At 35.8% G+C, this 57,671-nt stretch carries 38 protein-coding genes (1 of these 38 running past the window's edge); 27 read left to right on the forward strand and 11 right to left on the reverse strand.

The window, feature by feature from the left end:
- Positions 1 to 207 precede the first annotated feature (207 nt).
- The 4 genes from FLV_RS17995 to FLV_RS18010 all read left to right on the forward strand — a co-directional run bounded on the left by FLV_RS17995 (position 208) and on the right by FLV_RS18010 (position 4,254).
- Positions 208 to 1,191, forward strand: coding sequence for a helix-turn-helix domain-containing protein (locus FLV_RS17995; RefSeq protein ID WP_243236056.1), 984 nt, complete (start codon positions 208 to 210; stop codon positions 1,189 to 1,191).
- 120 nt (positions 1,192 to 1,311) lie between these two features.
- Positions 1,312 to 2,385, forward strand: coding sequence for an alkene reductase (locus tag FLV_RS18000; protein ID WP_243236058.1), 1,074 nt, complete (start codon positions 1,312 to 1,314; stop codon positions 2,383 to 2,385).
- Positions 2,385 to 3,308, forward strand: coding sequence for an NADP-dependent oxidoreductase (locus FLV_RS18005; RefSeq protein WP_243236068.1), 924 nt, complete (start codon positions 2,385 to 2,387; stop codon positions 3,306 to 3,308). The genes FLV_RS18000 and FLV_RS18005 overlap by 1 nt, the downstream gene beginning before the upstream one ends.
- Before the next feature lie 28 nt (positions 3,309 to 3,336).
- Positions 3,337 to 4,254: an NAD(P)H-binding protein gene (locus FLV_RS18010; protein WP_262916474.1), complete on the forward strand. Its 918-nt coding sequence runs from the start codon at positions 3,337 to 3,339 to the stop codon at positions 4,252 to 4,254.
- 124 nt (positions 4,255 to 4,378) lie between these two features.
- Here FLV_RS18010 and moaA read toward each other — a convergent pair whose 3' ends face one another.
- The 9 genes from moaA to glp all read right to left on the reverse strand — a co-directional run bounded on the left by moaA (position 4,379) and on the right by glp (position 11,886).
- Positions 4,379 to 5,386 (reverse strand): GTP 3',8-cyclase MoaA, encoded by a 1,008-nt coding sequence (moaA, locus tag FLV_RS18015; RefSeq protein WP_243236073.1) that lies wholly within the window; start codon positions 5,384 to 5,386, stop codon positions 4,379 to 4,381.
- A complete protein-coding gene (gene moaCB, locus FLV_RS18020) occupies positions 5,373 to 6,287 on the reverse strand; it encodes a bifunctional molybdenum cofactor biosynthesis protein MoaC/MoaB (RefSeq protein WP_243236076.1) in 915 nt (304 codons plus the stop codon). The genes moaA and moaCB overlap by 14 nt, the downstream gene beginning before the upstream one ends.
- A 1-nt stretch (position 6,288) precedes the next feature.
- The gene (locus FLV_RS18025) at positions 6,289 to 6,720 is read right to left on the reverse strand and encodes a molybdenum cofactor biosynthesis protein MoaE (RefSeq protein ID WP_053470278.1); all 432 of its coding nucleotides are present in this window, start codon (positions 6,718 to 6,720) and stop codon (positions 6,289 to 6,291) included.
- Between the two features lie 242 nt (positions 6,721 to 6,962).
- Positions 6,963 to 8,039: a HesA/MoeB/ThiF family protein gene (moeB, locus tag FLV_RS18030; protein WP_243236077.1), complete on the reverse strand. Its 1,077-nt coding sequence runs from the start codon at positions 8,037 to 8,039 to the stop codon at positions 6,963 to 6,965.
- Positions 8,040 to 8,049: 10 nt separating this feature from the next.
- Complete coding sequence (locus tag FLV_RS18035) at positions 8,050 to 8,286, reverse strand: MoaD/ThiS family protein (RefSeq protein WP_243236079.1); 237 nt, start codon at positions 8,284 to 8,286, stop codon at positions 8,050 to 8,052.
- 2 nt (positions 8,287 to 8,288) lie between these two features.
- The gene (cobA, locus tag FLV_RS18040) at positions 8,289 to 9,077 is read right to left on the reverse strand and encodes a uroporphyrinogen-III C-methyltransferase (protein ID WP_243236081.1); all 789 of its coding nucleotides are present in this window, start codon (positions 9,075 to 9,077) and stop codon (positions 8,289 to 8,291) included.
- A gap of 6 nt (positions 9,078 to 9,083) precedes the next feature.
- The gene (locus FLV_RS18045; RefSeq protein WP_243236084.1) at positions 9,084 to 9,656 is read right to left on the reverse strand and encodes a molybdenum cofactor guanylyltransferase; all 573 of its coding nucleotides are present in this window, start codon (positions 9,654 to 9,656) and stop codon (positions 9,084 to 9,086) included.
- 216 nt (positions 9,657 to 9,872) lie between these two features.
- Entirely contained in the window at positions 9,873 to 10,619 is a 747-nt protein-coding gene (locus tag FLV_RS18050) for a sulfite exporter TauE/SafE family protein (RefSeq protein WP_243236086.1), read from the reverse strand.
- Between the two features lie 94 nt (positions 10,620 to 10,713).
- The gene (gene glp, locus FLV_RS18055; RefSeq protein WP_243236087.1) at positions 10,714 to 11,886 is read right to left on the reverse strand and encodes a gephyrin-like molybdotransferase Glp; all 1,173 of its coding nucleotides are present in this window, start codon (positions 11,884 to 11,886) and stop codon (positions 10,714 to 10,716) included.
- A 917-nt stretch (positions 11,887 to 12,803) separates the two neighbouring features.
- On the opposite strand from glp, the gene FLV_RS18060 reads away from it, so the two are divergent.
- From FLV_RS18060 to FLV_RS18120, 13 genes are all read left to right on the forward strand, one after another.
- Positions 12,804 to 15,956 (forward strand): SusC/RagA family TonB-linked outer membrane protein, encoded by a 3,153-nt coding sequence (locus tag FLV_RS18060; RefSeq protein WP_243236088.1) that lies wholly within the window; start codon positions 12,804 to 12,806, stop codon positions 15,954 to 15,956.
- A gap of 17 nt (positions 15,957 to 15,973) precedes the next feature.
- Positions 15,974 to 17,443: a RagB/SusD family nutrient uptake outer membrane protein gene (locus FLV_RS18065; RefSeq protein WP_243236089.1), complete on the forward strand. Its 1,470-nt coding sequence runs from the start codon at positions 15,974 to 15,976 to the stop codon at positions 17,441 to 17,443.
- 26 nt (positions 17,444 to 17,469) lie between these two features.
- Complete coding sequence (locus tag FLV_RS18070; RefSeq protein WP_243236091.1) at positions 17,470 to 19,386, forward strand: arylsulfatase; 1,917 nt, start codon at positions 17,470 to 17,472, stop codon at positions 19,384 to 19,386.
- Positions 19,387 to 19,437: 51 nt separating this feature from the next.
- Entirely contained in the window at positions 19,438 to 21,354 is a 1,917-nt protein-coding gene (locus tag FLV_RS18075) for an arylsulfatase (RefSeq protein ID WP_243236092.1), read from the forward strand.
- Between the two features lie 197 nt (positions 21,355 to 21,551).
- Complete coding sequence (locus tag FLV_RS18080; RefSeq protein WP_243236093.1) at positions 21,552 to 22,103, forward strand: DUF1254 domain-containing protein; 552 nt, start codon at positions 21,552 to 21,554, stop codon at positions 22,101 to 22,103.
- A gap of 206 nt (positions 22,104 to 22,309) precedes the next feature.
- Positions 22,310 to 22,903 (forward strand): DUF1214 domain-containing protein, encoded by a 594-nt coding sequence (locus FLV_RS18085; RefSeq protein WP_243236094.1) that lies wholly within the window; start codon positions 22,310 to 22,312, stop codon positions 22,901 to 22,903.
- 335 nt (positions 22,904 to 23,238) lie between these two features.
- Positions 23,239 to 25,134: an arylsulfatase gene (locus tag FLV_RS18090; RefSeq protein WP_243236096.1), complete on the forward strand. Its 1,896-nt coding sequence runs from the start codon at positions 23,239 to 23,241 to the stop codon at positions 25,132 to 25,134.
- Positions 25,135 to 25,264: 130 nt separating this feature from the next.
- A complete protein-coding gene (locus FLV_RS18095; protein ID WP_243236098.1) occupies positions 25,265 to 25,426 on the forward strand; it encodes a hypothetical protein in 162 nt (53 codons plus the stop codon).
- Between the two features lie 150 nt (positions 25,427 to 25,576).
- Positions 25,577 to 26,644 (forward strand): sterol desaturase family protein, encoded by a 1,068-nt coding sequence (locus tag FLV_RS18100; RefSeq protein WP_243236099.1) that lies wholly within the window; start codon positions 25,577 to 25,579, stop codon positions 26,642 to 26,644.
- Positions 26,645 to 26,651: 7 nt separating this feature from the next.
- Positions 26,652 to 28,604 (forward strand): alkyl/aryl-sulfatase, encoded by a 1,953-nt coding sequence (locus FLV_RS18105; protein ID WP_243236101.1) that lies wholly within the window; start codon positions 26,652 to 26,654, stop codon positions 28,602 to 28,604.
- Positions 28,605 to 28,615: 11 nt separating this feature from the next.
- The gene (locus FLV_RS18110; RefSeq protein WP_243236102.1) at positions 28,616 to 29,335 is read left to right on the forward strand and encodes a thioredoxin domain-containing protein; all 720 of its coding nucleotides are present in this window, start codon (positions 28,616 to 28,618) and stop codon (positions 29,333 to 29,335) included.
- Positions 29,336 to 29,549: 214 nt separating this feature from the next.
- The gene (locus FLV_RS18115; protein WP_243236103.1) at positions 29,550 to 31,169 is read left to right on the forward strand and encodes a sulfatase-like hydrolase/transferase; all 1,620 of its coding nucleotides are present in this window, start codon (positions 29,550 to 29,552) and stop codon (positions 31,167 to 31,169) included.
- Between the two features lie 246 nt (positions 31,170 to 31,415).
- Positions 31,416 to 32,675 carry a YeiH family protein gene (locus FLV_RS18120; protein ID WP_243236104.1) on the forward strand — a complete coding sequence of 420 codons (1,260 nt, stop codon included), beginning with the start codon at positions 31,416 to 31,418 and terminating at the stop codon, positions 32,673 to 32,675.
- Between the two features lie 11 nt (positions 32,676 to 32,686).
- Here the strand turns inward: FLV_RS18120 and FLV_RS18125 are convergent, their stop codons facing one another.
- Both FLV_RS18125 and FLV_RS18130 read right to left on the reverse strand, forming a co-directional pair.
- Entirely contained in the window at positions 32,687 to 35,320 is a 2,634-nt protein-coding gene (locus FLV_RS18125) for a hypothetical protein (RefSeq protein ID WP_243236105.1), read from the reverse strand.
- On the reverse strand, positions 35,317 to 36,096 hold the full coding sequence (locus tag FLV_RS18130; RefSeq protein WP_243236106.1) for a GLPGLI family protein: 780 nt from the start codon (positions 36,094 to 36,096) through the stop codon (positions 35,317 to 35,319). Before FLV_RS18130 ends, FLV_RS18125 begins: the two co-directional genes overlap by 4 nt.
- Before the next feature lie 634 nt (positions 36,097 to 36,730).
- Between FLV_RS18130 and FLV_RS18135 the strand changes: the two genes are divergently transcribed.
- The 10 genes from FLV_RS18135 to FLV_RS18180 all read left to right on the forward strand — a co-directional run.
- Positions 36,731 to 39,826: a SusC/RagA family TonB-linked outer membrane protein gene (locus FLV_RS18135; protein ID WP_243236107.1), complete on the forward strand. Its 3,096-nt coding sequence runs from the start codon at positions 36,731 to 36,733 to the stop codon at positions 39,824 to 39,826.
- 19 nt (positions 39,827 to 39,845) lie between these two features.
- Complete coding sequence (locus FLV_RS18140) at positions 39,846 to 41,249, forward strand: RagB/SusD family nutrient uptake outer membrane protein (RefSeq protein WP_243236108.1); 1,404 nt, start codon at positions 39,846 to 39,848, stop codon at positions 41,247 to 41,249.
- Positions 41,250 to 41,297: 48 nt separating this feature from the next.
- The gene (locus tag FLV_RS18145) at positions 41,298 to 42,698 is read left to right on the forward strand and encodes a sulfatase (protein ID WP_243236109.1); all 1,401 of its coding nucleotides are present in this window, start codon (positions 41,298 to 41,300) and stop codon (positions 42,696 to 42,698) included.
- 771 nt (positions 42,699 to 43,469) lie between these two features.
- Entirely contained in the window at positions 43,470 to 46,517 is a 3,048-nt protein-coding gene (locus FLV_RS18150) for a SusC/RagA family TonB-linked outer membrane protein (RefSeq protein ID WP_243236110.1), read from the forward strand.
- Positions 46,518 to 46,529: 12 nt separating this feature from the next.
- Positions 46,530 to 47,987: a RagB/SusD family nutrient uptake outer membrane protein gene (locus FLV_RS18155; protein WP_243236111.1), complete on the forward strand. Its 1,458-nt coding sequence runs from the start codon at positions 46,530 to 46,532 to the stop codon at positions 47,985 to 47,987.
- A 1-nt stretch (position 47,988) separates the two neighbouring features.
- On the forward strand, positions 47,989 to 49,398 hold the full coding sequence (locus tag FLV_RS18160) for an aryl-sulfate sulfotransferase (RefSeq protein ID WP_243236112.1): 1,410 nt from the start codon (positions 47,989 to 47,991) through the stop codon (positions 49,396 to 49,398).
- Between the two features lie 21 nt (positions 49,399 to 49,419).
- Positions 49,420 to 51,075: an arylsulfatase gene (locus tag FLV_RS18165; RefSeq protein ID WP_243236113.1), complete on the forward strand. Its 1,656-nt coding sequence runs from the start codon at positions 49,420 to 49,422 to the stop codon at positions 51,073 to 51,075.
- A 672-nt stretch (positions 51,076 to 51,747) separates the two neighbouring features.
- Positions 51,748 to 54,933 carry a SusC/RagA family TonB-linked outer membrane protein gene (locus tag FLV_RS18170; RefSeq protein ID WP_243236114.1) on the forward strand — a complete coding sequence of 1,062 codons (3,186 nt, stop codon included), beginning with the start codon at positions 51,748 to 51,750 and terminating at the stop codon, positions 54,931 to 54,933.
- A gap of 36 nt (positions 54,934 to 54,969) precedes the next feature.
- Positions 54,970 to 56,442 (forward strand): RagB/SusD family nutrient uptake outer membrane protein, encoded by a 1,473-nt coding sequence (locus FLV_RS18175; RefSeq protein ID WP_243236115.1) that lies wholly within the window; start codon positions 54,970 to 54,972, stop codon positions 56,440 to 56,442.
- A 37-nt stretch (positions 56,443 to 56,479) separates the two neighbouring features.
- Positions 56,480 to 57,671 carry the 5' portion of an amidohydrolase gene (locus FLV_RS18180; protein WP_243236116.1) on the forward strand. Its footprint extends 512 nt past the window's final position, so the window shows 1,192 of its 1,704 coding nt (coding positions 1-1,192); it begins with the start codon at positions 56,480 to 56,482; its stop codon lies beyond the right edge, outside the window.

Raw genomic sequence — 57,671 nt, forward strand, 5'->3', positions numbered from 1 at the left:
GAAAAAGAGTAGAAACAACAATAAGTGACATCAAGAAAATGTTTCCAAGAACAATACACGCAGTTACAATTCAAGGTTTTCTAATAAAGCTAACTTTATTTGTATTTGGGCTACAATTAAATAAATCCATTAACTAGCAACTTGAATTAAATAGGGTCAGAATATAATTATTTGCCTTAATTTTAGTGTTTCCAATGATTTATCTATATGATTTTTGAATTTACAACAGCCGCTGGTTTTGACTTCATTACATTTTTTGCAAAACATATTAATGCAACTGTAAGAGATAATTTCATGGAAATTCCAAATGAAATGGGAGAAGGTTATGTACGTAAAGTTGGATTTGGAAATGATTTTAAATTAACTATACATCGTTATACATTGAAGGAAGATTTAATTATTAAGCGCAATCCTTCCCCCGATACTAGCAGTGTACGCACTTTTTTCTTTTACAGCAACAAACAAGATCTAGAAGTTAAATATAAGAACGAGGAAAATATACCTTCTTCACAAAAAAATGATGCTTCGATACTCTTATCTACAAATGACTTAAGGACTGAAGTCCGTTTTCCTGCAGATACTAATATCCAATATGTCGTAGTTGCAATTGCCGCTGATAGGCTGCGTGCAATTCTGTCTATTGAAAATCCTAATAGTACAATAAAAACGATCACAGCGGAAAATGCTTCATTTATTTTCTTCGAAAATTTAGATACTGAAATGCAACTGCTTCTAAAAAATATTGTTTCTGTTGATATGAATAACTCTATGAATAATTTCTATGTCCAAATTAAGGTTCAGGAATTAATGTACTTGCTTTTTAGTAAGTTGTCACTTAGGGAGAATACAACTTTTAAAAGTATAAACAGTAATGATGCAGAAAAACTTCTGACTGTACGCAGCGAAATATTGAATGATCTCAGTAAACCGCCGGTTTTGAATGAATTAGCTGTTATTGCTTCCATGAGCGAAACAAAGCTCAAGCAGCTTTTTAAGCAGACATTTGGAGATACAATTTATAACTATTATCAAAAGGCAAGAATGGAAGAAGCCGCTTTTTTATTGAAACAGGCTAAACATTCTGTTTCTGAAGTTGGCTACGAATTGGGCTTTTCAAATCTTAGCCACTTCAGCAGGTTATTTGAAAAGCAGTACGGCATTACGCCTAAGAAGTTCTCTTACACAGCATGACCTAATTTAAACTCTTTTTTTCAATTAATACTGTCGGATAGGACTATTATTGTGTCTTTTTCGGTTATTTTACCCGAATATTAACTTCTAAATTTGTTCATATAATTAAATTATGACAAAATGAAAAAGTTACTTACGCCTTTTGAGAAAGGTTCCTTAAAATTAAAAAATCATCTGGTAATGGCACCGATGACACGAAGCAGAGCTATTGGCAACCTTCCAAATGAGTTGATGGTAAAGTATTATGCACAACGTTCAGGTGTTGGTTTGATTGTTACCGAAGGCACCTCGCCAAGTCCTGAAGGATTAGGCTATCCGCGTATTCCCGGAATTTATTCTGAAGAACAGATTGCGGGGTGGAAAAAAGTCACCGATGCTGTACATCAAAATGGGTCAAAAATTTTTCTGCAACTGATGCACACTGGACGTATATCGAATGTTGCAAATCTACCTGACGGAATTCAGCCCGTAGGTCCTTCAGCTATCAAGGCTGCTGGTGAAATCTTTACTGATTCTCTTGGTATGCAGGAACACTCTGTTCCGGTAGCGCTTAGTTTAGATGGTATAACTGATGTTATTGACGATTTTGTAAAAGCTTCCAAAAATGCAATTCTTGCTGGTTTTGATGGCGTAGAACTTCATGGTGCTAACGGGTATTTACTGGAACAATTCTTAAACCCAAATGTGAATAACAGAACCGATTTGTACGGAGGCAGCCTTATAAACAGAAGTCGACTCACTTTAGAGATTACTGAAGCAATTGCAGCGGCTATTGGCCCTCATAAAGTTGGAATTCGTTTTTCTCCGTTTTCTCAACTAAGTGATCAAGGCGCTTACGATACAGAAGAAGTGCATCAAACCTATATCTATCTAAGCAGTGAATTGAATAAATTAGGGATTGGCTACATCCATCTTTCAACCAATCCCGATATTCCTGAAAAAACATATAAGGCAATCCGTGCAGTATTTAGTAATACGATTATAATCTGTAATGGACTGACTCCTGAAACAGCAGAAGAAAAGTTGTTGGATAACTCTGCAGACCTTGTTGCTTTTGGACGCGGATTCCTTGCTAATCCTGATTTTGTAAAGCGTATTGAAAAAAATGCTCCACTTAATGATGTAGACTTCGGTACATTATATACTCCAGGCGAAATAGGTTACACAGATTATCCATTTTATACTTCAAAATAATGAAAGCAATTCAATACAAAGACTATGGAAGTTCAGCTGTGATTGAACTGGTTGATATTCCTATACCATCGATTCAAAGTAAAAAGGATATTTTAATTCAGGTTAAAGCTGCAGGTGTGAATCCAATAGATGTAAAAATACGAATGGGAATTATGAAAGAAATGCGTCCTGTAGAAATTCCTTTTATACCTGGAGGAGAAGCTTCGGGAATAATTGTTGCCATTGGTACGGATGTATCTAAATTTAAAGTTGGTGACGAGGTTATTGCTCTTACAAAGAAAAATGCTTATGCGCAATATGTGACTGCTAACGAAAATTATGTTTTACTGAAACCAAAAAATTTGACTTTCCAGGAGGCAGCATCAATAGCTGTCACTATAGGAACTTCTCAATCAGTACTTTTCACAGAAGGAAAATTAGAGAAAGGGCAAAAAGTTTTAATCCAAGGCGGGGCCGGAGCAGTTGGTGGCGCTATGATTCAAATGGCAAAAGCTGCCGGAGCATACGTAATTGCAACAGCTTCTGGCGATGGCGTGGCTTTAGCAAAAAGTCTTGGAGCCGATGAAGTGATTGATTATAAATTGCAGGATGTAACTAATACTGTTAAAGAGGTTGATTTGGTCGCAGATACCGCTGGTGGCCAATCTCAGGAAAAACTTTTTCCGGTTTTAAAAGCTGATGGCAAACTATTGAGTATCGCCAAGCCTCCATCACAGGAATTGGCAGAAAAACACAAAGTGAAAGCCTATTTTGTAGCTTCCGACATATCGTCTAAAACACTACAAAACGGACTTGAATTAATAGAAGCTGGAAAATTCCAAACAGTTGTTTCCAAAATATTTAAGCTTGAAGCAGCAGCTATAGCTCAGGATTTCTTAACGGCTGGCGGAGTAAATGGTAAGATCGTTTTCGCTGTAGAATAAAAACATAGGTAATTTAAAATATAAAAAAATGCATATTAAAAAAGTAATCGTTGCTGGTGCAACAGGAATGCTGGGAAGTCAGATTGTAAAAGAATTGCTTGAGCAGGGCGCTGAAGTTACTGCTATGGTCAGGGCAAGCAGCGATAGAAATGCACTAATCAAAATGGGTGTCAAAAATTTTGTGATTGGAGATATGATGGACATACCTTCTCTAAAACATGCCCTTTCTTCTAAACATGGTTTTGATGCCATAGTAGCAAGTGCAGCCGGATATACACGTAGAAAAAAGGGAGATAATGCTGTAACAGATACGATAGGTTATCGAAATTTGGTTGATGCTACGAAAGAAGCCGGTATTCCACGTTTTGTATTGATTTCCATTCTCGAATCTGACAAAGCTAAATCAGTACCTCACTTTTATAATAAATACCTCATCGAGAAATACCTGGCAGAAAAAAAACAGCCTTTTATCGCTCTTAGACCCGGTGCGTTCTTAGATCAGTCACCAGATTTTATAATAGATAAAATTAAGAAAGGAATACTGCCAACATTTCTAACAGGAACTTACGGAATTATCTATACACCACAATTAGCCAAATATACTGCCATGGCTGCAATAGCTTTAGCCGATACAGCGCTAAATACTTCTATAGATATAGGCTGGGAGAAACCCGTGAACGAGGACATACTTAAAACTGCGTTCGCCAGTGTTCTAAAAAAGAACATTCAGACTAAGCCGGTTATTCCTTCAGTCGTATTAAAATTTATTTTGCCCATTGTTGCAAAGTTTAATGATAACATTTATGATATGTGTGAAATGATCAGGTGGATTGATACGGGTGTGTACATCAGCACAAATCCACAAAGGCAAAAAAATTTTTTCGGTGAATTGCCAACTGTTGAAGAAAGTATAGCACAATATTGCCGTGATCGCGGACTAATTTAAGGGAAATTGTCTATTGTCGGCAGGATGAAGTATGATTAACCTCAAAACTATATCAATCATATATTTCTCCAATTACAAAAAACCTCATAATATTTAATTTTGAGGTTTTTGTATTTAAATTATATCATCCTCCAATCGCAATCATACTCCGATTGTCAAAATGTAACGTTGGGTCATCCATTTCAGAAATCGTAACCATTCCGGCCCTTACTTTCTTTTTATTTTTAATGGACTCTGAAATTAAATTAGTAATCGATTCGCCATTTCTAAAAGCAGTCAGTAAATCGGTTTCGGAATTAGAGAAAAGGCAATTTTTGATTTTTCCGTTTGCCGTCAGGCGGATTCTGTTGCAGCCATCACAAAACGGATTTGTAATTGAGCTTATGATTCCGAAATCGCCCTGAAAACCTTTGATTTTGTAGGTTCTGGCCGTGAAGTTTTTCTCGTCTTCCAGTTTCTGAATTTCATCCAGAGAAAAATTTTCCTCTACTTGTGATAAAATTTCCTTTTGCGAAACCATTTTGCTCCTGTCCCACTCATTTCCGGCGAAAGGCATAAACTCTATAAAACGGACAGCAATTGGCAGTGACTCAGTTAAATTGACGAAATCAATAATTTCATTATCATTAAAACCTTTCATCAAAACCACATTTACTTTTACCTGAAAATCATGATTCAGCAATAAATGCAAGTTATCAATCACTTTCTCAAACTGATTTCGAAGTGTTATCGAATGAAATTTTGATGCAATCAGCGTATCTAAACTCAGGTTGATTTTTTTGATTTCGGCCTGTTTTAAAACATCAATATGACGGTCGATTAAAATACCGTTGGTCGTGATTGAAAGTGAAACTTCTAAAGTTGATAATTTCGAAACAATCTCAGCAAAATCCTTTCTCAACAAAGGTTCTCCCCCCGTCAGTCTGATTTTATCCACACCATTTTCTACGAAAGTCTGGGCAATTGCAAAAATCTCTTCGGAAGTCATTAAGCTTGCTTTTGGAGACAGCGCAATTCCGTCAGCAGGCATGCAATACGTACAACGCAAATTGCATTTCTCCAGCAACGAAATACGCAAATAATTGTGTTTTCGCCCAAAATCATCCGTTAAAATGGTTTTAGAGGGTATCATGATTTTTTCCTTTTAAAATATGAAAAACGTGCATCACATGCGGAAAAACAGCATCCATAGATTCTCTTGCTCCATTTGTTGATCCCGGCAAGGCCAAAACCAGACTTTTTCCTAATGTTCCTGCAACTGTTCTGGACAACATCGCATATGGCATACGTTGCTGCCCGTAATCACGAATGGCTTCTTCGATTCCCGGAATTCTGCTTTCCAATAATGGTGATAAAGCTTCAGGTGTTACATCTCTTGGTGATAATCCGGTTCCTCCGGTAAAAATAACCAGCTGATTCTCTTTGGCGAAAGCCTTCGTTTTTTCCTGAATAATTTCTAACTCATCCGGAATAACTTCGTAATGAGACGTTTCAACTCCGTAAGAATCTAACTTTTCTACAATTATTTTTCCGGATCGGTCTTCTTTATCACCTGCAAAAATAGAGTCGGAACAAACAAAAACCGCTGCTTTTATTGTGTACGGAAATTTATTTTTGAAAGACGATTTACCGCCTTCTTTGTTGATTAATTTTATAGTTGAGATTTCGATTTCTTTATCAATTGGCTTCAGCATATCGTACATCGTCAATGCTACAATTGAAGCTCCATGCATCGCTTCAACCTCTACACCTGTTTTGTAAACGGTTTTTACTTTAAAGATAATCTGAATATCTAAACCTTCAATGTTATATTCTACCGATGTAAATTCAATTGGCAGCGGATGGCAATCCGGAATCGACAAATGCGTGTTTTTTACGGCAAACAATCCGGCCGTTTTCGCCATTTCCAATACATTTCCTTTCGGCACCAGATTATTGACTACTGCATCAATTGTTTCCTGCTTGCTTACTTTGACAATTGCTGTGGCTGTTGCGACTCTTAATGTACTTATTTTATGCGTAATATCTACCATTTTAGGTGTTTTGTTTCCATGTGAAAGTATCGTTTTCAAACATTTCCTTGCCAAAAATCGGCACATCAGTTTTAATCCAGTTTACGATGGCTTCTGTGGCTTCATAAACCTGTTTGCGTCTTGTTGATGAAACAAAAACGAACAGACAGATTTCTCCTGCTTTTACCACACCTAAACTGTGATAAATGTGCATACAGGTTAAGTCGAATTTAGCAAATGCTTTTTCACGAATCGTATGCAGGGCTTCGTTAGCCATATCAGTGTAGGCTGAATAATCTATGGCAACAACAGTATTATCGTGAATCACATCGGCACGAACCTGACCCAGAAAAATATTGTGTGCCCCAATTGTATGTTTGGATTGATGTTTAGCAATCGACTCCGCAATAAATTCGGGAGAAATTGGTCCTTCTACAAATACATTTTTACTCATTTTTTTTATTTTTTATTGCCACTGATTTCACAGATTAAAAGGATTTTTTGCCACAAATTATACAAATTTTCATTACTTAATTCTATAAAAAGAATAATCGCAATATTGTGATTTCGACGGAGGAGAAATCCCCGTAAGAAACTCTACAAAGATTGGCGACATTCTATACTGAGTTACTTGCGAAGATTCTTCGTTCCTCAGAATGACAAACTTTACATACAATTGTGTCTTTTAATCTTTGACTATATTTTTATTTCTTTAGTTAATAATTCTTTCAATGCCAAAGCACCGCCTTCAACACTTTTTAGATTTTTAAAATCCATTTTCTGAAGCAATTCAACAGCTATTTTACTTCTCATTCCGGATTGACAGAAAACATAAATTGTTTGATTTGAATCTAGTTTTTCAATTTCACCTTCCAAATTCATTAACGGAATCTGAATACTGTTCCTGAATGTTATTTTTGGAAGTTCATCTTCATTACGAACATCTAAAAACAAGACTTCTTCATTATCAATTTGATTCAAAACTGCTTCAGCTGAAATCTCTTCGACACGATTTTCTTTCTGAGAATATTTTCCTTTAAAAATATTTCTGTCCATTACAAAAGAATCATTTTTTTCAAAATCATATTTCTGCTGTTCATTATTCAAAACATTATAAACCAATATTTTTCCGCTCAAAACTTCTCCTGTTTCCAGAATCATTTTTATGACTTCATTGGCCTGCAGCATTCCAATAATTCCAACCGAAATTCCGATAACTCCCGCATCCGTACAATTCACAGACGAACTGTTTTCATCCGGATACAAACATCTGTACGTTGGACCGTTTTGATAATTGAAAACCGAAACCTGTCCCTGAAATCTGAAAATTGATCCGTACACCATTGGTTTATTCGTAATCAGGCAAGCATCATTTATCAGGTATTTTATCTGAAGATTGTCTGTTGCGTCCACAATAATATCATAATTTTCAAATAAAGCAATGGCATTTTTACCTGAAAGTTTTTCAGCAACAGCATTTACTTTAACGTCGGAATTTAATGCTGTTACCATGGATTTGGCTTCTTCAACCTTGTATTTTCCGACAGATGAATTTTTATAAATTACCTGACGCTGCAAATTTGAAAGTTCCACAACATCATCATCCACAATTCCGATTTCACCAACTCCGGCAGCTGCCAGATAAGGCAATATCGCAGCACCCAGACCTCCTGCACCAATAATTAAAACTTTGGATTTTAATAATTTGTACTGGCCTGTTTCTCCAATTTCGGGAAGCATTATTTGTCGGTTATAACGGGAAGATGCATTCATAAATTGTAAATTATCCTCCGGCAAAAGGAGGCAATAAAGCAACAATATCACTTGTTTTCAAAGCGTAATCTGTTGTTTTTGAAACTATTTTCTGATTGACGGCAACACTAAATGACAGCGATTCGAATTGGTATTTTTCTTCTAAATCCTGCAATAAATCCTGCAGGGAAATATTCGAAGAAACCACATTTTCAAAAGAGCATTGTGTTTTTTCGGCAACAGCTCCAAAATATTTAACTTCAATCATTATTATAGATTTAAATTCTGAAATATAAATTCGTCTTCAAAATGTTCCTGAAAATAAGAGGTTAGTTTTGAAGTATTTTTTACCACTTCTCCAATTACAATAATTGCCGGTGATGAAATATTTTTTTCGGCAACTAATTTAGTAATTGAACTAATGTTACCCACTACTTTTTGTTCTGAATTTTTAGTTCCGTTTTGGATAATGGCAATTGGCAAATCGTCAGTTCTGTTTTCCTTGTAAATCGAAATGATTTCATCTAACTTGTGCATTCCCATCAAAATAACCACAGTTGCAGCTGATTTTGAAGCCAAATGTACATCTTTAGACAATTCATGACTAGAAGTGGTACCTGTAATTACCCAGAAACTCTCTGCTACTTTTCGTTGTGTAAGGCTTATTCCTACTGAAGCAGGAACACCTAAAGCTGATGAAATTCCGGGAACAACAGCCGTTTCCAAACCAAATTTTTCTGAATATTCGATTTCTTCGCTTCCGCGTCCAAAAATAAACGGATCTCCACCTTTCAAACGAACCACATGTCCGTAACGATTTGCCATTGAGACGATCAACTCGTTAATTTGATCCTGTGTGTAAGCATGGCATCCTAAGCGTTTCCCCACAAAAACAATCTCTGCCTTAGTCGCATATTGCAATAATTCTTCGTTAACCAAAGCATCATACAAAACTACATCGGCATTTTCTAACGCTTTAATTGCTTTCAGCGTAATCAATTCAACATCTCCCGGGCCTGCGCCTACTACTGTTAACTTTGGTGTTCTTAAGTTTTGCATAATCTATTAACTTAAATTGATATTCAGGTCGTTTAATTCGTCAACCGAATTAATATTGGTTAAAGGAAAGTTTTCACTTTCTTCTATTTTTATAATCTGATGAGGCACTTTCGATAGAAAATCCATCATTTTCAGTTCATTGTTGTCAATCACTTCTCTTATAAGCGAAACTATTTTTTTTGAATAAATTCCGATTAAAGGATGAATCCTGCTTTCTGTTGCAAATACGGTAATCTGGGCTTCCTGATTGTGTTTTGCAATTAATTCAGCTAACAATTCTGAAGAAATCAACGGAATGTCACAACTCAGGATCAGGTTAAACTCAGTTTCAGAATTCGTTAATGCGGTATAAATTCCGCCCAAAGGCCCTTTATCTTTTACAATATCAGCCCTTTTTTGATACGGCAGATAATCGTATTCTTTTGTATTCGTTATGAACTCAATGTTTCCTGTAATAGGCAAAACAGCCTGAATTATATGTTCAATAAATGGTTTTCCCTGAAACAGAACCAATCCTTTCTCAGACTTCATTCGGGAACTTTTTCCTCCGCAAAGAATAAATGCTGTTAGTGTTTCCATGATTCATTAATTTGTTTCAGGTTTCAGGTTTAAAGTTTCAGGTTTCAGGTTTTCGCCAATCATTTTATTCCAACACATAGAAACATAGTTTACTTTGTCTGCAAAGGCGTTTCACTTTGCATTAATTCACATAGCTATGTGTTAGATAATGTGTTATCTTTTTAAATCTTTTTATAAAAATAGAAACCTATGTTTCTATGTGTTTAATTGTTCTCTTTAAGGGAAAATCAATTTTATACTTGCCATCAAAATCACAGTTCCTAACACTATTTTTAAGGTTTTGTTCGAAAAATAACCGCTCCCGTAAAATCCGCCTAACATTCCGCCAATCACCGCAATCGGAACCAGGTAAAAGCTCTCCATCGGAATAACTTTTCCTCCCAAAAGAAATCCTAACATTCCGGCAAATGAATTGACAAATATGAACAGACTCGAAATCGCTGCTGATTCTTTAACTGAAGCCCATCCCAAAAACAATAAAATCGGACTTAAGATAATGCCACCGCCAATACCCAGCATCCCTGACAACAAACCAATTACAAATCCGATTGCCAACGCAAAAGGTAATTGAATCTTAACAGCTTCTTTTTCCTTAAAGTTGAATATTCCGAACAATCTCAAAGCCGCAAACACCAGAACAATTCCTAAAATAACTTTATAAATTGTATTGTCAAGTGTAATAAATCCGCCAATAAAAGCAGCCGGAACAGAAGCTATCGCAAACGGATAAAACAACTTAGGTTTAAAATAATTCATTCTGTAATAAAACAAAAACGAAATACTCGAAACAAATAAATTCAGTAACAAAGCCGAAGGTTTCATAATCGCTACCGGGAAAGCAAAAATCGTCATTAAAGCCAAATAACCTGATGCTCCGCCGTGTCCTACACTTGAGTACAAAAACGCAATCACGATTAATGCGAAGCTGAATAAGATTATATTTTCGGAAGTAAGTAACTGCATAATTTTGTTTCAGGTTTCAGGTTTTCTTTGTTTCAGGTTACGCTATATGTTTATTTTTACACACTGCATCTTAAAACTGAAATTCTTTATTCTACTAATCAATCGGCAATAATGTTACCAACTGCTCTTTTTTAAGGTTTTCAACATCATTCGGTACAATTAGCAAACAATTTGCTGTTGCGAAAGTGTTGAGCATTGCTGAACTCTGACCGTCTAAAACCGTTACATGAGTTTCACTATACAAGGCTTTTAAGAACAATGTTTTTCCGGAACTATTAGAAATGCCTGCATTTAATTTTCGGACTAATTTTGGTAAATGAATATCCGAAAATCCCATTCGGTTTCTAATTGCCGGATACACATACACATAAAAATTAGTCAGTGACGAAGCCGGATTTCCCGGTAAAGCAAAAACTAAAGTTTCATTTTTAGAGCCAAAAAACATTGGTTTCCCCGGTTTTTGATTGATTTTATAAAAAAGTTCTTCTACACCGTTTTTAAGCAATGCTTCTTTTACAAAATCATAATCCCCAACTGAAATTCCACCCGAAATTAGAACCACATCATATTTTTCCAGAATACTTTTTAATGCCTTCTTCGTTTCTTTAAGATTATCTTTTACCTTAAAAACTTTTGTTTTATTTACACCAATCGTTTCAAGCGCAGCCTCCAGCATCACTGAATTGCTTTCATAAATTTTACCCTTTGGTAATTTTTTTCCGGGTTTTACCAATTCGTTTCCGGTTACTAAAATGGCCACTTTCGGTTTTTTATAAACTGTAATTTCTGTAATTCCCAAACAAGCCAGAAAACCAATTGCAGCGGGCGTGATTAACGTATTAGGTTCAAAAACTACTTCCCCTTTATTAATCTGTTCTCCTTTTGCACGAACGTTTGCAAACTGCTCGGGCATTTTAGAAATCAAAATCGAGTTTTCATTAGCCATTACATGCTCCTGCATTACAACTGTATTCGCCTGATCAGGAATAAAAGCACCGGTAAAAATCCTTACTGCTTCATTTTCTTTTAGTTTTATATTAGAATGATCTCCTGCCTGAGAAATGCTTACCACATCATATTGATGTTTTCTGCTGTGAATGAAAGCATAACCATCCATTGCTGATTGTCTGAAAGGCGGCATAGCAATTGGCGAATAAACTGTTTCTGCCAAAACATATCCCAAAGCTTTTCTCACTGCTATTTTTTGCAATGGCATCTTCGAACTGTTTTCAGCGACGATCGCTAAAGCTTCATTTACTTGTATCATTTATAAAACATAAAAACTAAGTACAAATACTTATTACAAATATAAGTATTTTTTACTAGTAAGGTTAAAAAAGAATAATTTATTTTTCTATCAATAAAATTACTCTAATTTATTTAAAATCATGGTTTAATTGAATCAAGTTTTTAGTTTAAATTTCCTTTTTTTTGTTCAAATAAATATTTTGGAGATATTATATCAACAAAAAGAAAAATTAAAAATAATAAAAGCAAGTAAAAAATACTACATTTAATAATTCCAAAATTAAAAAATTAACATTTATCCATAATTAAAAAATAAAAATAAAACACTCAAAATCAAATAATTACAACACAAAACAGCACTTTAAAATTATATATATTTATCTCCAGATAAAAAAAAACCTCTTTTTTTTGGTTTTTATTATATTAAAATTAACTTTGTCTATAGGATTAGTAGAGTTTAAAATTATATTTAAAATCAAAAAAAACTAAATTTTGAAAACAACCGAAAGCATATCGTATTACATTCTTTCTAAAAACAATACTTATAACACCTCTTGCTGTTGTATGTGCTTCTGTTGCTAATTCTCACAGCAATTCTTTGTTTATTTTTAATTTCAACTTTAATAAAAATGAACAATACTAATAAAACTAAAACCTTATTGTTCACTGCAAAACCTATTTGACACAATTTATTTGTATCAAAAGAGCATTGTAACTATACCCTATTAAATAAATAAAATTCCAATTAACAACTAAAAAAACAACCAAAATGAAAAAGATGCACAACACTTGCTGTAAATAAACAAAAAAGCCATTTCTGCGGCAACAGAAATGGCGAGGCTTAAAGAAAATTTATCGCTAAATAAAGGAAACATAAGAGAGTTGAAAAATCAACTTTCGAGGTTCCTTGTTAATTACTTAAACCAATACAAAGAAATGAAAAAAAATATAAATCTCATTTTATGGGGAACAATTTTATTGATATCCCTGCAAATTCAGTCACAAAACACACAATTTATAATAAATTCGACTCTAAACGGGACCGTAGTAGACAAACAATCACAGCTTCCTTTACCCGGAGTTAACGTTCAGATCAAAGGAACTACCCACGGCGTAACCACCGACATTGACGGTAAATTCTTTTTTGAAACGGGGCAAAAATTTCCTTACACCTTAATTGTTAGCATCATAGGATACAAAAGATTACAAGTTGTAGCAGACGGAAGCCCAATAACCATTGAATTGGAAGAAGATATTCAGCAACTTAAAGAACTGGTGGTTGTAGGATATGGAACTCAGAGCAAAAAAAACATAACCGGATCAGTTTCTTCTATACCAAAAACAAGTTTAAGTCAGGTAACCTCATCGGCAGATAATTTGCTTCGCGGAGCTGTTGCCGGAGTTGTGGTTACCCAGAGTTCAGGACAGCCCGGAGCTTCATCCAGCATTAGGATTCGTGGAGGAAACTCGATTACAGGCGGTAACGAACCTTTGTATGTTATCGATGGAATTTTGGTTTACAATGACAACAATAATGGTTCTACCGGAATATCATTTTCAGGAGCAGGTGTAAATGTTTTGGCTACTCTAAATCCTTCTGACATTGAGTCCATTGAAGTTTTAAAAGATGCTTCGGCAACTGCAATTTACGGTTCACGAGGTGCAAACGGAGTTATTTTAATTAGTACCAAAAAAGGTAAAAAAGGACAAAATAATGTTACCTATCAAGGTTATATTGGATTTCAGGACGTTACAAAAAAAATAGATATTTTAAATGCAAGTGAATGGGCAACTTTACGTAATGACATTCAGATTGGTCTTGGACAAACACCTTCTTTTACAGCCCAGCAAATTGAAGATTTTAAAACAACCGGTAATTATGACTGGCAGGATGCTGCTTTTAGAAAAGCGGCTCCAATCCAGAATCATCAGTTGAGTTTTTCAGGCGGAGATGAAACTTCAAGATATTCGGTATCAACCAACTATTTCAAACAAGAAGGTATCATCATCGGATCTGATTTCAGAAGGCTGTCATTAAGAATAAACTATGAAAAAGATGTTTCTGATTTATTTCGATTTGGTGTAACCTCTACCCTTACCAATTCTTTATACAACGGAATGAGTGCCAACAGTGGAAGTGTGGCCTTAACCGCTCCAAATACATTAGCCAGTGCACTTTTAATAGCACCGGTAGTACCTATCAGAAATGCTGACGGTTCATTTAATGTTAAAACCAATCCGTACGCCACTCCTATCAATGGTTACATTACAAATCCAATTAACGATTTAGAAAACATTACTAATGAAACTAAAATCAACAGAACTCTTAGCAGTTTGTGGGGCGAATATAAAATTGCAAAAAACCTTGCTCTTAAATCTACTGTGAATGCAGATGTGATTAGTACGAAACAAAACTATTATGCACCATCAAATACAACAAATGGAGTTGAAACCAAAGGGTATGCATCTGTTGGAAATAAATTAGTAGGTTCTGTTTTGAATGAAAACACCTTAAACTACAACACTTCATTTGGAGGAGACAAACATCAATTATCAGCTTTGGCTGGATATACTATTCAATATTCTGAAGGAGAAGTAGCTACATCTGGTGCTACAAATTTTGTAAATGATTTGAATGAATATAATGCTTTACAAGACGGAATACCTATAAAACCAACCAGTGATGCTTACGAAAGTGTTTTACAATCCTGGTTAGGAAGAGTTAACTATTCTTTATTAGGGCGTTATAATTTCTCTGCTTCAGCTCGTGCAGACGGATCTTCAAGATTTGGTTCTGAATCAAAATGGGGATTCTTTCCTTCGGCTGGATTCTCATGGAATATTACCGAAGAAAATTTTGCTAAAGACCTAAAAGGGATAAATAATATCAAATTGAGACTGAGTGCAGGTACAACAGGAAATCAGGAAATTGGAGATTACCTTTCTTTAGCTGCTTTAGGATCTGTAAATTATGCTTTTGGCGGAACTATTCAAACCGGTTTTGCTCCTACCCGCTTATCAAACGAAAATTTGAAATGGGAAAAAACAACACAATACAATGTGGGTCTTGACTTTGATTTCTTAGACAAAAAAATCAGTCTTGTACTTGATGCTTACTACAAAAAAACAAGCGATTTATTGGTAAATGTACCTATTCCGTTGACTTCTGGCCAAACAACTGTTTTACAGAATATTGGGGCAGTTGAAAACAAAGGATTTGAAATTGGTCTGATTACCGAAAATATTAAAACAGATAGTTTTAGCTGGAATACCAATTTTAATTACTCCCTTAATAAAAATAAAGTATTAGAAATTGGAAATGGTTTACAAAAATTTTTCCCTACAGCACCAAGTGGTGTATTGAATTTACAGCAGCCTGTAATTGTAAAAGTAGGTCAGCCATTAGGAACTTTCTGGGGATACAGAACTAACGGGGTTTTCCAAAATCAGGAAGAAATCAATACACAGCCAACACTAAATGCAATTGCAAATACAAAACCAGGAGACCGAAGATATAAAGATATTAGTGGACCAAATGGTGTGCCTGACGGAAAAATTACATCTGATTACGACAAAGTAAATTTAGGCAGCGCACAGCCAAAATTTGTAGCAAGTTTAAACAACACTTTTGTCTATAGAAATTTCGATCTGAATTTATTTTTTCAGGGATCTTTTGGAAACAAAATTTACAACGCCATCAATCAGCAACTAGAAATTCCAAATTTAGTAAACAATGCCGCGGGTGCTTTAACAGAACACTGGACACCTGCAAATCCAAGCGAAGTAATTCCAAGAGCAGCAAATTCTCCTGCAACTGTAGTATCTGATCGTTACATCGAAGATGGCTCTTTCATCCGATTAAAAACGGTTACGTTGGGATATACTTTACCTAAAAATATCGCTTCGAAAATCAGAACCCAAAGCATCAAATTTTATGTATCGGCACAAAATTTAATCACCTGGACAAAATACAGAGGCTATGATCCTGAAATTAGTTCTTATGGTCAGAGCAATTTATTACCGGGTATCGATTACGGAGCCTATCCAACTTCAAGAACCTTTATAAGTGGTGTTAATGTCACTTTTTAATTCAAAAAACAGTCAAAATGAAAAAATTTATATTCCTCTCTATAAGTGCAATTTTACTAGCATCGTGCACCGATCTTGATGTTACACCAACATCATTTGTTACCAAAGAAAATTTTTACAACACCGATGATGATGCCATTGCCAGTGTTACATCTGTATATGCCTCTTTAAATATTGATACTGACCAAAGTCTTTTTGGAAGAAATCTATATTTCTTAACCGATATGGGAACCGATTATGCAGCTGCAGGTGTTTCTGCCATTAATCAAAATGTACGTGCCATTAGTGCTTTGTCTTATGATGCCAATACAGACCGAATTCAGGTAGCCTGGCGCCAAATTTACAGCGGTATCAACAGAGCCAATGTTGCCATTGATAACATTCCGAAAGTACAGGGAACTGAAGCTCTAAAAACCAGATTAATAAACGAATCTAAATTTATAAGAGGCTTGCTTTACTTTCATGCAGTTCGTTTATGGGGAGGTGTTCCGTTGGTTTTACACGAACCAACCTCATTAGACATTAATGCTTTAAAAGTCAACAGATCTACTGTAGATGAAATCTATACGCAGATCATTAAAGATTTGACAGATGCCGAAGCATTACCAACAACTTATACAGGTACCAATGTTGGTCGTGCCACATCAGGAGCTGCAAAGGCGATTTTAGCAAAAGTATATCTAACCAGAAAAGACTGGCCCAATGCTATTTTGAAAGCCAAAGAAGTCATTAACGGCGGATATGGATACGGACTTTTTACCAATTTTTCGGATATTTTTAATAAAGCCACCAAAAACGGTAAAGAGCATATTTTTTCTGTACAGTTTGAACCGAATCTGGCTGGAAACGGAAGCAGCGGAAGTACTTTTATGAGAACTTCTTTTGCCGGATTTACAACTGTAGAACCTGCAGATATCATCTCGGATGTGAGTTTGTTTTATGATATTTATACAACCGGAGATACCCGCAGAGATGCTACGTATGCTAAACAATTACCGAATCCGGCAACTGGTTTATTGTACACTTTTCCAAAACCAATTTTCAGAAAATACCTCGACGTTACCAATCTGGCGAACGGATCAAACGTAGCGATTAATTTTCCTATCATTCGTTATGCTGATATTTTGATAACATTAGCGGAAGCGATAAACGAACAGGAAAGTACTCCAACAGCAGAAGCTTATGAAGCCATCAACAAAGTAAGAAGAAGAGCTTTTGGAAAACCAATTGACACTCCGGATGCAACTGTTGATTTAGCTTTATTGACAAAAGCACAATTTAAGGAAGCCATTTTTACAGAACGTACAAAAGAGTTCCCACAGGAAGGACAGCGCTGGTTTGATTTGGTTCGCTGGGGAAGATTGGTTTCTGAGGTTAAAAAAGTACCGGGAAAATCAGCTGTTTCAGAAAGAAACAACCTATACCCGATTCCGCAAAGCGAAAGGGACCAAAATCCGGACGGTTTGCCACAAAATGACGGATATTAACAACCAACCATAAAAAAATTATAATCATGAAAAATTTCAAAAATAACTTTACAGTCAAAAGCCCGCAAAAAGGACTTTTGATTACTGCATTGCTACTCGCTCAATTGGGCTTTGCACAAAATCAGCCAAATGCAGATTTTAAAGGAACTATCGGTAAAACATTAGCCGATTCAAAAGAATACTGGCCGGAACCGGTAAAAGCTCCAAAAGGTGCTCCCAATGTTATTTGGATTTTACTGGATGATGTAGGATTTGGTGCTTCGAGTGCTTTTGGCGGACTAATTGAAACGCCTACTTTTGACACTTTAGCAAATAACGGATTACGTTATACCAACTTTCACACAACAGCAATCTGCGCTCCTACCCGTGCCGCTTTACTGACCGGAAGAAACTCCGGAAGAGTTCACGTTAGTGGTTTCTCTCACACTATTTTATCGGCAGGTTTTCCGGGCTGGGACGGAAGAATTCCATCTGATAAAGGAACAATTGCTGAAATTTTAAGAGAGAATGGCTACAACACTTTTGCGGTAGGTAAATACGGTGTTACTCCCGATGAAGATGCTACCGATGCAGGACCATTTGACAGATGGCCAACCGGAAAAGGTTTCGATCATTTTTACGGATTCTTAGGATCACAAACCGATCAGTACAACCCTGATTTAGTGGAAGACCAGACCCATATCAAAGGAGACGGACGCCATCTAAACGAATTAATTACCGATAAAGCCATCAGTTACATTCAAAAACAGCAAAAAGCAGCACCGGGAAAACCGTTCTTTTTATACTATGCTCCGGGAGCTGCACACGCACCGCATCAGGTTACTACAGAATGGAGTGATAAATACAAAGGAAAGTTTGATGAAGGCTGGGATGTGTATCGTGAAAAAGTATTGGCAAACCAAAAGAAATTAGGTGTAATTCCTGCAAACGCTGTATTGCCGGAACGTAATCCGCTGATTGGAGAATGGAAAAAATTATCTCCGGACCAAAAGAAAGTATATGCCCGATTCATGGAAGTATATGCTGGATTCCTGACGTACACGGATGCTGAAATTGGAAGAGTTGTAAATTATCTTAAAGAAACCAATCAATTTGATAACACTGTAATTTTTGTTGCCATTGGAGATAACGGAGCGAGTAAAGAAGGGACAACACAAGGAACTATCAGCCAAGGTCTTTTTGCTCAGGGAGCTTCTGACGAAAAAAATCTTCAGGATAATTTAGCCAACATCGGCGAAATTGGAACACCTCAGGGGCTTAACACCAATTACCCTTTAGGATGGGCTCAGGCTACCAATGCCCCTTTTAAAAACTGGAAACAGGATGCACAATCTGAAGGAGGAACACGTAATCCTTTGATTATTCATTATCCAAACGGAATTAAAGATAAAGGCGGAATCAGAAATCAATACAGCCATGTGAATGATATTCTTCCGACAACCCTTGACATTGCCGGAATAAAAGCTCCGGAATATATCAAAGGAATCAAACAGGACATCATTCAGGGATCTTCTTTGTACACTTCTTTAAATAATGCCAAAGCAGAATCATTACACAAAGTACAATACTACTACATTTTTGGAAACAGAGCGATTTACAAAGATGGATGGAAAGCGGCGGCAGCACATCCGGATCCTTTTACATTATTAAAGGCGGCAGGCAAAAATCAGGCTCCTGCCCCAAGCAATTTTGATACTGATGTTTGGGAGTTATACAACTTAAACGAAGATTTTAACGAGCGTAATAATCTGGCTAAAAAGCATCCTGAAAAATTAGAAGAGCTTAAAAAACTGTTTGATGAGCAAGCCAAAGAAAACAATGTGTATCCGTTGATTGACTGGCAGGATGTATTAGGAAGAAAAATACACAATACCGGTGCTGATAAAGGTAAAAGCCTTCAGGACTTAATTAAAGAAGCAACCAAACCAGGAAGCAATAATTAATAACCCTAATTCAGGTCTTTACCAGAAGACCTGAATTTCAATACCTAAACAATGAAAAATTTCCAATATAACAATCTTAAAAATTCATCAAAGTCGCTTTTGATTACTGCGCTGCTCGTTGCTCAGTTTAGCATCGGGCAATCAAAACCTGATCCTAATTATAAAGGAATTATAGGCAAAACATTAGCCGACTCAAAAGAATACTGGCCGGAACCTGTAAAAGCTCCTGAAGGTGCTCCGAACGTGGTCTGGATATTATTGGATGATGTTGGATTTGGTGCTACAAGTGCTTTTGGAGGTTTAATCAATACACCAACTTTCGAAAAACTGGCCAATGGTGGTTTACGCTACACCAACTTCCACACAACGGCTATTTGCGCCCCTACCCGTGCGGCATTGCTTACAGGCCGTAATGCGCATGCGGTTCACGTTGGCGGGTTTTCGCATACGTTTACCTCTGCAGGTTTTCCGGGCTGGGACGGAAGAATTCCATCTTCTGCCGGAACAATTGCAGAGATTTTACGCGAGAACGGATACAACACTTTTGCCGTTGGAAAATATGGAGTAACTCCCGATGAAGACGCTACAGATGCCGGTCCGTTTGACAGATGGCCGACCGGAAAAGGTTTTGATCATTTTTACGGATTCTTAGGTTCTGAAACCGATCAGTACAATCCGGATTTGGTTGAGGATCAAACCTGGTTAAACGGAAATACAAAACTGAACAGTTCAGGAAAAGACAAATCTAAAAACGAATTTACAGCCGACTTAAAAGGAAAACATTTAAGCGAACTGATTACTGATAAAGCCATTAACTATATCGAACGTCAGAAAAATGCGGCACCAAACAAACCGTTCTTTTTATATTATGCACCGGGAGCCACACATTCACCTCATCAGGTAACCAAAGAATGGAGCGACAAATACAAAGGCAAATTTGATGAAGGCTGGGATGTTTACCGTGACAAAGTAATCGCCAATCAGAAAAAACTGGGACTGATTCCTGCTGATGCCAAATTGCCAACACGTGATTCGTATGTAAAAGCATGGAATACTTTGTCTCCTGATGAGAAAAAGCTATACGCTAAATTCATGGAAATTTATGCCGGATATCTGGAATATACAGATTATGAAGTGGGCCGAATTGTTGAGCATCTTAAATCGATTAATCAGTTGGACAATACGGTTTTCTATATTGTTTTAGGAGATAATGGAGCCAGTAAAGAAGGAACTGCTTTTGGAACTATCGATCATCACCTGACATCAAAACTTTTCGCAGGTTCAAAAGCAGATGACCTGAAAGACAACCTCTCTAAAATTGATATTCTGGGAACTCCGGATGCTATTGAAGGAAACTACCCTTACGGATGGGCATTGGCGTCAAATACACCTTTCAAAAACTTAAAACAGGACGCACATTCTGAAGGCGGAACACGCAATCCGCTGATTGTGTATTATCCAAACGGAATCAAAACTCCGGGAATCCGTAATCAATATGGCCATGTAAATGATATTTTACCAACCACTTTAGAAACTATCGGAATCAAAGCACCGGAAACCATCAAAGGAATTGCCCAGGATCCGATTCAGGGAACTTCATTGGCTTATTCTTATGCTGATGCAAAAGCGCCTTCGAAACATAATGTTCAGTACTACTACATTTTTGGAAACAGAGCAATTTACAAAGACGGATGGAAAGCCGCAGCGGCACATCACCCTGATTTTATTGATATTATCGATAATGGAGCTTTAGCAAAATATACAGGACCAAGTACGTATGATAATGATGTTTGGGAATTATACAATTTGAATACGGACTTTAACGAAAGAGTGGATCTGGCTAAAAAGAATCCGGAAAAGTTAAAAGAACTTCAGGCTGAATTTGACAATCAGGCGAAGTTAAACAACGTCTATCCTTTTATTGACTGGATCGATGTTTTGAGACAACGAGTACACAAGAAAAATTAATAAAAATCTTTCAGAGCTATTAAATATTTTACAAAAGAAAACTTTAAGTAATAAACACAATTATAGTATCGTATTTTAAAATTAGAAAATGTACGATGTGTTGATTTTGATTCTTTTTAATTGATATCAACCCTTTTGACTTTACGACTTTTAAACTTTCGACTTACTTAATAGCTCTGATTCTAAAAAAGTAAATTATGGCAGCAGCAAAACCACTTATCAAAAAAGGCATTTTTGCCCTGGCCCTTGTAGTAATTGCAGTAACTTTTTACTACTTAACTATTTGGGCAACCCCTTATTATGTACAAAACAAATTTGCTTCAAAAAGTGCAGATTATATTAACACTCCCCGCTTTGGAGATCAGCCCAATGCAGAAAACAGCAGAGTGATTCCGTTACCGAATCCTGATTTTTTGTATTCTACTATCAATTATGATTTAAAAGAAAATGTCCTGAAAATATCAGGTATTGTGCCAGACTCCACTTATTGGTCAATATCAGCCTATCAGGAAAACACCACCAATTATTTTGTTGAGAATGAAGAGAAGGTAAAAGCAAAATTCGAATATTATCTGGCTCCCGAAGGAAGTACTTCTGAAGCATTAAAAAATATTCCGAAAGAAAAAATCATTTACAGCCCAACATCAAAAGGCTTAATTCTGTTTCGCTATTTAGTTTCTAAAGCGTATCCGGTAAAAGAGCTATCCGAATTGCAGCATGGTGTTACAGTAGAAAAATTAGCAAAATAATTTATTTTTTTTGTATAACTGAAAAATCAAATTTAAACACATAGATACATAGGTTTTTACTTTTCAAAAAGGATATAAAAGAGAAACACATTTCTCAACACATAGCTTTGTGTTTTAAAATAAGTGAAACGCCTTTTTTCGTTTACAGAACTATGACTCTATGTGTTAAAAATTGCATACAACATTCAACTTAAAATCAAATCAAAATGGCTTTAAATCAAAAAGTAAAAAAGATAGCATTAGGATTAGGATTAATTCTTTTGGCTATAATATTAGGAAGCGGAATTGGTATTTATAACATTTCGTCAGGAAAAAGCGATTCACAGCGCACTATAGGAAACTGGAAAACAGTTGATAAAGACAAAGACCTCAATACAGCTGATTTGTTAACCATTGCTCAGGTGGCGGTTTACGGACCTTATGCATTAACCAAAAAGGAAGTAATCTACCTGAGTACCAATACAGACAGCGAAGGAAACGAATTAGATCCTAAAGCTGACTATGTAATTACCGGTAAAAAATTAGACGCAAAGTACTGGAGCATCACAGCTTATGATGAAAATGGCTTTTTAATTAAAAATCCGATCAATAAATACAGCTACAATCTTGAAGATGTGAAATATCAGGCTGACAGTATTTCGTATAAAATCAATTTGTCAGGCACAGAAAAAACCGAAAACTGGCTGCCAATCAACAACGTTAAAAAAACAAGTTTAATTATTCGTTTGTACCTGCCTTCAGACAAACTCAGGGAAAATCTGACTATTCATACTCTTCCTGTTATCGAAAAGGTAAAATAATAATGACTCATTCATATAATAATCACAAACAATACAAAGCAATTCTTTGTCATCCCGAGGAACGAGGGATCTCCGTTGCCAGGTCTACAAACTAAGTTATATGCAATGCGGAGCTTCTTGCGGAGATGCTTCCTTCGTCAGCATGACAAGTATATAGATTATTACGATGTTAAAGAATCAGATTAACCAATAGTAAAATCTTAAAACTATGGAGATTGACACTTTAAAATTATACTAAATCCATATAATTAAAGAAATAAATATTATCCAAAATAAGAACATTAATCCTGAAAGGCACCATCAAATTCAGGTTATACTATTTAAAAATATATAAAATGAAAAACGTAAAGAACACTTCCATTATAAAAGTTACTTTTTTATTGGTATTCCAATTAGGATTAAATTCTGTTTCGGCACAAAACCAGCCTGATCCGGAGTATAAGGGAGTAATTGCAAAAACACTGGCCGAATCAAAAGAATACTGGCCTGAACCGGTTAAAGCACCAAAAGGCGCTCCAAATGTTATCTGGATCTTACTTGATGATGTAGGATTTGGAGCATCGAGCGCATTTGGAGGCTTGGTAAACACCCCGACTTTTGATGATCTGGCCAATAACGGGCTACGATTTACCAATTTTCATACTGTAGGGGTTTGTGCCCCTACCCGTGCGGCATTGCTTACAGGACGTAACCATCACACGGCCCACATGGGACTTTTTCCTCACAAGTTTATGAGAGCCGGTTTTCCGGGTTATGACGCTAAAATTCCATCATCTAAAGGAACCGTTGCTGAAGTATTAAGAGAAAACGGCTACAGTACCTATGCAGTAGGAAAATGGCATTTGACTCCGGATGAAGAAACCACAGATTTAGGTCCGTTTGACCGTTGGCCCTCAGGAAAAGGGTTCGATCATTTCTATGGTTTCCTTGGCGGAGCAACCGATCAGTATAAGCCGGATTTAGTAGAAGATAACAAAGCTGTAAAACCGGACGGTCGCCATTTGAACACACAACTTGCCGACAAAGCCATCAGCTATTTGCAATACCAGCAAAAAACAGCACCAGCAAAGCCTTTCTTTTTGTATTTGACTCCGGGCGCTACGCACTCCCCTCATCAGGTAGATCAGGAATGGATTGACAAATACAAAGGAAAATTTGACAAAGGATGGGACTGGTACAGAGAAACTGTTTTTGCCAACCAAAAGAAACTTGGCGTTATTCCGCAGGATGCCAAACTTCCAAAACGTAATGAAAGAGTTAAGGAATGGGAGAAACTTTCGGCTGAGGAAAAAAGAATCAATGCACGATTTTTTGAAAGTTACGCCGGTTTCTTCGAACAGACAGATTATGAAATTGGACGCATTGTTTCTTATTTAAAAAAGAGCAACCAGTTTGACAATACTATTATTTTCCTTGTTATTGGCGATAATGGCGCCAGTAAAGAAGGTTCTTATAATGGTTCTGTAAATAATGAATTTGGAGGAAATACCGCCACCAACGAAGCAGAACAGATTGCGGAACTGTCTAAAAATTTCGATAAAATCGGAACTAAAGATGCATATACCAATTATCCTGCGGGTTGGGCTCAGGCTGCCAATACACCGTTTAAATTCTGGAAAGCAGATGCACATGCCGAAGGCGGAACCCGAAACCCATTGATTGTTTCCTATCCAAACGGTATAAAAAACAACACCGGAATCCGTACGCAATACGGTCACGTAATCGATCTTTTGCCAACCACGCTGGCATTAACCGGCATCAATAAATTACCTGAATCGATCAGAGGAATCAAACAGGATTCGCTTCAGGGGAAAAATTTGACATCGGCAATTCAGGATGTCAATGCCCCATCGGTACATCAGACACAATATTACTTTTTATTTGGTGAAGGTGCTATTTATAACGATGGCTGGAAAGCTTCATTTGCTTACCGACCTGATTTTATAGACCTGTTTACTGATTTTAATACCAAAAACAAACCCGTAGCCAACAACGCCGGAAAAGAAGTCTGGGAACTTTATAATGTTGATAAAGACTTTAATGAAATTAATGATCTGGCTAAAAAGAATCCCGAAAAACTAAAAGAATTGGTGCAGTTATTCGATCAGCAGGCGAAAGAAAATAATGTGTACCCGCTAATCAACTGGAGTGATGTGCAGGATAAGTTTAAAACATTTCTGAAACAAAACAGACCACAGCAGCCTCAGCCTAACGATACTTCAAAAAATTAATGATATGAAACGGATAACCCCAGAATTCATCTTAAAAAAGATTCTTATCGGAATGATTCTTTTTGGGCTTCCACTAGGTCTCTTGACAGGAGTTTTAGCAATAATTTATCAATTTTTAAAATAAAAAATCATGGCTGAAGTAAACGAAGAAATTTTCGAAATAATAACACCGGATGACAATGAGAACGAGCAGGTTTATTTCAATATATATGAATACGAAGTAATAGACGCACTGATAGTAACCGGAAAAGAACAGACTAAAAAACATACGGTATATCCGGTTCTGGACTAAATATTTAAACTAAAAATACACAATATGAAACTAATAGATTTTCAAATCATAGGGAAAAAGATTGTTGTAGGAACAATTCTATTTTTTGTACCACTGGTAATTTTGGCCGGAGGTTTAGCCTTAATCAATCAATTTTTAAAATAAGAAATCATGGCAACAGTTCAAAATTCAAGCAAAAATCTGACAAGAGATTTAAGTATCAGTCTTTTTATTTACACATTGCCCATATTGGCAATTTACCTGTATTTTAAATTAAGTAATGGCGTTGTGAGCGAATCGCATCTTACTTTGCCATCATTTTTAGAATTTGCAAAACCTGTTTTTCAAAACATTAGTACCTGGGGCTTAGCTGTTTTTATGGTCGTTTTGGGAATTATCGAATTTACAGCCGGTCTCTACGATGACCAATGGACTGGAGAAGAACGCAAAATTGATATTGTAAGTTTCCTGGCCCCAAAATTGATTTTACCTCCGGTAATTGCTTTTTTCAGCTTAATTGTTTTACCGGTTTTAATTCCAAATCTTAAAAATTCCCTTTCATGGGTTCCTTTTTGGGGAGGCTTTTTCTTAATCGCTATTGCGGATGATTTAACGCAGTACTGGTACCACCGTTTGCATCATCAGGTGCCGTTTTTATGGCGTTTTCACAGAACACACCATTCAGCACCATACATGGGAATGGCGATGCTTTCAAGACAAAACTTTATTTATACCGTTTTCTTTTCACAAATTTATTTAACAGCCACTTTGACTTTTTTAGGTCTGGGACTGCCTGCTTTGTTTGTTTTGGTTATCAAAAGTTTTATCACTTTGGGAGCACATTCAAGTATCGCGTGGGATAAACCACTTTATAAATACAAAGTTTTACATCCGATTGCATGGGTTTTGGAACGTTTTATTTCTACTCCGGCTACGCATCACGCGCATCACGCCGATACGAGCGGAGACGGTGTTGGTCACTTTAAAGGCAACTTCGGAAACATGTTTTTTCTTTGGGATGTGATTTTCGGAACAGGTTTAATTACCCGTCAGTTCCCAAAATCATACGGAATCAAATCGTATAAGCAGGAAGAATGGTATGCGCAGTTTCTTTGGCCAATATTCAAATCTAAAAAAGAAGGAAGCGCACTGGCAGAAGGCGTTCTTTCTGTACCCTTAAAACAAAATACTACTATCATTAATGAAACTCAGCCTGCATTAGAAACGGTTCAATCTTAAAAATACCATGAAAAAAACACCACTAAATGCTTTATTAATCGGGTTAACAGTTGCTGCAAATGCTCAGGCACCAAAACAGGCAACAAGTTTTACCCAAAAGTCAAATGAAGCCGTTTATTCAAAATTAAACTTTGAAGATACCGAAGATTTTAAAGATGCCAAACGAGGTTTTATTGCTACGCTGGAAGACGGAAAAATTCTTTCGAAATCCGGAAATGTTGCGGTAAACCTCAACGACTTTGCTTTTATAAAAGGAAAAGCTCCGGCAACGGTAAATCCGGCGTTATGGCGTCAGGGACAATTAAACAACATTAACGGTTTATTCAAAATTACCGAAGGCGTTTATCAGGTCCGTTCATTTGATGCTGCTAACATTTCGTTTATAGAAACCAAAAACGGCTACGTAGTTATTGATGCTTTAACGATTGAAGAAGCATCTGCAAAAGCCTATGAATTTGTAAAAAAACATGTTGCCAACAAACCTATTTTAGCAGTAATTGTTACCCACAGCCACGGTGATCATTATGGCGGATTACAAGGTTTAGTTTCTGCTGAAGATATAAAATCGGGTAAAGTTAAATTTATAACGCCAAAAGGTTTTTACGAAGAAGCCGTTAGCGAAAACGTGCTTTTAGGAAATGTAATGCGACGAAGAGCGGGATATCAATTTGGACTAGGATTAGAAAGAAACGCAACCGGGCAGGTAGATATTGGTTTAGGAAAACCGTTTTTGAGTGGTGGAACTTCATCGCTTTTACAGCCTAATTTTGAAATTGAAAAAACCGGACAAACGATTAACATAGACGGTTTGGAATTGGTTTTTCAGCTTACGCCGAATTCTGAGGCTCCTGCCGAATTAACCCTCTTCGCCCCAGCTCAAAAAGTATTTTTTTCTGCCGAAATTGCCAGTCATACCTATCATAATGTTTTAACGCCTCGTGGTGCAAAAACCAGAGATGCCAAAGCCTGGGCCGGATATCTGGATGAAGCAATTGATTTATTTGGTGATAAAACTGAATTCGTAGTTCCGTCACACACCTGGCCGGTTTACGGACACGATAAAGGAATTACCTTTTTGGAAAAACAGCGAGATCTTTACAAATATGTTCATGATCAGACCGTTCATCTGGCTAATAAAGGTTTGAACAAAGATGAAATTGCCGAAGAAATAAAACTGCCGGCTGAACTGGCAAAAGAATGGTACAACCGTGATTTTTACGGAACTGTAAAACACAATGCCAAAGCAACCTATCAGTTTTATCTGGGCTGGTGGGACGGAAATCCGGCTGAGTATGATAAACTTCCTCAGGTTGAAGCAGCAAAAAAATATGTAGAATGGTTTGGCGGTGAAGAAACTGTTTTGAAAAAAGCCAATGAAAGCTTTCAAAAAGGCGAATACCGCTGGGTTGCCGAAGTATTAAAACATGTTGTTTTTGCCAATCCAAATAATACAGCTGCTAAAAATCTGCAAGCCGATGCCTTCGAACAAATAGCCTATCAAAGCGAATCGGGAATCTGGAGAGATTTGTATTTATCCGGAGCAAAAGAACTCCGCGAAGGCGTAACTCCTCCTAAAAATCCTTTAGATCGCAGTGCTGCCTTTTTATCAGCCCTGACTCCCGAAGCTATTTTCGAATATTTATCAATTACAGTTGATGGCACTAAAGCTGCCGGAAAAGATATCAAACTACGCTTTGTTTTTCCTGAACTGAAAAAAAACATTCTGGTTTATCTTAAAAACGGAGTTTTGCACCAAAGTGAAAAACGAGTAGACGAGAAAGCAGAATTTACCCTTGCCATCTCTAAAGAAAAGTTTGTGCTATTATTGACAAAACCAGAAACCGCAAGAGATATTTTAACTTCTGAAGGAGTGATTTTTGAAGGCGATCCTTTTAAATTCAGAGAACTGGCCAGTGTTTTTGAACCTGCAAATCCGTACTGGAATATTGTAACCCCTTAAAAATTTAAATTATGAAAAATATACTATTTAAAAACAGCATCTCTGCCCTGATCCTTTTTGTAACCATTATCGGTTTTGCGCAGAATAAAAGTTCAAATACAGTCTCGCTTGATGTTTTTTACAGCAAAATTCAAAATGAAAAGAATCCGCAGATTATTGATGCCAGGGGTGCTGAAGAATTTGCTTTAAACCATATCAACGGAGCGGTAAATTTCAATCTGGAATCAAAAGATTATGCCAAACGTATTGCGGCTTTAGACAAATCAAGACCTGTATTTACCTATTCTATCGGGGCAGGAAGAAGTGTCTGGCTGGCTGACGATTTATTAAAAAAAGGTTTTAAGGAAGCCTATAGTTTAGAAGGCGGAATTGCCAACTGGATTGGCAACGGAAAACCTTTTTATGTCAACTCCAAAAGCAAATTAACTTTGGATGAATACAATAAAATCATTACCGATAATAATACCGTTCTGGTAGATATTGGCTCTAAATATTGTGCACCGTGCAAAAAGGTTAAACCCGTTCTGGAAACCATTAAAGCTGAATACGGAGAAAAGGTAAAAATTGTCGAAATAGAACTGGAAGAAAGTCCACAGATAATTGCCGATTTAAAAACCGTAAAAATATTCCCTACCCTTATTTTATATCAAAACGGTCAGATTATTTTCAAAAAAGAGGGATTCTCCAATTTGAAAAAAGATGTTGATGTCATTTTGGCTCAGAATAATTAATAAAAAGAAAGAAATCAGAAATAAATGTCATCCTGAGCGGAGTCAAACGAACTCAGCCTGACGCCTGTTTTTAATTTCACAACAGTAAAGTTTGTTTGTTTTGTTTTTTTGCTAATCCTGCAAGGTTTCTAAAACCTTGTAGGTTTATCATTTTAAAACCATCAAATCTTATTAATAATAGAAAAAAATTCCTCATTTTATTATCAAAATTTATATGGCAATATCCCAAAAAATTAAAAAGATTGGTTTACCAATTTTAATTGTCCTCATTATCGCTTCTGTATTTTTGTTTTGGCCCATCAATACAGACGGTACACTGATTAAGGCTGACGAAAAATTAGCCGAAGGAAAAGCAGCATTTCTGTCCGAAAAAGACACTTCTAAAACTTCAGAAAAAAAACCGAACATAATCATTCTCCTTGCCGATGATTTAGGCAAATATGATATTTCATTATACGGAGGAAAATCCACTCCGACACCTCAAATAGATTCTCTGGCTGCTTCGGGAGTTACTTTTACAGATGGTTATGTTTCCTCATCAATTTGTTCTCCTTCAAGAGCAGGCTTACTTACAGGCCGGTATCAGGAGCGATTTGGTCACGAGTTTCAGCCTGGCGACCGATATCCAAAAAACAATCTGGAGTATTACGCTTTCAAATATCTGATGAATACAGATAATTGGAAATTAAATCCAAAAATACAATATCCAAACGATGCTTCAATCGCAACGCAAGGTTTGCCTCAGTCTGAAATAACTTTTGCTGATCTGGCAAAAAGAAAAGGATACAGCACCGCTATTATCGGAAAATGGCATTTGGGACACAACAAAGGTTTTTTTCCTTTAGACAGAGGCTTCGATTATCATTACGGATTTTATCAGGCGTTTTCGCTTTTTGCACCCGAAGATGATAATCCGGATATCATCAACCATCATCACAAAGATTTTACCGATAAAATGATTTGGGGCAATGGCCGTGTTGGAATTGGAAAAATTCGAAGAGATACCACTATCACTGACGAAAAAGCCTATTTGACCGAAAAATTTGCAGAAGAAGCCGAATCGTTCATTGATAAAAATAAGACCAAACCATTTTTATTATATGTTCCTTTTAATGCGCCTCACACGCCTTTTCAGGTCCGCAAGAAATATTACGACCGTTTTCCGAATGTAAAAGACGAAAACAAACGGGTGTATTTTGCCATGATCAGTGCCTTAGATGATGCTATTGGAAGAATCAGAGCCAAAGTAAAAAAAGAAGGCCTCGAAGAAAATACGTTAATCGTTTTTGCCAGTGACAATGGTGGTGCCGATTATACTTTTGCTACCACCAACGCTCCGCTTAAAGGAGGCAAATTCTCCCATTTTGAAGGCGGAATCAATGTGCCGTTTGCACTTTCGTGGAAAGGAAAAATAAAACCGCATACTATTTACAAAACACCGGTGAGTTCACTGGATATTTTCAGTACGATTGCGGCTGCAATTCATTCTGACTTGCCAAAAGACAGAGTTTATGACGGCGTTGATTTAATTAGTACCGTGAACAATAATAAAGAAGCACACAAAAATCTATACTGGCGTTCCGGAGATGCCAAAGCCATCAGAAGTGGTGACTGGAAACTGATTATCAGCGGAAAAACACATCAGCAGTGGCTCTATAATCTGACTTCTGATAAATCTGAAAAAACAGATCTGGCACAAAAAAATCCGGAAAAAGTAAAAGAACTTCAGGCAGCCTTGCAAAACTGGGAAAAAGGACTTGTAAAACCTTTATGGCCAAATTTAACCTATTATGAATTTAATTTTGGTACTCAAAAATACTTTGTCGATTTGTAAAGTTTAAACACATAAAAACATAGCATTTGCTAACTTTAAAAAGTCGTTTTAACCCTTTAAAAATATAGAAGAGATACTCCGTTTCATTTTTAAATTGCCTATAACTTTAGCTGTAGGTTTTAAATTTGGTAACTTTTGGGCTTTAGCCAGACTTTTTTATTAGGCTAAAGCCCATCAAACTTATTCATAATTTATCTGCAGCTAAAGCTGGAGCCAACTCAAACCAAACTTTATAAAAATAAACTAATGTCAATAAAAACAAAACAACTTAGCCTTCACGAAGACTGGACTGTCGTACTTTTAGGATTTGTAATCATCGGAATTTCGCTGTTTGTATTTCTTCCTGAAGTGCCGGTATTCAAATGGTCCAACGGAACTGATTTACTGAATAATGTATTTGCTCTCGGAAATCTGCAAGTTCTGTTGGTTCAGTTTATTTACCTGACTGTCATAGGAAGTATCGCCGCCTATTTAGTTGGTAAATCAGTAAAAAACTTTTTATTGGGTTTCCCAATCGTATATCTGTTGACTGTTTTGGCGCTGATAATAGCCGGAAATACTTTTATAAAAGGACTCAATTTAGAAGCTGTAATTTTTAGTCTGGTTATTGGTCTGGCAATTGGCAATTTTTTCAAACTGCCGGAATGGTTTCGTTCTGCACTTTCGACGGAGGTTTTTGTAAAAATAGGTTTGGTTTTGTTGGGAACAAGCGTCATTTTTTCAGACATCCTGAAAGCGGGTTCTTTAGGATTAATTCAGGCATTGGTGGTGGTTTTGTCGGTTTGGTATTTTGCTTTCTGGCTTTGTAAAAAACTAAAAGTCGATGATGAATTAACAATGATGATTTCGAGTGCGGTTTCTATTTGCGGGGTTTCGGCAGCAATTGCAACCTCAGGTGCCATTAAGGGTGATTCAAAAAAACTCTCGTATGTGATTTCGATGGTATTGGTAACTGCGATTCCGATGATGATCTTTATGCCGGTTATCGCCAAATATTTCAATTTTCCCGAAGAAGTTACCGGAGCCTGGCTAGGTGGAAGTATAGATACATCCGGAGCCGTTGTGGCATCGGGAACACTGGTGGGAGAAACGGCTTTGAAAATCAGTACGATTGTCAAATTTTCACAAAATGTATTGTTAGGACTCGCCGCTTTTGCCATCTCTGTTTACTGGACCTATACTCATAACAAATCTGCCGAAGCTGTTACCTCAAAACCAACATTGGGTGTTATCTGGGAGCGTTTTCCAAAATTTGTAATTGGCTTTATTCTGGCTTCGTTAGTCTTTTCTTTTCTGCTTACTTCCGAAACACGAGATGCTGTAAAAGACAGTCTGAAAAATCTACAGGGAATTTGGTTTGCCCTTGCTTTTACCAGTATCGGTTTAGAAACTAATTTCAAAGATTTATTCAGTAATAACAGTAAAAAACCTTTGTACGCATTTTTAATTGCTCAGTTTTTTAATGTGATCATCACCCTGATTATTGCTTTTTTATTGTTTGGATAAAATTTAGAGCATTATATTTTAAAATCTAAGGTTAATATAAAATATCTTGGTAATAAACTATTTTGATAAATCGTTGTTTGAAAATCTGAATTATCCGTTTGAGAATAAAATTTATTGTCTAATAGATTTTTGCCTGAAAGCCAAAACTCTATCCATTTTGTTCGTTGTGGTTTATACTTAACTTCAAAATCTAAGAAAGTAAAATCATCTAAATTATTTGTGTTTGGTAAATAATAGTCATAATTAAATGTAAACAACCAAAATTTACTTGGTTTAATTAATATTTTAAAACTATTATTTAGTGATATATTTCTGTTACTATCGTAATCATCAGATTTAAAACTTATAGTGCTATAATTAAATTTATTTTGAAAGTTAACCGGAAGTCGGAACGAAGTACTTAAATAGAAATAAGCATTATAATTTAAAGACTGATTATTTCTTAATTCACTTTGATTTATGACATTTTTGTAATTACTATGACCGAAATTTGATACATGCTTAATAGTACTATTTATAAATTTTATATATTTTTCAACACCAATATTCAATGAATAATTTTCAATGTTTGTTGGTGATTGAAATAAGGTATAAATTGTGTAGTCATTTTCGATATCTACAGCTGATAAATAAGTATTTTTTTTGTTATCATAAATCAAACCGAAGTTTGTCGAAAAGGAAGTAAATAAATCGTTGAATCTATAATTTAATGTATAGTTTTGATTCTGTTGCAAATCTAAATTAAAAATATTCTTTTTTATGAATCGGTTATTTTCAGCGATAAAATTCGTAAATAAATTCTCTGCTTCCGGTGATTTCTCTTCATAACTCCCTGATAGTTTAAATGATGATTTACTATTTAAAAGATATGAGATGTTTAAAGTTGGAATAATAACAAACGAGTTTTCGATTGTATTAAAGCCATTATTTCTATCCTGATAATTTTGATTTATGTTAACTACTTTTAAAGTTGGCTGAAATTTAAAATTTTCAATAAAATAGGTTGTGCTAATTTCCGAAAATATAGATGATTTTTTATACTTATTATCATTTTTAAAATCTGGATTAATTTCAATATTATCTTCAGATAAACTTGAATTTAAAGAAACATCTTGAATATTGTAACCTGTAATAAAGGTATATTTTAACTTTTTAAAATTACCCAGTAAGATTAATTTATTAGAAAAATACGATTTCTTAAAATGACTTTTTTGCAAATTGCCGCCAAATGAAAAAGATATTGGCTCAATATTTAATTCTTGCGGAGCTGAATTTACAGAATAAAGTGAAATGTATTGTAGCGCCTTTTTATCATCTATTTTGTAAGTATATTGTAATTTATTTTTCCAAAATAAGTTTTCAGTATTTAATATTGATTTAAAAGGAGAAAAACCACTTTGCGAAACAGAATTTAAGCTATTTATTTTTTCGTTTCTAAAAGCCGTTTCTATTTCTAAAAGAGACAATTTACTTGTATTGTAAGTAAGTTTTAATTCTAACTGTTTGTTCTCAGGTTTTTTTACTCTCTCTGTTAGATCGTTATAATTTATGCTTTCAGAATTAAAAAAAGTGTTATTTTTTTCTAAAAGATATATTTTGTCCCTTATAAAAGATACATTAGTATTTAAAGACAGTTTTTGAGAAAACCTGTAAATACTATTGTAATTTAATGCAAACTGATTATTGATATTGGCTCTTTGAGTATCAAAATTACTTGAAAAAATATTTTCCGGAATTATTGTTTTGGCTAAAAGTTCATTATTATTTATATCCTCTAAAGTCGCATTCATCGAAAAATAATCTTCAGCAGAATTATTCATTCCTACATTATTATAGCTTAAATTTGCAAATGATTTATACTTTTTGGACACACTTAAAAGATTAATTTTCAAGTCATTCCGTGGGTTATTGCCACTATCAAATCCACTTCCTAAATTTCCATTTCCTGAAATGTCCGTTTTTCCTTTTTTAAGTTTAAGATTGATTGAAACATTTTCACTGTTTTCGATTCCTTTCAACAACGGATTTTTTGTATAATTATCTATAGCTTGCACCTGTTCAACCATATCTACTGAGATATTACGGGTTCCCATAGTATAATTATTTCCAAATAAATCATCTCCTTCCAGTTGTACAGAAACTACACTTTTGCCCCTGTATTTAATGGTACCGTTTGCTTCAACTTCCATTCCGGGAAGCTTTCTGATTAAATCTTCTACTTTATGCTCAGTACCGTCTTTGTATCCATTTGGATTAAATGTAACTGTATCTTCCTCAACTTTGTATTTTTCCTCCTTAATTACAATTTCATCTAATTCTGTAGCTTTTTTAAGTAAGGTAAAAGTGAAAGAATATGTTTTACCTTTTTCAGGATTTACAATACTGTCAATAATACTCTGATAACCAAAAGCAGACACTTCAATATAAATATTCAGATAATTTTTCTTTAATTCGATCGAAAATTCCCCATCATTATTAGACTTAAAAAACTCTGAAATCAAATTTTTGTTTTCAGAGTTTTTAATTATGATATTTCCGGTAATCGCCTGATTGGATTCATTAATCACTTTTCCTTTTAAATTTTGTGAATAGGAAAAATTCAGAACAATAAGTAAAATGGTGAAAAGTATATATGTTTTTTTCACTGAGAGATATTTTCTAACTTAGAAACCAGATTTGTTGGAATATCAATTAAGTAAGTTGTAAAAGATATTTGTCCTTTTGCAAATTCGATAGTTATCCCATTTTCGTTGGCATTTGCAATTTGTTTATTTTTTTTAGAAATCATAAGTTCAGTTATAGTTTCTTCATATTTATTATAGTCTAAGACTGGCTTACTTAAGATATATTTTTTTAAACTATCAAATTCATTAGTCTCAGTTAGTTTTTTCATGCTTTTAAATGTAATTTTTATATTACTGGTTTCTTCTGTAACTTCCATTATTAGCCCGGGTAATCCATTAAGTTTATACGGCCCAAAATTTATTTGTATTTCAGGCATAAACCAAATTGTGTATTTTCTGTCATTTAATGATAATCTTGCTTCCTGACAATTATAACTCTCAATTTTTTTAGTTTTTCCTGTTAATTCATATTTTAAATTGTCGCTATCGAAACTATAAATTATTTCAGAATTGTATAAAGGTATTCTTGTAATTGTATTCTTTTCTGTTGAGTAAAATAATCTCGAAATTTTATCATTATAGACTCCATAATAAGAATTGTTCTCAACATCAATTTTATAATTTCCACTTTCTCGTGGATCATTTATTTTGTAAATAGATTCATTATTTACTACATACAAATTACTACTGCAGACATAATTGTTTTGATCTTGAAAAGTATATTCAATTACAGTTTTTACCTGGGCGCTAATAGTGCCTGATAAAAAGATTAAAAAAAAGCAAATTGTTTTTATCATGTTTTGTCTTGTTTAATATTCTCTCTATGAAAGCACAGAGAGAATATAGTTTCTAACTATTATACGGTTATCTAAAAAATAAATATTGTAGTAAAAATAACACTTTTATTGTCTTCAAAAAAATTAAAAAAAATTTTGGATATCATTATATTAAATTTAACTTTGCCTATAGGATTAGTAGAGTTATTAATTTTATCAAAAAAATTATATTTTGAAAACAACAGTTAAAACCACACATCATATTCTTCTTGAAAATTACACGTATAACATTTCTTCTTGTATGTGTTGCTGTTACTAAATCTTCACGTTTATTTCGTTTCAATTGGTTAATCTTTCTAATTGAATTTGAAGCAATTCTTTAAAATCATCACAAGTCTTATTGTTTATACCACAATGTTTGCTGCATTTTTTGCAACAAAAAGCATCATGACTTATATCTAAATATTAAAATCAAAAACAAATTTAAAACTCAAACAAAATGAAGAAAATGTACAGCAATTGCTAAAAAAAATATTTCTGCGGCAACGGAAATATCAGGATTAAAGAAAATTTATCGCTAAATCAAAGGGTTAACAGAGAGTTTTAAAACAAACTTTCAGACTTCCTTTTATAATTACCAAAACTACATTACGCAATGAAAAAAAATATAAACATCCTTTTATGGATTAGCATTTTATTGATTTCAGCCGGAATTAATGCCCAAAATACGGACCCGCTTATACAATCAAAACTGAATGGGACTGTTGTAGATAAAATTACAAATGAACCGATAATTGGAGCTTCAATAAATATTAAAGGCACTACTCATGGTGTAAATACCGATTTTGACGGAAAGTTTTTCTTTCAGACCGGACAAAGATTCCCTTACATTTTAATTGTTAGTTATATTGGATACAAGAAGGAAGAAATAACCGTAGACGGAAGCCCAGTTGTAATAAAATTGTCCCAAAACATCGAAGAACTTAACGAATTGGTGGTTGTGGGATATGGAACGATTAAAAAAAGTGATTTAACAGGAGCCGTTTCTTCTTTAAAAAAATCGGATTTTAATGTGGGTGCCAATGCCTCTATCGATCAGATGATTCAGGGAAAATCATCGGGAGTTCAAATCAACCAAACCAGTTCTGAACCGGGCGGAGGTTTATCCGTTCGAATCCGTGGACAAGGATCTTTGACAGCCGGAAGCGAACCCTTATATGTTATTGACGGTTTGCCTGTCGACAACTCCAATTTACTTTCAGGTTCCAGCGGTGAAGCAGGTTTAGGAACCAATTTAAATCCGAGGAATCCTCTTAATTCCATTAACCCAAATGATATCGAATCAATCGAAATTCTAAAAGATGCTTCATCTGCCGCTATATACGGTTCCAGAGGTGCGAATGGTGTTATTTTGATTACCACAAAAAAAGGTAAAAATGGTAAAACAGCTATTACATATGACTTAAATTCAGGTTTTCAGGTAGTCAATAATAACGTAGATATCTTATCAACTTTCCAATATATATCGGCTATGAATGCTTTATCTGTTGAGGAAGGCCGTGCTCCCGAGTTTACTCCGGCGCAAATTGCGGCAATTGGATCCGGTACTAATTGGACAAACCAAATTTATAGACCTGCAGTGATTAACAGCCATAATATTTCGGCATCGGGCGGGGACGACAAAACAACATTTTTTACTTCTTTAAATTATTTTGAGCAGGAAGGTGTGGTTAAAAATACCGGAATTGAAAAATTTATTGCAAGGGTTAATTTAGACCGAAAATTAAGTGATAAAGTCAATTTTGGAATTAATTTCAATACCAGTTTAATCAAAGATCAAAACAACTTAGACGGGGTTAATATAAATGAAGGTGCCGGACCAATCAATGCCGCATTGCTTTATGATCCAACAGAACCTGTTTATGCTGCAGATGGAACCGCCTTTAGTCAGTCAAAAAATTTAACGATAAATAATCCGCTTAGCTTAATTGAAGGGATTGACAGTAACAATAAAACCAATAGAACCCTATTGAATTTATACCTTAATTACCAAATTACAGACGCATTGGATGCCAAGCTTAATTTAGGTTCTGACAGGCAAAATACAAGAAGAGACATTTATAATTCTACCAAAACAATTGCAGGTGCATCTGCAAAAGGAATTGCAAGTATAGCTACATTGGAAAGATCAAATATCCTTGTGGAATATACGATGAATTATAAAAAAGAATTCAACGAAAAAAACAAAATCAATGTTCTTCAGGGATTTACGTATCAATATTTTGATCAGAGGTCTTTTGGCGGAAATATTCAGGGATTTCCTTCCGATGCATTAGGTACAGATAATTTAGGGCTCGGAAACACCAATAATGATAATTTAAGTTCCGGTCACGAAGACAATACGCTGGTATCTTCTATTACCAGAGTAAATTATTCTTATGCCAATAAATTGCTTCTTACAGCAAGTTTAAGAGCGGATGGATCTTCAAAATTTGGTGAGAACAATAAGTTTGGATATTTCCCTTCTATTGCTGCAGCCTGGAGAGTTATTAATGAAAAATTTGTTCCAAGCGTATTTAGCGATTTAAAATTGCGAGCCAGTTGGGGGTTAATTGGAAATCAGGATATTCCGAATTACTCTTCGATAACTACATTTAATTCGGGTACCAGTCCTGTTTTTAACAATGCAGTCGTGGCGGGAACCAAACCTTCCCGAATTGCAAATCCGGATTTAAAGTGGGAATCAACAGAACAAATAAACTTTGGAATCGATGCCAGTTTATGGAAAGGAAGAGTGAATATCGTAGCCGATTATTTTATTAAAAATACACGCGATTTACTTTTAAATGTACCCCTGCCTCAGGCAACAGGTTACCCTTCTATCTTAAAAAATGTGGGTAGAATGCAGAATAAAGGATTTGAATTGTCAATAAACTCTTTAAACATCGATTCAAAAGATTTTAAGTGGAATACAAGTCTAAATATCAGCGCCATAAAAAACAATGTTGTTGATTTAGGAGGCGTAAGCGAAATTGTTACCGGAAATATTCAGGGAATTGGGAATACGGCAATTCTTAGAGAAGGTTCTCCTGCCTACTCCTATTATGGATATATCGTAGATGGAATTTTTCAGAATGCACAACAGGTAAGTGCTTCGGCGCAACCAACTTCCAAACCGGGTTATCCAATTTTTAGGGATGTGAATGGTGATAATAAAATTTCACCGTTGGATCAAGTTATAGTTGGTAATCCTTTCCCGGATTTCACTTACGGAATCCAAAACACACTTACCTATAAAGACTTTCAATTTAGTTTCTTTTTTCAGGGACAAGAGGGAGGCGAAACTTTAAACGTCAATCTTTTGGAAAGTATGTACCCAAGTAATTTCAGAAGAAACAGAATGTCGGAAATGATTTTAGACAGATGGACACCTGCGAATACAGATACAAAATGGCCATCGGCAGTTCAGCCAACTGCTTACGGAGGAGGAAAAGTGAATAGTCTGATAATTCAGGATGCTACTTATTTGCGTCTTAAAAATGTGAGTTTTTCGTATGATTTACCATTAAAAAGAGACAGCTTTTTAAAATCATTAAAAATTTCCCTGACAGGTCAGAACTTATGGACTTTGACAAATTATATCGGATTTGATCCTGAGTCAAGCGCTTTTGGAAGAGGAAATGTTAAGGTGGATTATAACGGATATCCGTTGGCACAGACCTTTTTATTGGGTTTAAATGCTAATTTCTAACAATCAAAATTTATCAAATATGAAAAGTATCAAAAATATATTTTACGCATCAATCGCACTGCTGGCACTTTCGGGCTGTGATGACTTATTAGAAGAAAATGTGTATTCTGAGCTTACGCCCGGAAATTTCCTGACTACCCTCGAAGGAAAAAATGCGGTATTAAATTCGGCTTACGGTAATTCTCAGGCAAAAGGGATTTGGGCTTATTTTCTTTCGCCTTATGTTTCCGGAGAACAATGGAACCGTGGCGGAAGTGTTGAATCCCTGATTACTCCTTTGAGCAACTTTACCTGGGACAGTAATCACGAATGGTTTAGTCAGTCCTGGTCGCAATTGTATGCTGCCATCCGCGATGCCAATATTGTAATTGACAATACTTCAACAACAAATGATAAAGAGAAATCATTAAATGCAGAGGCACGTTTTGTCAGGGCACTCAGCTTTTCTTATTTGTACAATTGGTACGGACCTGTTCCTTTGATTGTATCTTCGAAAAATGAGAATTTACAGCTTCCAAGACCAACCGATGACGAATTTAAATCTTTTATCGAAAAAGAATTTTTAGAAGTTTCGGAACTTTTACCGGTAAAAGGAGCACAAAATGGAAGGGCTACAAAAGGTGGTGCTTTGGGACTATTGTGTAAATTTTATCTGAATACAAAACAATGGCAGAAATCTGCTGATATTGCCAATCAGATTATTCTATCCAAAACGTATGACATACTGCCGGATTATAAAAGTGTTTTTGCCTTGAATAATGAATGGAATAAGGAGATTCTTTGGGCAACATCTGCCAATGGACAATCCGGACATATTTTGGTAGCTTTGACTTTTCCTACTGATTATCCACTGCCATTCAGCAATAATCAGGTTTTTGCTGCAAGGTCTTATTTATTTGACAGTTATGTGAATTCCTTTGCACCAAGTGATGTCAGAAAAAATCTATTTATCACCAAATACACCAATACATCCGGAACAACATTTCAATTGTTAGGAAATGACCAGACTTTTTCATACAAATATGAATTTGATCCTAACTCTGTTGGAGCGACCCAAGGCAATGATTTACCCGAAGTGCGCTATTCAGACATTTTGCTTTCGTATGCTGAGGCACTGAATGAATTGAACGGCCCTACCGAAGAAGCAATTAAAGCAATTAATAAAGTTCGTTTTCGTGCCGGGATAAGTTTAATTGACCTCGCCGATTATAATAAAGAATCCTTACGTGATTTGATATTACAGGAAAGAAGCTGGGAATTTTATGGCGAAAGTAAAAGTCGTGAAGATCAGATCAGGCATAATAAATTCATTACAGGAGCAATTGCCAGAGGAAAAAAAGCACAGGCTTTTCATGTGTTGTTCCCGATTCCGCTTACTGAATTAAACGCAAATCCAAATTTAGATCCAAATTTTGGTTATTAGAATTAACAACGAAAAATCATTTTCAAACAACAATAATAAATTAATATTATGAAGAAAACAGCATTTTTTATAAGCATATTATTTCTGACATTCAATACAATACACAGTCAGAAGAAAAATAGCAAACCCAATTTCATTATCATTTTTACAGATGATTTAGGATATGGAGATTTGGGTACGTATGGAAATCCATCCATTCTAACTCCAAATTTAGATAAATTAGCCAGTGAAGGTCAAAAATGGACGAACTTTTATGTAGCTGCCAATGTTTGTACGCCATCCAGAGCTGCCTTATTGACCGGAAGACTCCCTGTTAGAATCGGAATGGAAAGCGACACCCGACGTGTTTTATTTCCTAATTCGGCTGGAGGATTACCTGAATCTGAAACCACAATTGCCGAATTGCTGAAAAGTGCCTCCTATCAGACAGCGGCAATTGGTAAATGGCATTTGGGCCATTTAGAACCTCATACGCCACTTAACAATGGATTCGATTATTATTATGGAATCCCATATTCAAATGATATGGATCGTGATGAAAAAATTCCTTACCTGAAACTTCTTGATCCGGATTATAAAATCGAATCTAAAGATTTCAATGTTCCGTTAATCCGAAATAGAGAAATTATCGAAAGACCCGCTGATCAGACAACCATTACGAAGCGATATACGGAAGAATCAGTTGCCTTTATTAAGAAAAACAAAGACAAACCTTTCTTTTTATATTTAGCACATTCCATGCCTCATATTCCTCTTTTTTCATCAAAAGATTTTGTGGGTAAAAGTAAAGGCGGTAAATATGGAGATGTAATCGAAGAATTAGACTGGAGTGTGGGGCAAATCATTAAAACACTAAAAGAGCAAAAATTAGATGAAAACACGTATGTAATCTTTACCTCTGACAATGGCCCATGGAAGATCTTTAAAGAACAAGGCGGATCTTCAGGAACTTTATATGGTGCAAAAGGAACAAGTTACGAAGGTGGAACCCGTGTCCCTTTTATCATTTGGTCGCCAAAAAACCTGAAACCAAAAGTAGAAACCAAAATTGGAAGTACCTTAGATTTATTACCAACTCTTGGCAGCCTTGCAGGAATAAAACTTTCTGAGAATCTTAAAACGGATGGTTACGATTTGTCTCCGGTGTTAAAAGGTCAAACTAGCAATCCGAGAAATGAAATGTTCTTTTATCACGGAACAAAACTTTTCGCAGCCCGATTAGGAGATTATAAATTGTACTATTACAAAAATGACCCAAGCGGATATCCTGAAAAATTAGAAAAACTGGAAAAATTACAGTTGTTCAATCTTGCAATTGATCCATCCGAAACTAATAATATCATTGATAAAAAACCGGATGTTGCGGCTCAGATTCAGGAAGTGGTTTCAAAACATCTTGCAACTGTTGTGCCTGTTAAAAATAATCTGGATGATGTGGTGAAAAAATAACATCTCAACCCAATCTAAAAAAATCTTAATAAATTGTTTTTTTATGACACCAATGGTTATTAAGACCTTTTTCTAAGTCATTTTTTGATTTTGCAACAATTTTTAAAAACAGAAATAAGCTGAAAAAACATACTTTTCAACTTATTTCTGTTTTTTTATGCTTTAAAACAAAAACAACAAAACACTAAAAATCAATAACATAAATTAAAAACAACCTTAATTAACTTCTACTCTTTTGCCGTTTTACAAAAAAATTAAAAAAACTTTTGGATATCATTATATTAAATTTAACTTTGTCTATAGGATTAGTAGGGTTTAAAATCATATTTAATTATAAAAAACTATATTTTGAAAACAACAGTTAAAACCACACATCATATTCTTCTTGAAAATTACACGTATAACATTTCTTGTTGTATGTGCTGCTGTTGCTAAATCTTCACGTTTATTTCGTTTCAATTGGTTAATCTTTCTAATTGAATTTGAAGCAATTCTTTAAAATCATCACAAGTCTTATTGTTTATACCACAATGTTTGCTGCATTTTTTGCAACAAAAAGCATCATGACTTATATCTAAATATTAAAATCAAAAACAAATTTAAAACTCAAACAAAATGAAGAAAATGTACAGCAATTGCTAAAAAAAATATTTCTGCGGCAACGGAAATATCAGGATTAAAGAAAATTTATCGCTAAATCAAAGGGTTAACAGAGAGTTTTAAAACAAACTTTCAGACTTCCTTTTATAATTACCAAAACTACATTACGCAATGAAAAAAAATATAAACATCCTTTTATGGATTAGCATTTTATTGATTTCAGCCGGAATTAATGCCCAAAATACACAAGCCACCATTAACTCTACACTAAACGGAACTGTTATTGATCAGGTTACCAATCAGCCGATTCCGGGAGTTAACATTCAGATTAAAGGAACCACACACTCAGCAGTAACCGATTTAGACGGAAAGTTCTATTTCCAGACCGGTCAAAAATTTCCATACATACTGATTGTAAGTTATATTGGTTATGTGACTGCAGAACACACTGCAAATACTGATTTTGTTCAGATATCCTTAAAAGAAGACCGCAAGGAACTGGATGAACTTGTAATCATCGGTTACGGAAGTACGACCAAAAAAGATTATACAGGTGCTGCCGAAACCGTTTCTTCTACAGCATTAAAAGCAACGCAAAGAACACTCGAAAGTTCACTTCAGGGATCTGTAGCGGGTGTAAATGTTACACAGACTTCCGGTCAGCCGGGTGCAGGTTTAAGTATTCGTATTCGGGGAGGAAGCTCCATTCAGGGAGGAAACGAACCGCTGTATGTAATTGACGGCTTCCCGATTTACAATTCAGATTTCACTGCCGGAGTTTTGAGTGGTACGCCTACCAATCCGCTTTCATCCATAAACCCATCAGATATTGAATCGATTACGGTTTTAAAAGATGCTTCTTCAACAGCCATATACGGATCAAGAGGTGCAAATGGTGTTGTGATTATTACGACTAAAAAAGGATCTGCAAATGCCCTGACTGTCAATTATGATTATACCTTAGGACAACAGGAAGTTCGCAATAAAGTAGATGTTTTGGATGCGAAAGGTTTTGCAAGACTTAGAAATGCAGCTTTATTCGATACCAATCCGGCTTTGGGTCCTAATCAATATTTAAGTGAGGCACAAATTGCCGCATTAGGAAAAGGTGTTGACTGGCAGGAAGAAGCCTTTCAAAAAGGACTTGTACAAAATCACCAGTTAAGCGTTTCTGGCGGAAACAACCAGACTAAATATGCTGTTTCCGGAAATTATTACAATCAGGAAGGAATTATTAAAAACACCGGTTTTGAAAGACTGAGTGGAAGAGTAAACCTGAATTCAAAAATAAGCAGTAAAGCCAGATTAGGTTTGAACCTTACGATTTCAGAAACCAAATCAAAAGTGGCACCCGCAGGTTTAATAACTTCTTTATTGAGTATGCCGCCAACTGCCACGATTTATGACAGTAACGGAAAATATACGTTAAGAAATCCGTTTGAAAACATCTTTGCAAATCCAATCGCGACCTTAAACGAACGCAAAAATGAAGCGATAACCGATCGAATTTTAGGAACTATTTTTGGCGAATATGACATTCTGAAAAACTTAACCCTGAAAGTTTCTTTTGGAACCGATGTGATTTTCAATAAGGAAAAAAGTTACCTTCCAATAAGTATTTATGAAGGACTGATTACCAATGGAGAAGGTAAAATTGGAACAGCCGATTCTAAAACATGGCTAAATGAAAACACCCTAACCTATTCTAAGGTTTTTGCAGAAAAACACAGTTTGAATGTTCTGGCTGGTTATACACAGCAAAATTCTGTTAGGGAATTTGTTACCGCAGGATCACAGCAGTTTGTAAATGATGCTACTTATTATTACAGTCTGCAGAGTGGTAATGTAGCTTTAATGCCAACTTCGGGCGAAAGCACCTGGGCTTTAAATTCGTACTTATCAAGGGTAAACTATAATTACGATTCAAAATATTATTTAACAGCAAGTTTGAGAGCCGATGGTTCTTCAAGATTTGGAAAAGACAATAAATGGGGGTACTTCCCTTCTTTTGCGGCAGCATGGCAAATAAGCAATGAAGCTTTTTTTGCTCCTGTAAAAGACGTTATCAACAGCTTAAAAATCAGAACGAGTTACGGAGCCACAGGAAACCAGGAAATTGGAGAATACCAGTCGCTTTCGACATTAAGCAGTGTTAAATATCTTTTTGGAGACCAGATTTATACCGGATTTACACCAACAAGAATTTCAAATGATGCTTTAGGATGGGAATTAACCAACCAGTTTGATGCCGGTGTTGATGTTGGATTTTTTAATGATAAATTAAACCTTACCGTAGACGTTTACCGCAAAACAACCAAGGATTTATTGTTGGCTGTTCAGATACCATACACAACCGGATTTACCTCTTCATTACAGAACTTTGGTTCGGTACAAAATCAGGGAATTGAGTTAGGAATCAATACAGCACTTGGAAATACAGCATTTTCATGGAATTCAAATTTTAATATTTCATTCAACAGCAACAAAATCATTGCGCTCGGAAATGATGCTGAATTCTACACTTTTGGAAATTACATCCTTAGAAAAGGAGAATCTTTAGGAACTTTTTACGGTGCTGTAACCGATGGAATACTGCAAACAGCAGATATTGCCACAAAAGGAGCTTTCACAGGAAACGCAACGCCTAAAGCAGGTGATCGTTTATACAAAGATATTAATGGCGATGGTGCCTTTACAACCGCAGCAGACAGAACCAGTATTGGTGATGCACAGCCTGATTTTATATTTGGTTTCACGAATACTTTTACCTACAGAGGTTTTGAATTGTCTACACTGATCAATGGATCAGTTGGAAATAAAATCCTTAACGGAAATGCTCAGGCACTTGAATTGTATAACGGACAGCAAAATGCTTCGACAAGCGCTTTGGATGCGTGGACTCCAACGAATCCAAGTAACACTACTCCTCGTGCCAAACTGGATCCAGCACCTGTTTTCTCAAACCGATTTGTTGAAGACGGTTCTTTTGTGAGAATTAAAAACATCACATTCAGTTATAATTTACCAAAAAAGGTTTCAGAAAAACTGCTCCTGACTTCTGTTAAATTCAGGGTTGTGGGAGAAAACCTTTTCACTTTCACAAAATACACAGGATTCGACCCTGAGGTAACCAACGGAACCACAATTTCTCCAGGAACAGATACAGGAATTTACCCTGCTTCAAAAACAATATCGGGTGGTTTAACGATAACATTTTAAAAAGATACAGTCATGAAAAAAACAATTATATACAGTTTAGTACTTCTCTTTATCATAAGTGCTTGTAATCCTTTGGATGAAAATCCAAAAGCTTTTATCGCTTCAAACAGTTTTTACAAAACGCCCGAAGATGCAGAGGCAGCTGTAATCGCAGTTCATAATGCAATCAATAGTTCTACACACACACTTTACAATCGACTGATTCAGATTTCGACCGAAATGGCTACTGACGATTACGAAGCAGGTCCAAGAGCCCGAAATGCACACGTTAGAGCCTTGTCAAATTTAACGCATGATGCTTCAAACGACCGTATGCTGGAATTATGGAGACAAAGTTATGACGGAATAAACAGAGCCAACGTTGCGATTGACAACATTATAAATAATCCAAATTTAGAGCCGCAAAAAGCAAAAGATCTGGCTAACGAAGCAAAATTTTTAAGAGCCGTATTGTATTTTAATATCGTAAGATGGTTTGGTGATGTTCCTTTGGTTTTACATGAAACTACAACGCTGACTCCGGAGGCGATAAATCCTGCTAATACTCCTGAAGCCGAAGTTTACGCTCAGATTGAAACCGACTTATTAGATGCTGAAGGCTTACCGGTTGTACAGCCAATTAAAGGCAGAATAACTTCGGGTGCTGCAAAAAGTTTATTGTCTAAAGTATATCTGACTCAGAAAAAATGGCAAAAAGCTGCTGATAAAAGTCAGGAAGTCATTGACAGTAAAACCTATAGTTTATTTGAAAATTTTGCTGATGTATTTAATGTAGCTACGAAAAATGGCAAAGAACACATTTTTTCAGCACAGTTTAAAGGTTTAACCAACTGGAACGGTAATATGCTTGCCTCTACTTCTGCACCTAACACCGTACCAGGAATTGCAGGAGATCAGGCCGATGCTTTACATACTGCCGGTGGACTTTTTCAGGCTTTTGCCGAAACAGATAAACGTAAGTACATCACTTTTGGAGTTGAATTTGTAAGTCCAACAGATGGAAAAACGTACAAAACGATTCCTCATTTTAATAAATATTTTGATCCTGCAACTCCTGCTTCACCGGGACAGTCTTCAAAAAACACACCGATTATTCGATTTGCAGAAATATTATTAATTAATTCTGAGGCCTTAAATGAACTTACAGGTCCAACTACAGAAGCTTTTAAAGGAATTGACCGTGTGAGAGAAAGAGCCGGAATTGATTTGCTGTCCGCAACTTCTCCGTCAATCAACAAAGATGATTTTAGGGAAGCTGTTTTTGAAGAAAGAAGAAAAGAACTGGTTTACGAATACCAACGCTGGTTTGATCTTGCCAGAAGAGGTCCTGATTATTTTGTTGCCAAATTAAAAGCGGCAGGCAAAACCAATGCACAGCCGAAACATGTTCATTTTCCGATTCCACAAAGAGAACTGGATTTAAATAAAAATTTGAAACAAGTTCCAGCCTGGAGAGATAAAGTTAATTAATATGAAAAAAATAAAATCAAACATATTCACACTGTCATTAGCTCTTACACTAATGACAGCTGGAAATGAAGCAAGATCACAATCCGTATTTCCAACCGGAGTAACGATTTACAATCCTGCAAAAGCCTATAACAGCTACGTTTTACATTCTTCTCCGGATGAAAAATCACATCTGATAGACATGAATGGCAATGAAGTGAAAAGCTGGAATCATATCGGTTTTCCATCCGAATTAATTGATCCAAAAAACAATGGAGGCAAAAAAGGAAACATTCTGATTCAGCTAGAAAATGGTTCAGGTCTTTATGGCGGCATTTTTAATAATAAAGTATTGGGAGAACAGGATTGGAACGGCAATACGGTATGGCAATGGGGAACCAAAGCGCCCGGAGGCGCAGCACGCCAAAACCACGATGTACACCGACTGGAAAGCGGAAATACACTATTAGTAAGTACCGTTGACCATGTTGTACCGGGTGTTAGCGATAAACCAATTGATGACCAGACGATTTATGAAGTAAATTCAAACGGAGATATTGTCTGGAGCTGGAATGCAGGAGAACATATTAATGAATTCGGAATTGCTCCTGAAGGACGGGAATTGCTTCGAAAAGTATATGTTAACGGAAGAAAAGGACACGGATTTCTGACAATCAATGATATGCAGCCAATCGGTCCAAATAAATGGTTTGACTCGGGCGATACGAGATTTCATCCTGATAACATTGTAATTGATTCCAGGGAAGTTAGTTTTATTGCAATTATCGAAAAAAAGACCGGTAAAATCGTTTGGCGTTTAGGTCCTGATTTCGACATTAAAGAAAACGACCCAAAAGCATCCAACTTTGTAAATTCGGTTAATCTGAGACCAAGCTTGGCAACGAATGTTCCGCGTCCTGTAGACCGATTTAGCGGACAGCACGATGCACATATTATTCCGAAAGGTTTGCCGGGTGCAGGAAATCTGCTGGTTTTTGACAATCAGGGTCCTTCGGGCTATCCTCCTACCTATCTGGCTTCTCAGCTTGGTTCGAGAATTTTGGAAATTGATCCAATTAAAAAAGAAATAGTCTGGCAGTACACAGCATTAAATTCAAATCAGCCGGTTTGGAATTTCTACAGCTCTTTCATTTCAAGTGCCCGCCGATTACCAAACGGAAATACATTAATTGACGAAGGCATGAACGGAAGAATTTTTCAGGTAACACCTGCAGGAGAAATTGTCTGGGAATATGTAAATCCGTTTTTTAAGGAAACTACGCTTTCAGGCACACAAACCATTAAAACCAATTGGGTTTTCAGGGCACAGCCTGTTCCTTACGACTGGGTTCCGGACGGTACTCCACGTTCGGAAAATACTTTGGAACCAATTGATATTTCAAAATTTAGAATTCCGCAAAACAAAAAATAAATAATATAAAATTACAGTAAGATGAATCAAAAAAGAATTACAACCTTATTCTCTGCCCTGCTAATCGGGGCATTGGGATCTTATGAATTGAAAGCACAAACCAATTCGTCAAAACCAAATGTCATCCTGATAATGGTAGATGACATGGGGTATTCCGACTTAGGGAATTATGGTTCAGAAATTAAAACACCAAATCTGGACAGATTAGCCTCAGAAGGAACACGTTTACGAGAGTTTTACAACAACTCCATTTGTGCACCAACCAGAGCTTCTCTTTTAACCGGACAGTATCAGCACAAAGCGGGCGTTGGATATTTTGATACCAATTTAGGATTACCGGCTTATCAGGGTTATTTGAATAAAGAATCTTTAACCTTGGGAGAAGTTTTTCGTTCCGGAGGTTACAGCACTTTATTATCCGGAAAATGGCACGTAGGTTCTGAAGATAAAGCACAATGGCCTAACCAAAGAGGTTTTGACAAATTTTACGGAATCTTAAAAGGAGCTGCGAATTATTTTAATACAGACGGATTGCCTTTTGGAAAAACACCTTATCCGGTTGCCTTAATCCGTAATAATGAAGAACTGCATCCTAAAGCTGATTCTTATTATTTTACAGATGAAATTGGGAACAATGCCGTTACTTTCTTAGATGAACAAAACAAAGAAAACAAACCGTTCTTTTTGTATTTAGCTTTTACAGCACCGCACTGGCCATTGCAGGCAAAACCGGTTGACATTGCCAAATACCGTGGAAAATTTGATGAAGGCTGGGACGTTTTAAGAGAAAAAAGAATCAAAAAACTGAAAGAAAACGGTATTCTATTAGTCGATCAGACAATAGCTCCAAGAGATCCTGAAGTTCCGGAATGGAATAAACTGACGTATGACGAAAAACAATTTTGGAAAGCCAAAATGGAAGTTTACGCCGCAATGGTAGACAACATGGATCAGAATGTCGGAAAGGTTTTAGACAAATTAAAAGCCCTGAAAAAAGACAAAAACACTTTGATTGTTTTCATCTCTGATAATGGTGCACAAGGCGGATTCAATACGTACAATCCTTTACGAAGAGGTTTGGTGAAAAATGACGGCCCAATTGGAACTTCAGGTTCTTTCGATTATCAGGAACAAAACTGGGCTTACTTATCGAATACACCATTGCAGGATTATAAAAACAATATGCACGAAGGTGGTTTCAGTTCGCCTTTCATTGCGTGGTATCCATCAAAAATCAAAGCAGGAAGAATTGATAAAGGAACCGGACATTTAATTGACCTTGCTCCTACTTTTTATGATTTGGCCGGAATTGAATATCCAAAAGAACTGAATGGCGTAAAATCAAATCCGTTACCTGGAAAAAGTTTATTGCCTGTGTTAATTGACGGTGCTTCAGAAGTAAATCGCGGCGCTCCGATATTCTGGGAAAGAGCAGGAAACAGAGCAGTAAGAGAAGGAAAATGGAAATTGGTTTCTATCTACCCATCCTACCAATGGGAACTTTACAATCTTGAAAATGACAGGGGTGAAACCAACAATGTTGCACAGCAAAACCCGGGGATTGTAAACGAGCTTTCTGCCAAATATTTTGACTGGGCTGATAAAACCGGTGTGGTGGAATACAGCAAATTCAAACAAAAGAATGAATTAATTCCGGGTGCAGCGGCTAAAAAGTAAATTTAAAATGCCTTAATAATTATTTTGTTTATCGCTAATAAACAGTAAAGACAGAAAAATAAGTCTAAAACACTTATTCTTCTGTCTTTTTTATTTTCAGCAAACAAAACCACAACTAACTAAAAAACAATCAATTAAATAAAAAAAAATAATCTTCATTTTATTCTTTTTAAATAAATTTTTAAAAAACTTTTGGTTTTTCTAATATTAAATTTAACTTTGTCTATAGAATTAGTAGAGTTTAAAATCATATTTAAATCAAAAGCACTATATTTTGAAAACAACAGAAAGCATATCATCTTACATTCTTCCTAAAAAGTACACTTATAACACCTTTTGTTATATGTGCATCTGTTGCTAAACTCCCTGTTCACACATCGTTTACTACAAACGATCCTATCTGCTTAAATTTCCATTATTGAATATTATACCATCCTTTAGACGCAAAAAAAATGCATCTAAAAGATTGAAATATCAAATCATGTCTATATAAATATCTGAATTATAACTAACATAAAATAATCATGACACAACCAAAACAATTCAATCGATAAAAAGACATTTCTGCGGCAACAAAAATGAAAGGTTTAAACACATTTATCGCTAAATAAAACAATGCAAACAGAAAGTAAAACTTTCGGATTTTTTTAATTACAAACACTATTACCAAGAATGAAAAAAAATACAAACCTGATTTTATGGATTAGCATTCTGTTTATCTCCATAGGAATTAATGCTCAAAATACTGAACCGAATATACAGTCCAAACTAAACGGAACGATTGTCGATCAGATAACCAATCAGCCTATTGTGGGTGCTTCAGTAAATATTAAAGGAACAACGCATGGTGTAGAAACAGATTTGGATGGAAAGTTTTACTTTCAAACCGGTCAAAAATTCCCTTACACATTACAGATTAGTTACATCGGATATACTTCAAAAGAAATTGTAGTTGACGGAAGCCCGGTAGTAATAAACCTATCTGAACAAGTTGAAAAACTGGATGAGATAGTCGTTGTAGGATATGGCACATCGGCTAAAAAAACCTTTACCGGATCAACAGCAAAAATTGATGCCAAGCAAATTGCCAATCGACCGGCTCAGAGTTTTGATCAGCTGTTAGGCGGACAGGCTTCGGGATTAAATATTGTTCAGCCAAGCGGATCTTTAAATACCACTCCTGTTATTAGGATTAGAGGAATCAATTCTATCACAAGTTCTTTATATCCTTTAATTATTGTTGATGGTGTAACGGTTTTTACGGGAACAGCAGGAGGAGCAATTGGCAACAACCCGTTATCAGATATTAACCCTAACGATATTGAAACCATAGATGTTTTAAAAGATGCTTCGGCAGCAGCAGTTTATGGTTCACGTGCCGCAAACGGGGTTATTGTGATTACAACTAAAAAAGGAAAAAAAGGAAAACTGAACGTTAATTACGATGTTTGGGTAAGCTGGAACAAAGCTTCGAATTTGCCAAAACTTTTAAATGCTTCTGATTATGTAGCTATTAAAAATGAAGCGAGAACAAATGCAGGACTAACTCCCGGATTTGCTTTAGGACAAAATGCAGACGGATCTACAATTAATACAAATTGGTATGATGTAGCTTACCACACAGGCGTTTCGCAAAATCATAATCTTAGTTTTTCTGGTGCAACAAACTCAACAAGCTATTTTATATCTACCACTTATTCCGATCAGAATGGTATTTTAAGAACTAATGAATTTGAGAAGAAAGGAATTCGTCTTAATTTTGAACATAAATTAAACAATGCGCTTACTTTAGGAACTAATTTTTCTTATAATAACTCCATAAATTCCGGACCAAATTCAGGTTCTTCTACTCCTAATTCAGTTGCATCTTCAGCCGGAAATGGTGTCAATACACAATATATAGGTCTTCAGCCCCTTGGAAGACTTACTTACATTCTGCCTTCAAACGTTGCTGTTTACAATGCTGACGGAACTTACAATATTAATCCGAACAACGGAAATATAGGATATAGTGCAAATAGCCCTTCATTAGGAGTTTTTAATGCTTACAACCTGCAGACCATTTTAGATTTAGACAAAAATACCTCTGAAAACAACAGTTTTATTGGAAGTGTTTATGCCGAGCTTGAAATCATCAAAAATTTAAAGTTTAAAACAGTTTACGGAATCAATAATTTTGTGGTAGAAAACAAAGAATTTAGAAATCCATATAGTGGAGATGGTTTTTCTACTAAAGGTGGCGCTACCAATTCCAACACCAAATATGCAAGATCCAACTGGACCAATACCCTTACCTACTCTACTGTGTTTAATGACAAACACAATCTGAAAGTTCTTTTAGGACAAGAAAAAAACGTACGAGAAATTGACGGTTGGGGCGCTGTAAAAACTGGTTTAACAGATCCGTTTTTTACCAGTTATCAAGGTGGATTTACAACAATTGCTCCTGGCCCTTCTATACAGACAGAAAATGTTTTGCTTTCGTACTTCAGCAGTATTGCCTACGATTACAATAAAAAATATTTACTGAACCTAAATTTCAGAAGAGACGGATTATCAGCTTTGGCTTCAGGAAACAAATGGGGTAATTTTGGTGGTGCTTCTGTGGGATGGAATGTTTCTGAAGAAGATTTTTTCAAAAATTCATCTGTAAAAGAAGTGCTGAATGCCTTAAAAGTGAGAGCCAGTTACGGAATTGTAGGTAACAGCGAATTGAATGATTATGCTTCCTTGTCTCAATATACTGCCGGAACTTATGCGGGAGTTCCAACACTTAATTTTGGACAAGCAGGAAATTCAAACTTAAAATGGGAAACCAGTAAAAAGTTTGATATTGGTGTAAATTTCGGATTGTTTGATAACCGAATTACAGTGGAAGCTGATTATTACAAAAACGATATCAATGACTTAATTTTAAATGCTCCTCAGGCTTTATCTCAGGGAATTCCAAACAACTCCATTGCAGCAAACGTAGGATCATTGTACAATAAAGGTTTTGAACTTACGATAAATGCAAACATTATAAATGATAATAAGTTTCAATGGAATGCAAGCTTTAATCTCTCTACCATCAAAAACAAAGTAACCTCTTTAGGTGGATATGGAGATATTTATCCAACAGCTTTAAGCACTTTCGGAATCCAGAATATTACCCGGGAAGGCTATTCTGTAGGATCTATTTTTGCAGTGCCAACAACCGGTGTTAATCCTGAAAACGGAAACCGTGTGTATGTAAATGCGAATAATGAAGAAGTTCAATATAATGCTCTTACAAAAGCTTTTACCTATCTAAACGGAAACACTGCTCCGGCAATCGATAACTACCGTGACGGTCGCATTCAGGGACCTTCCTTGCCAACTTATTATGGTGGTTTAAATAACAACTTTTCCTATGGCAATTTCGATTTAAATATTGGTCTTACGTTTTCAGGCGGAAACAAATTGTACAACGGTACAAGAGCAACTTTGTCTGACCAAAGATTCTTTAATAACGGAACTTTCATTAAAGACCGCTGGACAACGCCGGGTCAGGTTACTGATGTTCCTAAATTAGTTTACGGGGACAGTTTTTCAGGCGGTTTTTCTTCAAGCAACTCTGCTTATGTGGAAGACGGATCGTATCTGAAAGTTAAAAATATCATTTTAAGCTACAGAATTCCAATTCAGAACGAATTAGTAAGTAAATACATTTCATCAGCAAAAATATATGCACAGGGATCTAATTTATACACTTTGACAAAATACCGTGGTTCAGATCCTGAAATTTCAATTAACGGAAACTCAATCAATTCAGGGAAAGATCAAAACGTTCCGGCAAATTCATCCGTATTTACTTTAGGACTTAATGTAGGTTTCTAAGACTCATCTTAATTACACAATTAAATAAAAGACAACATGATTTTCAATTATAAAAACTATAAAAAAAGCATCAAAAAAGCTTTTATTATCACTCCTTTCTTAGCCTTAGTACTGGCTGGATGCAGTGATGATGCCCTGGATACCGTTCCTGAAACAAGTATTTCTACAGGAACGGCATTTAGTACACCGGCAAAGATTTTAGCTCAGGTTAACGGTCTTTACGGTCAATTCAGCAATCCGTCTTTATATGGCGGCAGATTCATTATTTTCAATGAACAAAGAGGCGATGAATTCAGTCAGAATGATGGTAACAACTCAACTGGTGCGAATGTATGGAATCAGTCTATTACGGCATCCGGAGATTTTGTAAACTCGGTTTGGAGTGTTGCTTACACTGCCATTAATTTTTCGAATATCTTAATCGATAATTTAGCAACCTCAACCGTTGTTACAGAAGATTTACGTAAAAATTATATTGCCGAAGCTAAATTTATCAGAGCTATTTCCTACCTAAGTTTAGTACAGACCTATGCAAAACCGTATGCCCAAAACAGCGCCGCTTTGGCACTTCCGCTACGATTAAAAGGAAATTCATCAGGAGGACTTAATGATTTGGCATTTAGCAGTGTTGCTGATGTTTACACACAAATCATTAAAGATCTGGACGAAGCCGAAGCAGATTTACCGGAAAGTTATGCAACAGGAATCCTTACTGCATCAAGAGCACACAAAGCTACGGCGATTGCCTTAAAAACGAGAGTATATCTTAGTAAAGGTGATTATCCTAAAGTAATTTCAGAAGCCAGTAAATTAGTTCCTGCGACTGCCCCTTTTCAATACGTTTCAGGAAGTTTGACACATCGTTTAGAACCAAATGTGGCTACCGTTTTTGGAGGTTCTTATGTAGGTAACGAAGCCATATTTTCAATTCCGTTTACAACTGCAGCCGAGGCTCCGGGTTTACAAAGTGCCCTTGGCGGAAACTATCTGACACCGGTACTCTATTTTAATTCGGCCGGAATTATTGCTGACAATGTTTTTGCTTCTGCTCTTTCTGCAGATGCCCGAAAAACACTTGTAATTACAAACGGTACAGGACAAAAACTACTAAATAAATTCAAGAAAAGCGGCGCTCCTTTTACAGATTATGTTCCGGTAATTCGCTACGCCGAAATCCTGCTGAATTATGCTGAAGCCGCTGCACAAAATGACAATCTGCCTTTGGCCAGAACTTTATTATCTGCGGTTAGAAACCGTTCAGATGCTGCTTATGTTTTTACAACCGGAGTAACTCTTAAAGATGAATTAATCGCAACCATTATAAACGAGAGACGAATTGAATTGGTTGGTGAAGGATTCCGCACACCGGATTTATTGAGAAGAGTTCAGACGCTTCCGGGTAAAACAGGAAATGCGGGGGTAGCTCCTGCTGTATTGCCAACTGCAAGTAATTACGTATGGGCAATTCCGAGTAACGAATTGGCTTATAACAAACTGGCTCCAAGATAACATAATCAAAATCATCAAGTTTTTAAAAAATATCAAAATGAAAAATAATTTTAAATGGTTCGCTGTAATCTTCGCAACAACGATTATCAATGCCCAGCAAAAAAATAGCGCCGAAAAGATTTTCATCAATGGAAATATTATTACGGTTGATGCCAAAAACAGCACGGCACAGGCTGTTGCAGTAAGTAACGGTAAAATCCTTGCTGTTGGAACGAATGCTTCAATTGAAAAACTAAAAGATAAAAATACGGTTGTTGTTGACTTAAAAGGAAAAACCGTAGTACCCGGATTCATCGACGGCCACAGTCATTTTATGGGTTTATCCAGATCGGCTACGGTAAACGTAGGTTCTCCTCCAATGGGTACTGTAAAAAATATTCCCGATTTGGTAAAACGTATTCAGGATTTTCAAAAGGAAAAAAATATCGCTCAGGGCGAATGGATCGATGCTTACGGATACGATCAGGATCAATTAGAAGAAAAAAGACACCCGAATAAAGAAGACCTTGATGCTGCTTTTCCAAATAACCCGGTAACGATTACGAACATCAACGGGCACATGTCGGTTTCGAATTCTTATGCGTTAAAACTTTCTGGAATTGACACAAGTACAGCTAACCCTGCCGGTGGTGCCATCGAAAGAAAAAAAGGTACCAACGAACCAACAGGATTGTTGCAGGAAAATGCCGGAAGATTACTGAAAAGACCTGCAAAACCAGCTCCTTCGTTAGACGATCAGATAAAAGGCTTAAAAGAACAGCAATTGTTTTATGCGAGCAACGGAATTACAACCGCTCAGGACGGATACACGAGTTTTGAGGCACTTCAGTTATTAAAGAAAGCAGCCGACAAAAATGCTCTATTTATCGATATTGAAGCTTTGCCGGGCTATCCAACTTTAGATAAGGTACTGGAAAATCCTGAATTTAAGTTTGGTGTTCTAAAAAACCACTTAAAACTGGCCGGAACAAAAATGATTGCCGATGGTTCACCACAAGGTAAAACTGCTTTTTTCAGTAAATCCTATTTGGTAGAAGTACCGGGCTGTAACCACGATCACTGTACAGGTTTCCCTAACATTACGCAGGAACAGTTTGATGCACTCGTTATTAAAACTTTTCAAAACAACATTCGCCCATTTGTGCATTGCAACGGAGATGCGACGATCGATATGTACTTAAAAGCAATCGAAAATGCGAATAAAACTTTAAATGTAAACAGCAGCGATC

The sequence above is a fragment of the Flavobacterium pectinovorum genome, from assembly GCF_022802975.1.
Classification (GTDB): Bacteria; Bacteroidota; Bacteroidia; order Flavobacteriales; family Flavobacteriaceae; genus Flavobacterium; species Flavobacterium pectinovorum_B.

Excerpts from the sequence above, each read along its gene's own strand:
- moeB (WP_243236077.1), bottom strand. The coding sequence starts at position 8,039 with ATGAATGCATCTTCCCGTTATAACCGACAAATAATGCTTCCCGAAATT.
- FLV_RS18115 (WP_243236103.1), top strand. The coding sequence starts at position 29,550 with ATGGCAATATCCCAAAAAATTAAAAAGATTGGTTTACCAATTTTAATT.
- FLV_RS18010 (WP_262916474.1), top strand. The coding sequence starts at position 3,337 with ATGCATATTAAAAAAGTAATCGTTGCTGGTGCAACAGGAATGCTGGGA.
- FLV_RS18075 (WP_243236092.1), top strand. The coding sequence starts at position 19,438 with ATGAAAAATTTCCAATATAACAATCTTAAAAATTCATCAAAGTCGCTT.
- FLV_RS18110 (WP_243236102.1), top strand. The coding sequence starts at position 28,616 with ATGAAAAATATACTATTTAAAAACAGCATCTCTGCCCTGATCCTTTTT.
- FLV_RS18070 (WP_243236091.1), top strand. The coding sequence starts at position 17,470 with ATGAAAAATTTCAAAAATAACTTTACAGTCAAAAGCCCGCAAAAAGGA.
- glp (WP_243236087.1), bottom strand. The coding sequence starts at position 11,886 with ATGATACAAGTAAATGAAGCTTTAGCGATCGTCGCTGAAAACAGTTCG.
- FLV_RS18085 (WP_243236094.1), top strand. The coding sequence starts at position 22,310 with ATGGCTTTAAATCAAAAAGTAAAAAAGATAGCATTAGGATTAGGATTA.
- FLV_RS18035 (WP_243236079.1), bottom strand. The coding sequence starts at position 8,286 with ATGATTGAAGTTAAATATTTTGGAGCTGTTGCCGAAAAAACACAATGC.
- FLV_RS18080 (WP_243236093.1), top strand. The coding sequence starts at position 21,552 with ATGGCAGCAGCAAAACCACTTATCAAAAAAGGCATTTTTGCCCTGGCC.
- FLV_RS18150 (WP_243236110.1), top strand. The coding sequence starts at position 43,470 with ATGAAAAAAAATATAAACATCCTTTTATGGATTAGCATTTTATTGATT.
- FLV_RS18130 (WP_243236106.1), bottom strand. The coding sequence starts at position 36,096 with ATGATAAAAACAATTTGCTTTTTTTTAATCTTTTTATCAGGCACTATT.
- FLV_RS18140 (WP_243236108.1), top strand. The coding sequence starts at position 39,846 with ATGAAAAGTATCAAAAATATATTTTACGCATCAATCGCACTGCTGGCA.
- FLV_RS18060 (WP_243236088.1), top strand. The coding sequence starts at position 12,804 with ATGAAAAAAAATATAAATCTCATTTTATGGGGAACAATTTTATTGATA.
- FLV_RS18145 (WP_243236109.1), top strand. The coding sequence starts at position 41,298 with ATGAAGAAAACAGCATTTTTTATAAGCATATTATTTCTGACATTCAAT.
- FLV_RS17995 (WP_243236056.1), top strand. The coding sequence starts at position 208 with ATGATTTTTGAATTTACAACAGCCGCTGGTTTTGACTTCATTACATTT.
- cobA (WP_243236081.1), bottom strand. The coding sequence starts at position 9,077 with ATGCAAAACTTAAGAACACCAAAGTTAACAGTAGTAGGCGCAGGCCCG.
- moaA (WP_243236073.1), bottom strand. The coding sequence starts at position 5,386 with ATGATACCCTCTAAAACCATTTTAACGGATGATTTTGGGCGAAAACAC.
- FLV_RS18105 (WP_243236101.1), top strand. The coding sequence starts at position 26,652 with ATGAAAAAAACACCACTAAATGCTTTATTAATCGGGTTAACAGTTGCT.
- FLV_RS18045 (WP_243236084.1), bottom strand. The coding sequence starts at position 9,656 with ATGGAAACACTAACAGCATTTATTCTTTGCGGAGGAAAAAGTTCCCGA.
- FLV_RS18135 (WP_243236107.1), top strand. The coding sequence starts at position 36,731 with ATGAAAAAAAATATAAACATCCTTTTATGGATTAGCATTTTATTGATT.
- FLV_RS18160 (WP_243236112.1), top strand. The coding sequence starts at position 47,989 with ATGAAAAAAATAAAATCAAACATATTCACACTGTCATTAGCTCTTACA.
- FLV_RS18005 (WP_243236068.1), top strand. The coding sequence starts at position 2,385 with ATGAAAGCAATTCAATACAAAGACTATGGAAGTTCAGCTGTGATTGAA.
- FLV_RS18175 (WP_243236115.1), top strand. The coding sequence starts at position 54,970 with ATGATTTTCAATTATAAAAACTATAAAAAAAGCATCAAAAAAGCTTTT.
- FLV_RS18155 (WP_243236111.1), top strand. The coding sequence starts at position 46,530 with ATGAAAAAAACAATTATATACAGTTTAGTACTTCTCTTTATCATAAGT.
- FLV_RS18090 (WP_243236096.1), top strand. The coding sequence starts at position 23,239 with ATGAAAAACGTAAAGAACACTTCCATTATAAAAGTTACTTTTTTATTG.
- FLV_RS18100 (WP_243236099.1), top strand. The coding sequence starts at position 25,577 with ATGGCAACAGTTCAAAATTCAAGCAAAAATCTGACAAGAGATTTAAGT.
- FLV_RS18120 (WP_243236104.1), top strand. The coding sequence starts at position 31,416 with ATGTCAATAAAAACAAAACAACTTAGCCTTCACGAAGACTGGACTGTC.
- FLV_RS18165 (WP_243236113.1), top strand. The coding sequence starts at position 49,420 with ATGAATCAAAAAAGAATTACAACCTTATTCTCTGCCCTGCTAATCGGG.
- FLV_RS18025 (WP_053470278.1), bottom strand. The coding sequence starts at position 6,720 with ATGAGTAAAAATGTATTTGTAGAAGGACCAATTTCTCCCGAATTTATT.
- FLV_RS18050 (WP_243236086.1), bottom strand. The coding sequence starts at position 10,619 with ATGCAGTTACTTACTTCCGAAAATATAATCTTATTCAGCTTCGCATTA.
- FLV_RS18000 (WP_243236058.1), top strand. The coding sequence starts at position 1,312 with ATGAAAAAGTTACTTACGCCTTTTGAGAAAGGTTCCTTAAAATTAAAA.
- FLV_RS18065 (WP_243236089.1), top strand. The coding sequence starts at position 15,974 with ATGAAAAAATTTATATTCCTCTCTATAAGTGCAATTTTACTAGCATCG.
- FLV_RS18095 (WP_243236098.1), top strand. The coding sequence starts at position 25,265 with ATGGCTGAAGTAAACGAAGAAATTTTCGAAATAATAACACCGGATGAC.
- moaCB (WP_243236076.1), bottom strand. The coding sequence starts at position 6,287 with ATGGTAGATATTACGCATAAAATAAGTACATTAAGAGTCGCAACAGCC.
- FLV_RS18170 (WP_243236114.1), top strand. The coding sequence starts at position 51,748 with ATGAAAAAAAATACAAACCTGATTTTATGGATTAGCATTCTGTTTATC.